This window comes from Gottfriedia acidiceleris (assembly GCF_004138285.1).
GTDB lineage: Bacteria > Bacillota > Bacilli > Bacillales > Bacillaceae_G > Gottfriedia > Gottfriedia acidiceleris_A.
Window position 1 is genome coordinate 1 of the sequence record NZ_SCFN01000027.1, and the last position, 56,257, is coordinate 56,257.

Genomic DNA, 56,257 nt, shown 5'->3' on the forward strand with positions numbered 1-56,257 from the left:
ATTTCGTTTGGATTTAACCTAGGATAAACGGGTACTGCGCCAATTTTCATAAACTTAGTCCTTGGATCACCAGTAACAGGCTGCACTAACAATCCACTATAACTTATCCCAAGTGCCAATCCATTTGGTTTTTTTCCATGATTTACAGTGACTTCTTTTATGGTTATCTGTCTAAGACCTTTGTTAAAAATTTGAAAAACGACTTCCTTTTTTCCTTCTACCTTTGTGTTAGTAGAAATCCCATCAATTTGAATTGGGTTACTGTATTGAACAAATGTATAGAAAACAACACCCGCAAGTAATAGGATAGAAGAAAATACAATTATTATGATTGTTTTTTTTTTCAACCTCTCACTCCCATTTTACCTAGCTTATATAGCAATATACTCTTTGTAAATTCTTCTATATTCTTATGCAACTAAACTGCCAGTTAGTGCAACAAAAAAAGACCACCGAATGATATTATCCCCTTATAGTAGACACACAAAAAAGCCCATCCGATAATAAGGATAGGTAGTCTACTATTGGGGGATATTATCGAAGCAGTCTATCGTTGTACAACTAATGTATGCGTTATTTTCAATAACAATTCCTCAATAGATACTTAAGTTGCTACTTGCTGGAAACGAAAATTTCGTGGAAAAGACGCTTATTCTATTTTGTTTAATATTGGTCTTTGATTAGTCAAATTCATTTGAAAGTACTCCTGTTGGAGAATGCCGTAGATTCCGCAATCCTTGTATTGATTATTTTTTCGAACCATATGTCTAATAATGCCTTCTCGTTTCATCCCTACTTTTAACATAATTTTACCCGATGCAGGGTTATCAATTCCATGTGTTGCCGATATCTTATGAATATTCATAAAGCGGAATGCAAATTCAACAACTGCCTGTAATGCTTCTGTTCCATAGCCCTGATTCCACCAATTAAAACCTATGTCGTATCCAACCTCACAATTTTCGGTATCTTCATTGATATTATAAAGGTCAATCGTTCCGATTAATTCCCCACTTTCCTTTAGGACAATTCCCCAATAACAAAACTTATCGCTTTCATATTGTTTAGTAATTTCAGTCAGTCGATTGATTGTTTCGGAAATCGTTTTATGTGGTCCTTTAATTAAATTATCCATTACGCGATGGTCTGAGAATATGAAGTCAAACATTCTATTTGCATCATTCATTTCCATTTTTCTTAAAATAAGTCTTTTTGTTTCAATCATTGGTGCCACTTTATAATTAATCATACAATCATCTTCACCTTTGCAATTTATTTCTTAAAGAATTCTGTATACTATAAAAAATCATTTCTTCTACCGAAGATATATCCCACATTTGGACTCCTCCTAATTGGAAAACAATTCATTATTAAAATAATTTTCCACAAAGTCGATTTCACGTTTAAGTCTTTTGTCGCTAATACAGATACATTGAATTCGAGTCCGCTTTCTAGAAAGGCAATGAGCAAATAGATATCTTTTCGGAGAGTGACCTTTTTAATAAAAAAAGTACCTAATTCACAAAGTGATTGATCAACGATTTTTGTCGCACACACTACATCATCTGCTGTCGATATCATTAAATCAATATCAGAATACTCAACTTTATATCCAATTACACCAGATCCTATTTGGACGATTCCCTCAATCAAATCTGATCCCTTTAACTTTTTGACGATATTGTTAAAATACCATTCTCTTTCCTCTTGACTATACATATTCGCAACTCTTACAAGTTCACACTTTATATTAACTAACCTAATAATTTTATATTATATGTTTCATATGAAAAATCCTTTTTTGTTCAACTAAAATACCAAATAGTAAATAATGAGCCTGATCAGCTCTCAGATATTTGGCAACTAACTCATGCGTTAGTTCCTCAAGATCACGAGTCGCTATTTTTTTAAAAATCACACATTTTTAACTTTGAAGTGTATTTCAAATGATAATTATATTAAATTTTAGTGGAAGTTAGTACAAAAAAAATGGACCAATTGAACTCATTAAAACAAGTTCAGAAATTGTCAATTTAGAAATAGAGTTTCTTCCAGCTACTCTTAATAAAAGCGTTCCCATGATAACAATTAGCACTGCTTTCCAAACAAAATCAATTTGCATATAATCATCCTTTTTAACTTAATTTTCCAAAGTATCTTTTAAATACAAAAAAGCAGTGCAAATCCATATGTGAATTACACTACTTTTTATTGAACTCTTTATTCGGAAAAGAATGTATTTTGTTGTTCAATTTTTTCAAATTACTTCTGAAGAAAATGTCTTGAAACTCATTAGGTCTAAAAGGGATAATTGGAGAAAGAAAAGGAACACCAACAGAGTCTAATTGAGAAAAATATATAATTATTGCTGTAGTTAAAATCATCATACCTTGAAATCCAGTAAAATATCCAACTGTAATATATAAAATCCTTAATGTAAATATCGCACTAGTTTGTCCTCTTATAGCTACAGGGTAACCAAGTAAAACACTTAGGCTAGTTATAACTAAACTTGCTGGATGTAAAAAATCGGCTGAAATAGAAGCATCACCGATGGAAATAGTTGCAATCAAAGTAAGAAGTAAAATCATATTTTTAGGAGCTCTAGCTACCAAATCTACTAATATTTTTAGCAAAATTAATAAAATTAAAACTTCTGCGTGCGTAGGTAAAAGATCATCTTTGAAAACTTCTTCCTGAATTTTTTTACTAAAACTATTACTATAAAATTTATCCAATGTTACATATATTCCTGGAAGAAATATAGCAATAAAAAAACCAGCAAATCTAATTAATCGATTGATTCCCTTTCCATATTTAGAATGGAAATCATCTGCTGATTGGAAAAAATCAACAAAAAGAGCAGGAGCAATTATAGCATGTGGATTTCCATCAACAAACACAATAACTTTTCCTTCTAATATCGCTGACGAAGCGGTGTCAATCCTCTCAGTTGTCATTATAAGGTCTACAAATGTACGTTTTCCTTCGATTGCTTCTTCTACAATTCTAGACTCTAATATATAGTTTGTAGTTAATTTTGATATCCGTTCTTTTACTTTTTTTAAAACATTTTTATCAACTAAACCATTTAAATAAACGATAGAAACGTCTGTTTTAGAGATTGAGCCATATGAATTGGTTTCAATTGCTAGTTCTGGGGTTTTTAAAATACTTCTAATGATATTTAAATTCGAATTTATTTTTTCAGTGAAACCAATTACTGGACCTTTCATTGAACGTTCACCAAAAACTTCTTGAATACCACGTTCTTTCCAATCCTGTGTAGCCACTAATATTCCCGATACTTTTCCTTTAAATGAAATGAATGTGTATCCGTTAGTTATAGCATTTTCAATTTCTTTGTAAGTGCTAACTGTCTTGCAATTCAGTGCAGGTATTATAGATGGAATTTGTTCCTTCATGTTAGTATTTTTATAACTATTCGGTAAATTTTGTTGAAGCGGTTCAATGATGTATTTTTGAATGTCATCTGTCTTTACAACTGTATTTAAATAATAGATTGTTACACTATCATCTACTAATTGTCTTTTTTGAAAGTCACTTGCAAGTTTGAATTTTCGTTCGAGTTGTTTAGAGAAATCAGCCTCTATTGATGACGAGTACATTCTACCACCTACGACTAAGAATACTTTTATTAATTAGTATTATCTATCGAAAATCATTTATTCAAAAATCCTTTAAGTATTGAATTAGTTCATTTAGAAGTCCTTGTTATTATTGAATTGATATGAACGAAACTGTCAACTCACCATAACCAAATGGTTTTAATTTTATGTTTTTGTCTGTTTTTAAGAAAACTTATTCTAGACTACCAACCTAGTTTTTATTTTTACTAAGTCTGTGAATTATCATTCTTTTAAGTCAGAATAGAAGCTTTTATTTTCAAATCTAAAGAATAACTACCTTAAAATTCCAAGCATATGTATCTCCTATTGTAATAAAAATGGACTACCTAAGTAGTCCGTAGCTGTTCAACAAACGCATGCGTTAATTGAACAACTGCCACAAAAAAATGCACGATTTTATTCAGTGTTTTGATTATCTTTTTCATATATCTCATAGAATTCAACAAAAATCTGAAAACTAGTAATGTAACCTGCCATCATACTTTGATATTCCCTGTTAATTTTCATTTTTGAATCTGTCTTATGTTTCTTTATGTCTTCAATCCATTTTTCGAATACGTCACAATTACCAATAATGATGCTTCGATTTTCTTTTTCTTGTGGTGAAATGGTTCCTAAATTTATTTGACGCAATTTTTTTCTCGCCACTTGCACTTTATTTAACATACCACCAAGATCTTCGTATTTCATACGTACCTTATTCTCACTGAGTAACCATGTTTGTTCATACATATTAAGAATCGATTGTGTTTGTTTATCTATTTCATAGTTCTTTTTGAAATCATCTATCCCCTTTTCATAGTCTTTCACAGCAACGTTATACGGATCATACGTTACCGATTTATTTACACTGAAAAATGAATAGGGAAAAAACCATGTCACAATGCCTAGAAATAACATCACGATTCCGACTACGACCAGAATAATAATCTTTGTACTTTTTTTCATACTTCTCTCCTCGTATTTCATTTTTACAGATTTTTGAAGAAGAAAAATAACTTATTATTTATACTCATTAATAAGGCATCAATACCTTCATCGTAATTCAACTAATAAAAAATGGACTACCGAAGCAGTCCATAGTTGTTGAACTAACGCTAGCGTGAGTTCAACTACTTCAATCATCCTTCTTAATTTTGGGGTTTCACATTAAATTCAGCAACTTCAGTATAAACTCTGTTGTTACCCTCACTCCATTTTAACGTAAACGATAAATGACTATTTTTTTGGAGTAAATGCTTTCTTCATAATCGTAACTTCCAAATGTTTCTAGAGGTGTTTGAGGACTCACGTTCTCATATTCTAGTTTTGTTTTATCGTAATTCGATACAGTTAAGTGAAGTACATTTTTTTCTCCCAAATACGTAATCGACGTATCATAAACCCATTTTTTATGATTTAGTCTTGGAGTTACTTTAATATCCCAATTCTTAATCATTTTCGTTTGTTTAACACCTAATGTTTTCGATTGATCCGTTTCGTTGCTGGTATTCATTAATGTACATGCAGACATAAAAAGAAAGAATGTTAGATTCAATGTTAAAAAGTATCGTTTTTTCATAAACACTCCTATGCTGTTATTACTCTCTATATTCAGAAGATTTATTAACACTTTTCCTTTTCTTAATGAACTAAACTGCAATAGTGAAATAGGTGCTGATCGCTCAGCTTCTTAGTTTAAGCTATTAATATTAAATATAGATCTACTTTGTTAATTCATTAATTGCTCTTGAAGTAAATTTGTTGTTTTTGAACCAAGTTTGTAAACGTTACCCTTGTACGAATAGATACTTTGGTTGTAATTTACTTGAAACTCCTCTTTCTTACCATCATCATTAATAAATGTAAGTGTTAAATCAGGTGTTTCGATTTGTTCGTTTTGGGATTTATTTGTTTCAAACCCTTTTTTAACAGACTTGATTAATTTACTATCGTTATCTATCGAATAAATAATAGTATTAAAGGATGTAACGCCTACAATTGCGACTGTTTGACAAATTTTACTCTCAGTTTTTGTTTTCGTTGAACAACTAAATAAAAAAAGTGTGCAAGCCAAAACCATTAATATTTTTTTTGCTGTGCCTCCTTAAGTTTAAATACCTTTTAAGTAAATAGTTCTAATAGTCACCATTTTTTTAAAAATCATTAAACGAAACTTTAATAATATTAGTGTAATATTTTTAAAATTTTACGTAAATTGGGGGAAATTATAAAATGAATAGTATATTTTCGACGTAAAATTATATAATATTACTCAATAAAAAATGCCGAGACATTGAAATAAAGTAATATTTACTCATAACATAAATAAAAATAAACATTTCAAGTGAAAATTAACTTCTTTAACTTGGGGGAAAACGGAAATCCTCTTGAATTCTGTATTATTTAACAAAGTCTTTAAAATTTAAAAAAGAACTTCATTTTTGAAGTTCTTTTTTTGTTTCTTATAGAACTAACGCACTGCGTTAAATTAGTAATCAATATTAGAAACGAATTAGACCTGCTTTATTATCATATAAATTAGCAAGAGGCTTTATCAATAAAGTAAATCACCTTCTCAATTTAAAATTAAATTAAGTTGAAGATTTTTGATCAATTTTGGGGCAGTTACCATTTTCCAAATTCTATATCCAATAAACAACTTTTTTAGTTTCAAAAATGTAAAATAGGTGGGGGTTTATGGAAAATAAAGGATTGAGTAATAAACCAAAGTACAAAGGAATAGGTGGTTGGTTAATTTTAATTATGATTGGTTTAATTATAAGATTCATTTATTCTACACTTTATACCCTTGTAATATTAACCTATACACTACCCAAATATTGGTCCTATTTAATTAAACCCGATTACACTTTATGGGCTACCGGATTTATTATTGCTTCTGTCGATAGTATCCTTCTGGTAATAGTACCTATAATTCTTCTCGTATTGATGTTTAAAAAAAGTCGATTGTTTCCGAAAGTTATGATTATCTGGTTAATTAGCGAAGCAGTTTTGGGACTTCTAATTACAGTTTTCGAGATAAGTATATATTCGAATATAACAGGTTATGATCTTTTTCGTTACAGTATTCCTATCATATCTGCAGTAATTTTGGTACCATATTTTCATGTATCAAAAAGAGTGAAAGCCACATTTTTGAATGTAAATACTGAAAATAAAGAAGGAACTACCACTGATACTACCTTACCCGACTAATTATTTAACCCTTGCATTATAGTGCAAGGGTTTTAATTCGATTGCAAAGATTCCACCTAATGTACCTTTCATATTTAATTTGTTGAGGAATTCATCATGTTCCACTAAAATTGCCTCAAAACAATCCGCCTCACTCTATTACACTAAACTGCCAGTTAGTTGCATAAGAAAATAAACAAATCTAAAAGATCACTTTTTAAATAATCATCTTTTATGACACGATTATTTTCTACTAGATTTAATTAAAATAATTACTGCATAATTCCAAATATAAATAGAGCCCTTAACAAACTTACTCTTCATTCAAATGATAGATTACCTGCACAACTCCAGAAGAAAACGTTCTAGTATTCATCATGATTAAATTCTTTCTCTCTTTTATGTCAACAAACAAAGGTTTTCCTTCTCCCAATATAACGGGATGAATTGATAATCTAAATTCATCTACTAGCCCTAAATTTATAAATGATGTAATAAGGCTTGATCCGCCATACAACCAAATGTCTTTACCTTGCTTTTCCTTCAATTTATTTACTTCTTCAATTATATTTTCATTTATAAATGTTGCTTTATTTTCATCTTTTGATTGATTTCTGGAAAACACATATTTTTCCTTGCTATGAACTAAATTCCACATTTCTTTATCAGATTCTGAGTCATCTATACTTGGAATATAATTTCCCCATAAATCATAGCTTTTTCGACCATATAAAATAGTATCTATTTGATTCAAGAAATTTGTGAATTCCATTTCAGGATCCATTATGCACCAATCAACTTCTCCGTTTTTTCCTTCTATAAAACCATCTAATGTAACCGCTAAATCTAAAATTATTTTTCTTTGTTTTATGCTATTTGACAAAACTGTTCCTCCTACTTTCGTTTAGACATTTTTTAATCTTATAACCCTCACTTATAATGAAATCGAATACTTGTTCTTATTTTGATTATAACAAGCAGGCTTAGAGCTATCAAATATCGATATTTTAGTTTAAAAGAACTAAAAACATCATGTTTTGCTATTTTAGAACGTGTATTCTAACTTTAATTGCACTTTGGATAATTTTATTTGCACTTGTCACAATTTTAATTGAAGTTTTGTTAGTTTTTAATTGTCCTTTTGCCAATTTTAATTGCAGTTTCTTTATTTTTATTTGCACTGCGAACTTTATTTGCAGCTTGGGCACTCTTACTTGCACTTTTACCAATTTTATTTGCAGTCACACATCTCCTATTTGCATTTCGAACTTTATTTGCATCGGGAGCTCTTATTTGCACTTTTACAAATTTTATTTATAATCACACACCGCTTATTTGCACCTCAAACTTTATTTGCACCCTAGGATCTCTCACTTCCATTTTTATCAATTCTATTTACAGTCTCAAATCTCTTATTCCCACATAACACAATCTTATATACCCCCCTGCCCATACAAAGCAAAAAAAACTCGCAAACAACTAAGTTTACGAGTTTCACATTTTACTTATTTAACAGTTTAACCTTCTCAACAAGAAAATTTAAGATAACATGTGCTGCGATTCTGCTTGTCATATCACGGAAATCGATTGTTGGGTCAAGCTCAACAATATCCATTCCACTTACTTTTGGATGAGATGCTAAATAACAGATGCCATCTAATAGAGTTTGACTGTCCATTCCTCCAGGACCAATTGCTGGGCAACCAGGAGCAAAGGCTTGGTCTAATACGTCCATATCTAGGCTAATGTAAATTGCATCTACTTTGTCTACTAAATGATTGATGCTCTCTTTAATAATTTTTGAGATTCCTAATTCGCGAACATCGCGCATTGAATAGATTGTTACTCCGTTATTTACACCGAATTCAGTGTATGGAGCACTATTTGAAAAATTTCGGATTCCAATTTGAACTAAATGTTCACCTTTTAGAATACCTTCATCAATCAAACTACGGAAAGGTGTACCGTTAGAACGTCCACCATCTTCAGTATTTCTTAAGTCATGATGAGCATCAAATTGGATAACTCCTACTGTTCCTCGTTCTTTTGCAAAAGCTGAAATGCATGGAAAACTAATGCCGTGATCCCCACCTAAAATGATTGGCATCGTTTCTTTATATTGACCTAGCAATTCAGAGATTGTAGATCTAATACGATTTCTAGACTCTTCAAAATCAGTCACATGCATCGTAATATCACCAAAATCAGTTACCTTGAAATCCTTTAAATCAATTTGGTCTTCAATATGATAAGTACTGTAGCTACTTAGCATTTTTCGAATTGAAGCAGGTGCGAAGCTTGCGCCTGAATGACTAATTGATGTTTTAGATAATGGTACACCGATAATTGAGAAATTTGATGCTTCAGTTCCATTCCATGCAGAGATGATTTCATTTGCTTTTGTGACTTTTGAATCAATGAAAATTGCATCTCCTGCTTTTTTAAGATGTGATAGCGACATCGTGTTCACCCCTACTTACTACTAATTTACCATTCTTAAATACTGATTCTACATGATTTACACCAAAATGGTAAGGTACATAAGTATAGTTTGGTACATTCCAAATAACAACATCTGCCTTACGACCAATTTTTAATTTACCAGCTTGGTCTCCACGATTAATTGCGTATGATGAGTTAATCGTAACGGCATTCCAAATTTCTTCAGGCGTCATTTTTAGTTTAAGCATTGCAATTGTCATGATTAATTGTAAATTTTCAGTTGGGCAGCTTCCTGGGTTAAAATCAGTTGCTAATGAAACTGCTACATTATTTTCAATCATTGCTCTTGCAGGCGCAAATTCAGGTTTATTCAAATAGAAAGTAGTTCCCGGTAAAATAACACCGATTGTATTGCTCTTACCAAGCATTTCTACACCTTTTTCAGATGCTCCACAAAGATGATCAGCGGAAATAGCGCCAATTTCAGCTGCCATTTCAGTGCCACCTAGAGGATCTATTTCATCGGCATGAATTTTAACTTTAAAGCCTTGTTCTTGTGCTTTTAATAAAAATTCTCTTGATTGCTCAACTGAAAATACACCTGTTTCAGCGAATACATCTACAAATTCAGCAAGTTCTTCCTCTTTAATAACATCTAATAAAGAAATCATTTTTTCTAAGAAAGCTTCTTCATTTCCTTTATACTCCTTTGGTACTGCATGCGCACCTAAGAAAGTTGAAACTAAATCAATATCATGCTCTGCTTGTAATTCCTTCGCAACTCGAAGTTGTTTTAATTCAGTTTCTTCATCAAGTCCATAACCACTTTTTGCTTCAACTGTTGTTACACCGAATGAAAGCATTCTGTTTAAGTGATGAATCGTTTTCTTTTTTAAATCGTCATGAGATGCTAATTTGGTTTGACCTACAGTAGAATGGATCCCGCCACCCATTTCTAATATTTCTAAATAAGAAGCACCTTGTAATTTCAAACTAACTTCATGCTCACGTGATCCTCCAAAGACCACGTGAGTATGAGGGTCAACTAATCCTGGAGTGACTAGTTTTCCCAGGCAATCAATTACTTCTTTTGCATCAATTTTCTGTTCGTTCATTTGTCCGATATAAATAATTTGCCCATCTTTCCATGCAATTTCTGCATTTTCTAGAACAGGAAGATTACTCATGTCTTTTCCATGAATTGGACCATCACCATGATCCATCGTTAATAATTGACCAATATTTGTTAATAGAATATCTGCTTTCAATTCTAACACCTACTTCATCATTGGGATGTTTACGCCTTTTGCTTTCGCAGTCTCAACAGCTAAATCATAACCTGCATCAACGTGACGAACTACACCCATTCCTGGATCTGAAGTTAATACTCTTTCAATACGTTTTGCAGCTGCATCTGTACCATCAGCAACGATTACCATACCAGCATGTAAAGAGTAACCCATACCTACTCCACCACCGTGGTGTACACTTACCCAACTTGCGCCATTTACACCATTAATAAGTGCATTTAGGATTGGCCAGTCAGCTACTGCATCACTACCATCTTTCATGCTTTCTGTTTCACGATTTGGAGATGCTACTGATCCACAATCTAAGTGGTCACGACCGATTACGATTGGAGCTTTTAATTCGCCATTTTTAACCATTTCGTTAATGATTTTACCGAATTTAGCACGCTCACCGTAGCCTAACCAACAAATACGTGATGGTAAACCTTGGAATGCAACCTTTTCACGAGCCATACGGATCCAGTTACATAAATGCTCGTTATCAGCAAATTCACGTAAAATGACTTCATCTGTTTTGTAAATATCTTCTGGATCACCAGAAAGTGCTACCCAACGGAAAGGACCTTTACCTTCACAGAATAATGGACGAATAAATGCAGGTACGAAACCAGGGAAATCAAATGCATTTTTAACGCCCTCATCCAATGCAACTTGACGAATGTTATTACCGTAATCAAATGCGATTGCACCACGTTGTTGCATCGCTAAAATTGCTTCAACATGCACTGCCATACTATGTTTTGCACGTTTAATTACTTCATCTGGATTTTCAATACGAAGTTTCTTTCCTTCTTCAATTGTCATGCCGATTGGTAAATAACCATTTAATGGATCATGTGCTGAAGTTTGGTCAGTAATTAAATCTGGTACAAAATTACGTTCAACTAATTGAGGTAAAATTTCAGCAGCATTACCTACTAAGCCGATTGCTAAAGCTCTTCCTTCATTTTTAGCTTCAGTTGCAAGTTGTAATGCTTCCTCTAAATCGTGAGTTAATACGTCACAATATCTAGTGTCAATACGACGTTGAATTCTAGTTTCATCTACATCAATACCGATTACAACTCCACCATTCATTGTTACAGCTAGAGGTTGAGCTCCACCCATACCACCAAGACCTGCAGTAATTGTAATTGTACCTTTTAAGCTTCCACCGAAATGTTGTTTAGCAGCTTCACCAAATGTTTCATAAGTACCTTGTAAAATCCCTTGAGTACCGATGTAAATCCAGCTACCAGCAGTCATTTGGCCGTACATCATTAAGCCTTTTTCATCTAATTCACGAAAGTGTTCCCAAGTTGCCCATTTTGGAACTAAGTTTGAGTTTGCTAATAAAACTCGTGGTGCATCTTCGTGAGATTTAAAAACTGCAACAGGTTTACCTGATTGAACTAATAATGTTTCATCGCTCTCTAATTTCTTTAATGATTCAATGATTGCATCAAAGCTTTCCCAGTTTCTTGCAGCTTTACCGATTCCACCATATACAACTAAATCTTCTGGTCTTTCTGCTACTTCTTCATCTAAGTTGTTTAATAACATACGAAGTGCTGCTTCTTGAATCCAACCTTTAGTGTTTAATTCAGTACCTCTTGGCGCTTTTAAAGATCCTTTTGTGATTTCCATTTTAATTCCACCTCTTCTTATATTTGTGTTTGTTTTGTATAGTTTTTTGCTAAGAAATTTTCTTTTAAATAAGTTGTTAATTTTTCAATGTCTTTTGAGAATACGCGATCTCTAGTAATTGATGGAACAGTTTTACGAGCATCTTCCATAAACTTTCTAGTTGTTTCAGACATTTTTTCAATTCCTTTATATTCAACACCTTGCATTGCACAAATACATTCGATTGCTAAAACTCTTCTAGCGTTTTGTAGAATTTGGTATGCATGACGTGCGCCGATTGTCCCCATGCTTACATGGTCTTCTTGGTTTGCTGAAGAAGGAATTGAGTCAACACTTGCTGGATGTGCTAATGTTTTATTTTCAGAAACTAATGCAGCTGCCACGTATTGCATAATCATTGCACCAGATTGTAATCCTGGTTCTGGACTTAAAAATGGTGGTAAATCATTTAATTGTGGGTTTACTAAACGTTCAATACGTCTTTCTGAAATATTCGCTAACTCAGCAACACCTAATTTAAAGAAGTCCATTGCAAATGCGATTGGTTGACCATGGAAATTCCCACCAGAGAATACATCATCTCCGAATATTAATGGATTATCAGTAGCTGCATTCATTTCAATTTCTAATTTCTCTTTTGCATAGTTTAGAACTTGCCAGCTTGCTCCATGAACTTGAGGGATACATCTTAATGTATAAGCGTCTTGAACTCGGATTTCGCCTTGTCTAGTTGTTAATTGGCTTGTTGCTAAAATATTGCGGTAACGTTCTGCTACTTCAATTTGTTCTTTATATCCACGAGCAATATGGATTCTTTCATCAAAAACATCTGTGATACCATTTAATGCTTCAAATGTAATAGAAGAAATTAATTCACTTTGATAAGCTAACTCTTCACCTTCAAGGTAAGTAAGAATGCCCATTGCTGTCATTGCTTGAGTACCATTAATTAAAGCTAAACCTTCTTTAGCTTCAAGAGTAATTGGTAAAATTCCTTCTTTTGCTAAAGCTTCTGCTGTTTCCATACGTTTTCCTTTATAGAAAACTTCACCTTCACCAAGTAAAACTAGAGCTAAGTGAGATAAAGGAGCTAAGTCTCCGCTTGCACCTAATGATCCTTGAGATGGGATAACTGGGTGAATTTGAGCATTAATTAATGAAAGTAATTTTTCAACTACTACTAAACGCACACCAGAGTGACCTTTTAACATTGTATTTGCACGAAGTACTAGCATCGCTCTTGAAACTAATTCAGGGAACGGTTCACCAACACCACATGCATGTGAAGCTATTAAGTTATATTGAAGTGTTGAAACATTTTCTTTTTCAATTAATACATCACTAAATTTTCCGAAACCTGTTGTGATACCATAAACGACTTTGCCATTATTTACGATTTCTTCAACCTTTTCTCTACATGCTTTTACCGCAACTAAGCTATCTTCACTCGCTTTTACATACGCCATTTCGAATAAAATACTTTTCATTTGTTCCATTGTTAAGCTATTACCAGTTAAAGTTACCATTAAAAAACACCTCCGAATTTTGTCAAAAAAACACAGAAAGAGGCTATGAGACGTAAATATAAACTTACGAATCATAGCCCCCTATCATCTAATAAACTATGGGCGATTATATGTGATTAATGCCAAGTCCTGCTGATTCATGCTCCGATCCTTTAATAGGAGCACCAATCGTTCCGTATAGTGCAACTGCTATCCAGTCACCCTCGTTCACGTTTTTATAAGGCTTTCCTCTAACAACAGCAAATCTAAGTCCTACTGTTCTAAGAACATCACCTAATTGAACATGACCTCTTGTTACTCCTTGAATTGCTTCAAGTGTTGCATGATATAATGAATGAACTTCTCTATATAGAGCTCCATTAATTACACCATTTTGTTTGGCAGCGGTTTCAATCGCAGCAACGACCTTTTGGGCATCCATTGTACCGACCTTACCTACACACCATACAACGTTTTCATTTTTCATTAATTCTTCTTCATGATTAGTCAAAGCAAGCATCATAGCTGTTCGACCAATTCGTTGATTTTGCTCTGCCATTTCGCTAATACCTCTTACTTACATTCTCTAATAAACTAGTATCTAATTACATTATAAGCCAACAATTAGTAAACTTCAATATTTTCAGATTATTATTTTTAAAAAATATTTTTTTATTAAAACTTGTTGAAATCTTCAAAATATTTACCGATAAATTATTTTTTAAGAAAACTTGTCCTTTTGTCATCTATTAATAACAGAAATAGGGATAATACGCCGATTGTTTAAGATTTTTTTCTTAACACTAGCTGCCAAGTAACACCAAAACAATCAGTAACCCAGGTAACCTTACTAAAATCATTCATTTCTACTGGCCCCATAAGTACTTTCCCATCACCTTTTAAGCCGTCAAAAATTAAATCAAACTCCGCATTGTCATTGCATTCTAAATAAAAGGAAACTGCCCAACTAAATTCTGGACTAGATTCTTTTTCCATATCCAAAACCATAAAAGTCTGTCCTAAAATTTCAATGATACCATTTAGTATTTTTCCTTCTACTCCACGGTCATCTTTCGTAAACCTTCGAAGAGAAACGAGCTTTGAATTCGGAAAAGTACGAACATAATAATTCATAGCTTCCTCCGCATTACCGCTAAACGTAAGAAATGGAGTAATCCTTTGACCTGATACAACTGGTATTACTTGTTCTTGAGTCATCTCCTGAAATCCTCCAATCAATTTATAATTACCTCGTTTTAGAACTAAAAAACAAACCAGCTCGAAATCATCTATTTCCGCTGGAGATTTAGCCTTTAAAAAATGTAAATAATAAATAGATTGTACCATATTTTTACAGATCAAAAAAACTTCGCATTTAATTGAAATAAATGCGAAGTTAATTAAGGAAAAGCATACTATTAATGATGTATAAGTCTTCCTATTGGATCCCTGTCCCAAAATCTTTTCTTATGAAAGGTTTGTTAATATCCACAGTATTTCCTTATCTTAACAATTTTCTTCTTTTGTTTATTTTTTATTATATAATTGTATTAAAAATTGATAAAAGGAGGTTTATATGAAAAAAATTTTCGGAAGATTCTTTAAAAAGAAATTAAAAAAGGATAATGCATTCTACAACAATCTTTATGATCAGTTTAATACAAACGACTTAATGGTAAATTCAAACTTCGCTAATTTATCGTTAGTTTCTAGACTAGAAAACGCATGGAACATGGAATTCCTTACTATTGTTAAAGAAAAAATTATGAAAAAAGAAGATTGGAGCAATGCAAAGTATACCTTTATTGAGAAAGAATTAAAACGCTTTTTCTTAATGGCAGCAATCTTTGAAAACGTTCCAATGTATAATCAAGAGGTTGATAAAATCTGGCACGAAATGATTTTATTTACGAAAAGTTATCAAAACTTCTGCAAGTCTTTTTGTGGTGAAATGATACACCATGAACCAAATGTTCACAAAGATGATGTAACTAATACCGATGAAACCGATGCAAGAGCAGTTTACAATTTATTATATAATACTCTGTTTGAAACGACATCTGTAAATACCTATATTTTAGGTAATCTAGTTGTTAATTATAAAAACACTAAGGTTCTAGACTATTTATCGAGTAACACAAATCAAACATTAAGTTTCGTATCTCATATTAACTCACAAACTAAAAATAAGTTTTTAAATGAGTTTGCTGGAATTCAAAAAATTTTAGTTAATAAAGAAAATGAAGAAGCAAGAACTAAGGTACTTAGAAAAACAGCAGAAATAACTAAGCACCCATCACAAAAATCTTACCCAAATTCAGCTAAACGTTCATCTTCTAGCAAAAAATCAGATGATGGGCATATTAACTCAGCATTTTTTAACTGCAAATTCTATGTTTGCATTAAATGAAAGTTCCAATGATTGTTCAAGCAAGAGTGATAGTCATCATCATAACTCGCACTCTTCATGCTCTAGTTCATCACATTCTTCATGTTCTAGTAGTTCTCACTCTTCGTGTTCTAGTTCGAGTTGCTCAAGTTCAGGTTGTTCAAGTTGATCTATTAATACTATCGTCTAAGTATAATTACATTAACTCAACCTTAAGGTTGGTTTAATATCCAAATGAGATTCTACTCATTTATTTTTAGTAATCTTTTTCCGCTCCTATATAGGATCAATTCAACTATTTCTCTTTTCCCCAAAAGGTAAAATAATATAACTAATTGTTAGTACTAAAATAATAATTGCTAACCAAAAATTATGGGCCGATTCCCCATTATTTACAATAATAAAGCGAATTGTAGCTGTAATCCCGATATATAGAAGATAGCGTATAGGAAAATGATAATTTTCTTTGAAATATTGAACAATAATTGATATAAATCCAAAATATAAGAAAAATATTAAAACTTTGCCAAAAATCTGATGAACATTTTTATTTCCCAATAAAATGTCGTTAAAAATATAATAAAGTTCTCTAAAAAGGAAATACGCAAGAATCAGGCTCAGTAGAAATAAAGATATATTTAACAAAGTTTGATAAAGCTTGATCAACAATTTTCGATTTTTAAACAAACTCATTCCAATCATTTGTCTCCCCCAGTTTTTTGTCCCTCATAAAAATTTTTTTTTTGATTTTTTTTTAATAAATGAAAAACAGTCGCTTCTTCTATATAATATTTCGATCGAATACAAAAACAGAAATGCCTATATTCTCTTCAACTTTCATATCTGAAAATAGATGGACTAATTTTGCGCCAACAAGTTCTTCTAAACCTTCTGGTGGGTTATTTAAGTACAATTCTTGAATCATTTTTGTTCGTGCAGTATGAACCATTTCTGCCCCGTTCATTGTTCCGGAAATAAATTTTTCAGTTGGAGTTAAATTACCATATAAAGTTGAAACGGCCATGTTTTCAACGAACACTGTATGAATTCGCTCTGGACCCTTTCCAAACAAATCTTTCCGAAGTTTTCTCATCATATCATTAAATTCATGTATTTTTTTTGACATTACTTTTTCGCCTCAATTTCAATTTTTAAATGTTATAACTTATCTTTGCACAGTATTCTTTAACCTATTTACTCAGACCCAAGAATATTGTATTAGTTTGTATCACATTTCTCACAAATTCATTTTACTTCCCACCTTTTTGAAAAAAAAAAAATTCCACCAGGAAGACAAATTAGCCGATTCAGAGGCTTTATGTCTTCTTGGTGGAATAGTTAATTAGCAAAAAATTTACTAAAATACCAATCCAATTTAAGTTAAATGAATTTAATAGATCCATAACAAATACATTATCATGTTTCCATATCATCCGGATTTATTATATCTCTATCTGTTTAAATAAACAATCATAATGTTAATTTTATACATTTCTAAATATTGATGATTTTCCTGAGATCTTACAACGCTAACCACAATTCCATTGCCGATTCTAAATCTTTACTTAATTCAATTTTCCTACAATATAGATCATGAAGCTTATTATAATCTTCCTCACTATTCATCACTAGATCAATCTCATTTATTTCTTTTTCAAGTCGTTCAATTTTCGCTAGAAATTCAGCTTTAATTATTTCTTGGTTATTATCATCCTTATTTTTAACTTTTTTTCGAATTTCTTTTTTTTCAACCGGTTCCTTCGTTTCTTTTAAACTAATTTTTTCTTTTATACTTTTATAATCATCATAATTGCCAAGATAGCTTTTTAATTCATAATCCTCAATAGCTATCACTCGTTGACTCAATTTATTAATAAAATATCTGTCATGTGAAATAAAGAAAATTGTGCCTTTAAATTCATCAAGTGCTTCTTCAAGTGTTTCGATTGAATCAATATCAAGATGATTTGTAGGTTCATCAAGTATTAACAAATTGATATCTTTGAATAATAACATTCCTAATTTCAGCCTAATTCTCTCTCCACCTGACAAGAATTTAACTTTTTTAAAAACACTTTCTTTATAAAACATAAATTTTGATAGATATTCCCTTGCTTTCCCTTCTGGTATTGAGATATTCTCTCTAAAACATTCAAGTACTGTCATTTCTTCGTTATTAAAACTTATTTTCTGAGGTAAATATGCGGTCAGTACATTTGCACCTGGTTGTACCACACCATTATCTGATTTTTCTTCCCCTAAAAGCATCTTTAAGAAAGTAGTTTTTCCACTTCCATTAGGACCGACAAGCCCAACTCTTTCCCCATAATTAATCAATAAATTCGTATCTTTGAATAGTACTTTTTCTTCATAAGATTTCGAAAGCCCAATTGCTTTAATTGTTTCATTTCCCGATCGTTTGGATCCCTTTAAATCTAATTTTATATTTTCTTTTTCAAAAACTGGTTTTTCAATTCTATTCAGTTTATCAAGTTTTTTCTGTATACTTGCAGCTCTTTTAAAAAATTTGTTATTATCAGCACGCATCGCCCAGTCTCTTAAATTGGTTACTGTATTTTCCATCGCTTTTATCTTTTTTTGTTGTTCTTTAAAATGCTCAAATTGGAGATGTAAGTTTTTTTCTTTTTGCTCAACAAAAGATGAATAGTTGCCCTTATACGTAATTGATTCCATTTCTTCCACTTCCACAATTTTTGTTACGACATTATCTAAAAAATATCGATCATGGGAAACAATCAATACAATTCCATTATAATTTTTTAGAAAATCTTCTAACCATTCTACTGAGTCCATATCTAAATGATTTGTAGGTTCATCAAGCAATAATATATCGGGACTATTGATTAAAAGTTTACCAAGTAATACAGTCGTTTTTTCACCACCACTTAATAGATCAAAATCTCTGTTTAAAAAACTTTCTTCAAATTTAAGTCCAGTACATACCTTTCCTAACTTTTCTTCCCGTTCATAGCCTCCATTTACTTCAAATAATTGAACTAAATCACTATACCTTTTCATTGCTCTTTCTAGGGCATTATTTTCTAAAACTTTCATTTGATCTTCTAACTCACGCATTTGATTTTCTAAGTTAGTAACTTCATCAAAAGCCATATTTAAAACATCAATTACTCTTAAGCCTTTAGGATAAACTGGCGTTTGTTCCAAATATGCAGTAGATAGTCCTTTTGGAATGAAATTAATTAAACCTTCATCATAACCATAACTAGAAGTTTGAGGATATCCAGGATAATAATGCATCGGCACAATTCCAGCTATTATCTTAAGAATGGTACTTTTACCACTCCCATTGATTCCAATAATACCGATTTTATCACCCTCATAAGCTTCAAATGTTATATTTTTAAGCACTAAAGTTGCATCCATATATTTTTTAAGACCATTTATTTTTAATTCGAACATAAAATTTCCTTCTTTCATCCATAAATTTCGTTATGCATTATATGGACAAGGTAAAGAAGTGAACTTTGATATGATTTAATTATTTAATTACGACTCATTTATTTTTAAGTTTGTTAAGATTTACAAAAACCAAATAAAAAAGACTATAAGAAGAAAGAATCTTCTCACAGTCTAATAAACTTGGTGATTTATCATTTATCAAGAGCTATATAATCATACAATTCTTATATAAGCCCCATCAACTAAAACATAAATCTGATGGAATACTACAAAAGTGATCTAGTATTCAATAAATAATTATCTCGTTATCAGTAAAGTAAGTTACCTTCTAATTTGCCTTAATTCCATAAGAGCATAACAAATAAGCCTATATATTAGGCAATTTTCAACTCATTAGGAAAACTTATTAATTTAAATTAAATTAATATCAGCAATTAGTTGGCATCATAAACTTACTTTCCTCCTTCGAAATTTTCTATATTATCCCATTTTTCCGTTTTTTTGTAAATGGCTTCATTAAATTTATCAATCTTTTTACTAATTAATTCAAAAAACTCATTTAATCTTGCCATGTATTATACTTTTATTTCCAATCCATAGTTTATACATTTAATAACTGACATAATTAAACATTGCCTGCACTGAAGCAGTTATTTTTATTTGTCCCTCTTGAATTGGTGTTGTTGGACCGCTGAATGCAGCTGCAGTCATTGTTAATGAGGACATCGGACGTACAATTTGAATACCTTCTTCAGCCAACCAGATAGGTATGTTATTAATGGATAACCCTAGGGATTTCGCGATGTTTTCTGCATTCGTTTTTGCATTTAAAGTAGCCTTTTGTAGTGCTTCCCCGTAATACGGATCGGGATTTGATACTTCAAATGTAAGATTCCGTACTTCATTTGCTCCATTTTCAACTGCAACGTCAATCACTTTCCCAACATTTGCAAGATCCTTCACAATTACTTTATAAATATGACTCACCCGATATCCCTTAAAAATTTGATGTGAATCTTGGTAATCAACAATTCGATCGATTGTATATGAATTCGTTTCAATTTCGTCTTGTTTAATTCCGATCCCTTTTAATGCTTCTATAATTTTATTCGAAATAATTGCATTCTCTGTCTGAGCCGTTTGTACTTTCATATCTTCTACTACAGATCCTAATAGTACAAACGACTGGTCGGGCTTCACAAATACTTCTCCTTTTCCTGTTGCTTTAATCGTATAATTACTATTCATATTGCGAGATTGAAAAGCACTTTGATATTGAGGGGTTGAATAATCATATCGCATACCTGTTAAGTTATAATTATTTAATGGATAAATCTTCCTCACATCCTTTTAAGATGAAAAATATTGTATTTGTGCCCATTTATTGTATGTATTGAGAGCTTTTTCTGTGATTAATTTGCTTAAAACGATTGTTGTTAGGAGTAAATGAATAATTAAAAAGCTTGTAAACTTCGGGAAATTCCCAATATCTACAAGCTTTTGCAATTTATATTTACTCATTTATATACGGATTGCCAATGATGTTTTCTTTCATCGTTTATTTTGATTCTTCTTCATCCAAGATATCATCATAGTCTTTTTGTTTCCCAATTTCTATTGGTACTTCATATTCTGGTACACTGCCATTGTAATATGTAGAATAGTTTTCCATTTTAATTCCCCTTTTTCAAATAATAGATTGGAAGTTAGACAAATACTATTTAAAAATTAACTTATGTAAATTCATCCACACTTTAATTAAACAAGGGAATTCATAAAATTACTATTGGGGTTTTTTTACTAATTTCCTATTAAAAAGGATGCTGTAATTACCAATTTTTGGTTAGCACCTGTTAAAACACCTTAGAAATCAAGAAAATAATATTAGTTGTATTGGGGGAATTCTGAAAAAAACAATAAAAAAACGTTATTAAAATGATAAACTATAGCCTACATTTTATAAAATAAGTCAAAATTTAAACGCACGGAGTGTTCAGTTTAACTTTTATTAATAGAAATTTTCTTTTTCAAATAAAAAAGAATGGATTTCTCCATCCCTTTTTAAGTTTATTAAAAACTAAACATCGGTTTATAATCACCTTTATACGGTTGATGCTCAACAAATACAGTTATATCCTTACCATCTTTGTCTTTACCTGTTCTTTTATAAGTAAATTTATTATTATTAAGCTCAGTCAATTCAAGAACGGCACCATACTTATTTGTTCCGATTGAAACATGTGCTCTAATTTTATTTTCATGGGCAATATCGAAATATCCATAGTCACCACGGCTTTTACCTGTTTCAAGATTGAAAAACTCATATTTATTAGTGTATCCATCAAATTTTGCAAGACTAATAAAATTCGTATTATATTTCGTTACGTCATTCCCTTGTTCATCCAGTACTTTTGTACCATTCCAAAGTGTTCTACCTAAAATTTTATCTCCATCAACTTTTTTTACAATCTCGCCTGTTTTAGAATCTAATTTTTTATCAGGATCTGTAAAAGAGAGCTCTTTTTCTTTATATGGGACATGTTCAACGTACACTTCTACGTCATTACCGTTTGCATCTTTTCCCATTCTTTTATAAGTAAATACGTTTTTATTTAGTTTTGTCATATCAACTACAGCTTGGTAATTCATTGATTCAGAAATTAAAATTCGTTTTTTACCATCATTTGTAATAAAAAATGTTCCTTTATCACCACGACTTTGACCTGTCTTTGCATCAAAAAATTCGTATCTTCCTGATTTTGCATCATATTTAGCAAGACCAATAAAATTTGCGTTCTCTTTTGTTAAGTCATGATGATTTTTATCATACACTCTTGTACCTTGCCAGTTTGTACTACTTAAAATTTTAGCCATTTCCTGCCCTTTTGTTAATTTGTTCTTTACTTTTTTAGGAGCCTTGTAAACTCTTTCTTGCTTTTGTTTACTATGCTCTTCTTGTGCATTAGCAGCTGTATTGCAACCTGTTACTACTAATGTTAATCCGAGTAATATAGATGAAATTGTTTTTGTTTTATTATTCATTTTAATTGTCCTCTCAAAATTTCATTGTTTTGTATTTTATATAATCTCCAATTATTCAAAAACTTGTCATTTAAAATCATTCGTTATTTTGCTCCTGCTTTTAGCAAAATTTCTTCGATTTCTTTAAAACCTCTTTCACGTGCATGCTGTATAGGCGTAACATTTTCTTGATCTGGTAAATTAACATCTGCTCCATTATCAATAAGCAATTGTACTGTTTGCTGTTGTTTTTCATTTCCATCGTTCAAAATAATTGCTTCTAAGAGGGCCGTCCATCCGAGATTATTGACATGATTAACATCAATTTCAGTATGATTAAGAAGCTCTTTTACGACATCCACATATCCATGTTCTGAAGCGGGAATTAATGCTGTTCCACCATACCGGTTCGTAATTGATGGATCAGCACCTGCTTTAATAGTAAGTTTTAGAATATCTATAAAGCCTTCTGCACCAGCATATAAATATAGGGATTGTTTTTCATATGATCTCGAATATTGACATCTGCGCCAGCTTCTATCAGTACTTTTGCAGTTTTGAAATCGTTATGATAAGTTGCAATCATTGTGGCAGTTTGTCCATTAGAATTCTGTGCATTTATATTCGCACCATTCTCAATCAACTTCTTTACGATATCAGTTTCTCCACGTTTTGCTGCTTGAAATAACTGTTCGTTCACTTTTTCTTCCCCCTTAGCAAATGAGGCACATCCATTTAGCAAAAGTATGCAGCTGGTTATTACTGCAAGTAACTTCCACACAAAGTACAACGTCCTCCTATTCCATAACAATTCAACATGAAAATATCGTCTTATTCCTGGGAAATTTTCCTCCAATCTTTTTCAATAGTTAGACCTTTGTTCGTCTGAAATCTATGTTATTCCTTAAATGAAAACTCCATCTAAACAAATTATTAAAAATGGATAAAATTTTTAATAATTTTTCTTTATAGATAAGCTCTGAATTAAAAAAACTGTCTAATTAGACAGTTTAGGGGACTCAAGTGCAACTATAGCTTTTGTTTGTTTTATTAACCATTTTAACTACTTAAGTATTTTTAAATTGTTTCTGCCGACCTTGCAAATGAAATTGAAATTAACTTTTACGTCTATCAAAAATAAATTCCACTACTCCCCTAGAAGAAACAATCTATGTGTCTTTTATTTTTTTATGTAAGCCCATTTGTAAGAATTTTTCACTCCATAAGGGTGATTGTATACATTTTTCACATAGGATTTTTCCAAATATGCCACCCCATTCTGATACATAGGTGAAATAGCTGCATCCTTTCCAAGTAATTGCTCTTCAGCCTCAGCTAAAGCATTCCATCGAGATTTAGGATCTTGGAGTAGTGTCGTTTTTGCTTTTGTGATTAATTCATCATACTTCGGATTTGAGTACGCTATGTTATTGTTTGTCACCCATTTATCCAAGAAAGTCATCGGATCCGGATAATCCGGTCCCCATCCAGCCAAAGAGATATCGTACTGGAGATTATCTTCTAGGGCAAATTTAGGCTGTGCAGGTTGGACCTTGATGTTCACTGTTAAACCAGGTAGATTTTTTTCAAGTTCAAACTTCAAATATTGGGAAATTTTCTTATTACTATCGTCTTCTGCGATCAGAAGCTCTAAAACAATACTTTGTTTTCTAAGCTCCCGCTTAGCCTTTTCCCAATATTCCTTTGCCTTCGCAATATTCGTTTTATTGAAGTCTCCTGTAGTATCGTCGAAATCTTCCCCATCCGGACCATATGCCAAATTCTTGGCGACAAAGTAATAAGCAGGCGTTGACCCGTTATTTAAGATTACGTCTGTAATCTCTTTTTTGTTGTAGCCCATATCTATTGCTTTACGCACATTCACATTTTTTAAAATAGGATTTTGGTTATTTAACTTTAAATAAATAAGCCTTCCTTCTTGTGCTGTTTTAAATTCTTTATCGTTTTTATACTTATCCACAAATTCGGCTGTTAGACTTACCCGGTCAATTGCTCCTGTCTGATATAAATTGACAGCTGTAGAATTATCCTTCGCAATATTAAAGTTGATTTCATCCAGCTTTACTGTTTTTTTATCCCAATAGTCTCGGTTTTTCTCAAGCTTAAAGCTTTGTTCGTGTTTCCATTCACTCATTTTGAATGGGCCGTCATAAACAACTGAGTTCGCTTCCATTCCGTAATTCTTGCCCTGTTCCTCTACAACCTTTTCATTCAACGGCATGAACGGGGCAAGTGCGGTCAAACTTAAGAAATATGGAACTGGATTATCGAGTTGTACTTCTAACGTATGATCATCGATAGCCTTTACTCCCAATTGTTCTACAGGAAGTTGGTTTTCATTTATCTTCTTTGCGTTTTTGACATCATACATGATGTAGGCATATTCTGAAGCTGTGGTTGGATCTAATGTGCGTTTCCAGCCATATTCAAAATCATGCGCTGTCACCGGATCACCGTTAGACCATTTTGCATCACGTAGTTCAAATATGTATGTTTTCCTATCTTTACTCACTGAATAGGATTTCGCAATTCCTGGTACTGGCTGACTGTCTTTTCCTTGTCGGTAAAGCCCCTCCATAACATTGTTTAGTACACTGAGAGTTGTAGAGTCTTCCACAAGTGAGGAATCCATTGATGAAAGCTCAGATGTTTCAACTAACCGTAGCACTTGTTTTGCATTTGCCTTACCTACGCCCCCAACTGTTGTTGCCTCTTCTTTTTGGTTTGCACATCCAGGAAGTGCAATTCCCAAGATCAACAGTAAAGCTGTTAATCGTTTGGTTTGTTGATTCAAATAAAATCTACCTCCTTACTAGCAAATAATATTTTCCCTTAAGTAATTATAATATTCTGTATATTTAACACATTACCTTTTTTATATTCGATTTATCGAACAATAAATGAATATATTGACTTTCTCAAGTATTTGCAGCTTAAAAGGTCGTTATTATCCCTTTATGTCTAACTCAAAAGATTACATGCTGCATGCAAGAACATGTTCAGGCCAATAACAAGAGAATCTTCATCGATTGTAAACCTTGGATGATGATGTGGATACGTACTTTCGCTTTTCTCTGATCCTGAACCAATTTTAAAAAAGCATCCGTCCGCTTTTTGTAAAAAAGCAGAAAAGTCTTCCCCACCCATAGATGGTTTGATATACGCAACAGATTCATTGCCATATACCTCAATAGCTGTTTGTTCCAGCACTTTTGTGACAGCATCATGATTGATAACTGGTCTGTAACCATATCTGTAATGACAGGAATAACTTGCTCCATGAGCCTCGCAAATCCCTTTTACAATTTGTTCAATTCGCAACTCCGCATCGTATCGCAATTTTTCGTCAAAACAACGAACGGTACCGACAATTTCAGCAGTATCGGGAATGATATTATCAGCCGTTCCAGCGTGAAATTGGGTAACAGAAAGGACCCTTTGCGCAAATGCATCGGTTTTCCGTGAAACAATATGCTGCAAATTCGTTATAATTTGTGCTCCGATTGCGATGCTGTCCACAGTATCTTCGGGATGCGCGGCATGTCCGCCTTTGCCGCGGATTGTGATATGGAACGTATCAGGGGCAGCCATCATCGGCCCGTAAACAATACCAATTTTGCCGACTTCCAAACCGGACATGAGATGCAAACCGATTATGTAATCAACCCCTTCCATTACGCCTGCATGCACCATTTCCTCCCCTCCACCAGGATATTGTTCCTCGGCATGCTGGAACAGGAAACGGATTTCTCCACTTATTTCATTTTTATGTTTTGCCAAAATTTCAGCCGCTCCCAGTAAAATGGCGGTGTGCCCGTCATGACCACAGGCATGCATAACGCCTGGAACTGTTGAGGCAAACTCAAAGTTGTTTTCTTCAACAATTGGCAGGGCATCCATATCGGCTCGAATTGCTAGCGTTTTGCCAGGCTTACCACCAACTAGTCTTGCCATCACGCTATATGCGGTCGGACGTGAGAGCTCTAGATTTCCGAAAGATCGCAATGTATCATATACAAATTGAGAGGTTTTTTTCTCATTAAAAGAAAGCTCTGGATATTTGTGAAGGTGTCTTCTCCAATTTACTAACTTTTCTTTTGAAATCTCTGCTTTAAATTCTACATTTTCTAAGGATTTCACTTAAACATCTCCTTCCCATTTTCAACTGTTAAATTCTCTATCATACAGATAATCCCCTTCTAATGTAAAAAATACATTGAAAAAAAAGCCTTAGATAAGGAAATTGCTATTTGATATAGAATATATATAAGATGTCACACAAATAGGAGGGAAAATATGCGAAAACCGAATGCATTGAAAATAGGGGATACTGTAATGATTATTGCACCTTCAAGTCCACCAAATATTGAAAATGTGATGAAAATGAAGCTTACAATAGAACAAGCTGGCCTGAATGTCCTGATCGGCAAAGGCGTAACAGAAAAGCGGGGCTATCTTGCAGGAAGCGATGAAAACAGAGTGTCGGACTTACATAAAGCCTTCTATGACCCTGAAGTAAAGGCTGTATTGTGCGCAACCGGAGGATATGGAAGCGGAAGATTGCTGCAAGACATTGACTTTGAGCACATCAAAAACAATCCGAAAATCTTTTGGGGATACAGTGACATCACAGCTTTGCATATTGCTTTGCAACAAAAAGCAAACTTGGTGACGTTTCATGGACCTATGATGCAAGAGTGTGGGGCAGATGACGTACTAACAGAGACGATTGGTTCTTTCAAGCAATTATTAGAGCCGCTCAGTTTAATCTTTTCTGCTTCTGAAACAAATACATACCCTACATTTTCACATTCTGTAACTGCCCCAATAACCGGTGGCAATCTAACAGTTATTACAAGCACGTTCGGTACACCTTATGAGATAGATACAAAAGGTAAAATTTTATTTATTGAAGACATTCAAGAAGAACCCTATCGTATTGATCGAATGATCAATCAATTGCGTTTGGCAAGGAAGTTTGAGGATTGTAAAGGGATCATCTTTGGAGATTTTAAAGATTGCGGGCCACAAAAACGTAAATCTTCCCTTACAATAGCAGAAATTGTGTATGATCATATTGTCCCGCTGGAATTGCCGATTTTAAGCGGATTTCCTATTGGTCACTGTTCTCCAAATTACGGAGTCCCTTTTGGAGTCCCTGTTACAATGAATGGAGTAGACCAAACGATATCGTTTGAACCTGGAATACACATATAGTGATAGTGGCGATTTAAGTAACCACAATAATTCGATTGATAGTCAATTGTCCTGTAATTTAGTTCCATATGAAAATCAACAATCAACCTTTACAGGGCTTTAGATAAAAAACCGCCAACAAGTGACGGTTTTTAAATGTTGTTATACATTAAATCGATATCCCGCTCCCCAAACTGTTTCCAAGAACTTAGGGTTTGTAGGGTCTCTTTCTATCTTTTCACGTAATCTACTAACATGGACAGTTACAGTTGAAACGTCTGCAGCTGATTCGAGGCCCCAAACCTTTTCATAGAGCTGTTCTTTACTTAATACTTGGTTCGGGTTCATTACAAAAAACACCATCAAATCAAATTCTTTTGTCGTAAATGGTACTTCTACTTCGTTAACAAAAACTTTACGAGCAGAACGATCGATTGAAATACCATGTACGAAAATTGTTTTTGAAACGGTATTATTCCCTGCAAGCCTTTCATATCGCGATAAATGTGCCTTTACTCTTGCAACTAGTTCACTTGGGCTAAATGGCTTTGTAATATAATCGTCCGCACCTAAACCGAGGCCTCTAATTTTATCAATATCTTCTTTTTTAGCAGATACAAATAAAATAGGAATGTTTTTTACAGCACGTAGTTCTTTACAAATTTCAAAACCATTTTTGCCTGGCAACATGATATCCAAAATGATTAAATCATAATTTCCATTTAGTGCATGTTGAAGGCCTTCATCGCCATTATGTTGAATATCTACACGAAAATCATTTATTTCTAAATAATCTCTTTGTAATTCTGCAATGCTTATATCATCTTCAATGAGTAATATTTCTTTCAATTTCTCTCACCTTTCTTTAAGGAAAAGAATATACTTGTCCCCTTACCAATCTCGCTAGTTGCCCAGATTTTCCCTTCGTGCTCTTCAACAATTTGTTTTGCGATTGCTAGTCCTAAACCACTACCGCCAGTTTGTGAATTTCTTGATTGTTCTGCACGGTAAAAACGTTCAAAAATAAATGGTAACGCAGCAGGATCAATACCTTGTCCATTATCTGTTACTTCTACAATTACTTCATTTAATTGTTCATTTAATGAAAATGAAATTTTCTTTTCTTTTTTGTCCATATATTTCACACAATTGCTTACTAAGTTTGACAACACTCTTTTTAATTTCTCTCGATCCGCTGTTACATCGATTGATTCATTTAATAGACTAAATTCTATCTTGATGCCTTGCTGTAGTAAATCCAAATAAATTTCTTCTATATAGCTACCAATATATTTATTCAACTCGAAAGTTTCAAAATGAAATGGTTCTTTTTTTAAATCCAGTTTAGAGAATAAGAACAATTCATCGATTAATGAATCCATGTCCTTTGCTTTAGAGTAAACTGTTGATAAATATTTTTCCATTTTCTCTGGAGTATTTGCTACACCATCTTTTATCCCTTCCACATATCCAATTATTGAAGTAATCGGTGTTTTCAAATCATGTGAAATATTGGACAATAGCTCTTTACGATTTTCCTCATATTGAATCTGGAGATTGATCGATTCTTTTAATTTTATTCTCATTTCCTCAAACGCTTTATTTAATACACCAATTTCATCATTTGAATTCGTATCAATTTCAAAATTTAAATCCCCAACTTTAATTTTTTCAGCACCATTTTTAAGTTTTGAGATAGGCTTAATAATACTTCTTGAAACTAAGTAATTTAACATTCCAATTATCATGATAAATAAAAAAAGCAGTAATCCTAGTAAAATTGGAAAAAGATTACGAATAACCTCGGTATATGAGCTTGCCTTCTTTAAGACAAAAATACTCCCTTGGCTTTGATCTGGAAAATAAAAATCAAATTTCACATACGTAAAAAACAAATCATTAATTTTAATCGTATCACGAGTATTAATATTCGTTGCCTCAAACCCAGGAAGTGCATGTTCCAACACTTTTTTGTCTAACGACGGGGAAGCGTACTCGATATGTGTTCCCTTTCGAACTACAATTCCGATATTCTTATGCTCAATACTTTTTAGTTCCTTCTTATTAAGTAACTGCTTAGGATTATTTTTAGCAAGTAACTTCAGATCGAGAAACACACTTTCTTCTACTGTTGTCAAAGGCTTTTGTACATAGGTTTTTTTGTAAAGATGTTCAACTGACTTTACATCTCCAGTTATTGCAAAAATTATTAAAAAACCTGCTGCCAATAATAATGTGATTGAGAAAAGAATCACCCCAATATAAGACAACAGAAACCTCATTTTAATTGACATTTCTTTCACTCGCTCGGTAATAAAATTTTATTTAGATTATCTTTATTCTTAGCATTCTAGCTACTGTCGTAAACTACACCCTCTATAAATAAAGGATTATTTTGAATTGAAATTAAGTGAACTATATCATATAAATCTTAAAAAAGTGTAAAATTTTTGTGAAATAAGTCTAAACAAAACTTTTAAGTATTTTTTCGTAAATAAGTTAAAAGTCATCAAATTATTAAGTTTGCTTGTATGTAATAATAGATTGAAAGGAGGTCGAATATGAAAAATTATGTAGAAGAACTTCCCAATGGAATATTAAGGAGTGTTGAAGAACTTAAATTACTCTATCCAGATCGAAAAATTACAACTAATGCGGTTTATGAGTGGATGCAATTTACAAATCAAAAAAAGGTATTTGGAAAATCCTTCGTGAAAATTTCAATATGAATGATCATGGGAAATATAGTTATTTTATTTAGTGACTTTAGCTTGTACTCATTATTATGAGCACATTTTTTTATTTTAGCTACTTATGTATTCTTTATTAGTTGGGGATTTTTATCTTCTGCTTTTTTACTTACTCATGAACCCTTTATGAGTAACCTATTTTCATCGTTTTGCTATTTTACTTACTCATAATCACCTTATGAGTAAGTATTTTTCTTATTTTTGCAAAAAAAGACCACCAGCTTTAGACAATAGCCCAAATTTGCAAAAAAAAAAAAAGACCATTCAAATGATTGGTCTCCAAAATTATCTAAGATTTCTTTTTAAAATTTTCCCAGTACCATTTTTAGGCAGTTCTTTTACAAAATAAATTTCCTTAGGAACTTTATAATAAACAAGTGCTTTTTTACAAAAATCAATGATCTCACTTTCTGAAAGTGAATTATTTGAAACGACTAAATAAGCACACACACTTTCACCTATTAATTGATTAGGTTTCCCGACTACCGCTGCTTCAATAATATTAGGATGTTGATAAAGGCGCTCTTCTATTTCTCTAGGGTAAACATTATATCCGTTCGTTATAATAACATCTTTTTTTCGATCTAATAAAAATAAATATCCATCTTCATCTTTTTTACCGAGATCACCCGTTTTAAACCAACCGTTAGAAAATGCTTTTTCAGTTTCTTCTATATTATTTAAATAACCACGCATCACATTCGGGCCAATCGCAACAACTTCTCCTACTTGCCCAGTTGGAACTTCATCGCCATCTTCATTTACTATTCTTGTCTCAACACTAGGTAGATCAAGACCAACTGATCCTGGTTTGCAAATACCACGATATGGATTGAAAGTAAGAACTGGAGCTGTTTCAGATAGTCCGTAGCCTTCTACAATTAAAACATTGTATTTTTCTTGAATTGACTGTAATAATTCGATTGGTATTGATGCACCGCCAGAAATACATGCTCTCAAACTTCTAAAATCATTTGCTGTCGCACTTTTTAATTGATATAAATAATTATAAATCGTCGGTACTGCTGCAATTAAAGTAGCTTTTTGTTTCTTTATTACCTCAACTAATTCAGCTGGATTAAATTTAGGAATGATGATCGTTGATGCTCCATTTAACAAAATCATATTTACACATAATGTTAAGCAAAATGAATGAAACATTGGAAGGACAGCGATCATTTGATCATTCTCACTTAATTCGATTAACTTGGAAAAATCATTTGCATTTTCAATTAAATTGAAATGAGACAACATGGCACCTTTAGGGTTTCCGGTTGTTCCTGATGTATATAGAATAACAGCCGTATCATCTTGTAGGGTTTCAATTTCTTCTAATTGATTTTTTATTTTCACTGTCGGTTGTATTTCATTTATTAAAATAATATTTAATAAAGTAGGACACTGATTTTTAACACTTTTAAGTTTTTTTTCCTGTTCACTAGTTGAAATTACAAGTTTAGTGGAAGAGTCTTTTAAAATATAGCTAAGTTCACTTTCTGTAAAAGCTGGATTTAATGGAATGACGATCGCACCGAGTCTTAATATTGCTAAATAGGTTTGTACAAACTCAGGAGAATTTCCTAATAAAATCGCTATTTTATCTCCCTTTTCAATCTTATTTTCAACTAATATTTGTGCTATGTTTTCAGACGATAAAATGAGTTCTTCATAATTCATTTTGTTTCCATCGTAACTAAAAGCTATGTTTTTACCTTTATTATCTGCTACTTCTTTAATCATCCCATATATATTCATTATTTTATCAATCCTTAGTTAATTTCATTGTTAGTATTTCATATAATAAAATATTCTAGAAAAATGCAAAAGTTAGAAAGATAACTTTCTAACATTGATTTTCATTTATTTCGTTATCATTCTATTAAATTTTTTGTAAAAGGACAGACTTTAGTCCCTATTTCTTTATTATTCTGTCAAACAAATAATCTTTAATGATATAATTTTTATACACATAATCATATCATAATTAGCGAGAAGGTGAAATGAATGGCACAACCAATGATCAATAATAAAACGAAAAAATCATTAACAAGAATTGGTGTTGTAATCGCACTAATAGGTACTAAATTAAAGCTACTTTTACCGCTATTAAAAGCTGCAAAATTTTTATCTTTTTTAACCATGATATTGTCTTTATTTGTATACGGATTTACATTTGGATGGTATTTTGCTTTCGCACTTGTTTACTTATTAATTTGTCATGAGGGTGGGCATTTAATTGCTGCGAAACAAAAGGGTCTACCAACTTCACCAGCATTTTTTATTCCTTTTGTCGGGGCAGTTATTTCACTTAAAGAAACGCCAAAAGATGCTGTAACTGAATCTTATGTAGCATTTGGTGGTCCGTTTTTTGGCTTAATTTCAGTTCTACCAGCAATTCCTCTCTATCATTACACACATAATGAATTTTTCGGATTAGTAATTGCTTTTGGCTGTATACTTAATTTGTTTAATTTAATTCCTATTTCTCCTCTAGATGGAGGGAGAATTTTAAGTGTATTACCTCCAATTTTTTGGTTTATCGGTATTATGATGATGCTAGTGTATTTATTTTATCAACCTAGTTTTATCGCATTTTATATTATTATTTTAGGTATTACTACATTCATTAAACGAATTCGAGAAGCTTACCAATTAAAGGTAATAAAAGAAAAAATAAAACTATACGAACATACTATTAAACAATTTCAATTTGGGATTTTTAATGTCTATTCTGATCGTACGATTGTAAAACGTTTCTTTTTTCCATTTTTTGAGGATAATAAGAAATTAGAATTAGAAATTCATAAGGAACGTCTTGAAATAAACTATCTAATTCGTTCTGTTCGAGCACGTTTCCATGAACCAGACTTAGACTGGAGAACTTATGTTGATGAAAAGATTCAAGAAATTAAACATAAAAGGATTGCACCTTTACTGAAACAACAAGAAACGTTAGAATCTTACTATGTTTCTAGTAATCGTAAAAAATGGCAAATTTTTATTGCCTATATCATTTTAGCGAGTAGTTTAGCTTTACTTGGATTTTGGAGTTATGGTTTAATTGAACATGTTTTAGGAAGATAAGAGAAAAAGAACCTATTTTGAAAATTATTATTCAAGATAGGTTCTTTTATTTTAATTATAAATGCTCTCTTGTATTTAGGGACTGTTTTCTATTTCCTACGGTGGTTTTGAAGAATAGTGCAGAGCTAAGGAAACCAAACATAATATGCCGTTGTTAGAGCAAAATGGAATTTTAGTTCAATAAGGAAGAGGAATTTTGTGGAAAAAAATGGAATATCTTAAAGGTAGAACCAAACAAAGCTTTTTATTATACATACATTTATGTGTAAATTTGAGTTATTAAAAATGGCAGGAGGTAAATGACATTGTTTGGATTTATAATTTTGGGATTTGTTATTCTTATGATTGCATTTGGTTTTTTTATGGAAAAGAAGTTTGGAACTGGCACTCCAAATAAAAGCGATAATCAAACATTAAATGAAGAAATTGGGAGAAGCACAACAAATCCTAATAATTCGAATAATATTAATGGACCAAATTAAAAAGTTCTTCGCTAATAAGGAGGATTTATGTTAAGGAGCAAACTAATTTCTAATTTGGTAAATAAAATCTTGTGTTTAAAAATAGATCATCCAATCCGAGTGGGAGTTAGTGGAATCACGGCATCTGGTAAGACAACAATTGCTAATGAACTAGCTGAGGAACTTAAACGCAGGAAAAAGAACGTGATTAGAACAAGTATAGATCATTTTCATAACCCGAGAGAGATCCGTTACAAACGTGGGAAGGAATCAGCTTTAGGTTATTATGAGGCTGCCCATGATTACGAGGCTTTTAAGCAAAAACTTTTAATTCCTTTAGGACCAAATGGCAATTTGCATTATCAAACAACTTCCTTCGACTTTCATAAGGATGAGTATGTTAATTCAGATTTAAAAGTTGCAACCAAAGATATGATTTTTATTATAGATGGAACATTTTTATTTAAGAGGGATTTATGTAACCTGTACGATTTTAAAATATTCGTAGATACCGAATTTGATATTGCAAGAAAAAGAGGAGCAATCCGTGAAGAACGAGCATTCGGAAGCTTTGAAAAAGCTGAAGAAATGTTTATTAAAAGGTATCATGCAGCTTCGAAACTCTATTTGGAGCAACACTCACCTCAACTTACTGCCGATGTAGTCATTAAAAATAATGATTTAAATAATCCGAGTTTTGTATTTAAAAAATAAATTTTAATAGCGTTAACTAATAAGAGCAACTTCCTAAACATTACTCATAAAAAAAATGAGGCACTCCTCTGAATCATAAAATTTACTAAAGACTATCTAAACAGATAGCCTTTCATGCTGTTGAAAAAAGAAATTGTCAATTTGGATTAACTTTGATAAGTAAGTTGTGTGAAATTGATTTCCACTACAGGGAGCTCGCTTTCCATGGGGCGAGACCTGAGCCTCCTCGGCGCCGCCTGCGGGGTCTTTAGCCTTCCCGCTTCTCCCATAGGAGTCGAGCACCCTTTCGTTCCAATCAAGTTCTTTATAAAAAAAGAATAATCTTAAAAACAATAGAATAGTCAATTGAACGAATGAATTACCCTTTATTATTCAAATTGTAACTTATGATGACGACTTACACATCTTTAGAAATATTGATCGTCAAAAAAGAAGATATTTAATTTCTGCAAGTTAGTTAAAACATGTATCTACCAAAATCACTTGTTTATAATAAGATGACAGATAAAACAATAATAAATAGACTATTTTTTCAAAGAAATTTATTTAATGTTTGTATTTCTCAATATTGACTACAATATATTTCAACACTCTGAAAACCATCTAAACATAGATGGTTTTTTCATTAATCAACATTGTGAATTAATTTTCTATGTAAATCTTTAAAAATATTTATAGCCTGAAAAAAGGATTCATTATAAGTTCCTTCATCTTCTAAACTCCAACATGTTGATAACACAGCATGTGAATAACCCCACAGTAGTACCCTTTCTTTATTTAGATTCAATTCTTTTACTAGTAAATCAATTCGATTTTCTAGAGTTGTAGAAATATCTTTCCCCTCTAAGTTGTTCAAAAGAAACTGGATGATGTCATATTCTCTTTCGCCTATTAATCCTTTTGGATCAATAACTTTCCATGAGTTTTCTCCTGCATTTAATATATTATAATGATGTAAGTCCCCGTGAAGTAAGTATTTTGTAGATTGTGTACGATTCATTTCCTTAAAAATATCAAACGCATCTAATAGCATTTCTTTTGATATAGGGCCTAAGCCATTAGGAAATTTTTCAACGATTCGACTTAAGCTTTTTTCTCTACTTAATATAGAAGGTATTTTAGTGGCTTTAGGTGTAGCTTTCCATAAATTTTTCATCACTTTGACGGCTATGTACATTGCCTCTTCTTCATTTTCAATCGTAGCAAGAGTTTCGCCAGGCAATAGTTGTTCTAAAATTAGGATTCCTTCATTAAGATCTGAATCAATAACTTTAACGAATTCATTATCTTTAAACTCCTTTAAAGCTTCAATCTCACTATTAAATTCCTCATTTGGGACTGCTAGTTTAATAACTGCGTTTTTTTGACCATCAATTAAAATTGGCGCTACAAAATTATATGATAATTCAAATGGAGATAATATTTTCATATTCCATCGAAATTCACATCTATTACACAAGTCTTCAAAATTCTCGAGCCATATGTCCCCTTTTTCTTTATGGATAGCTTTAATCGTTTTTATAAACTGTTCTGGAAGGTTTATCAACTAATCACCCTTTTTCTAAAAAGAATAGTTTTTCATGATTGCTAAAAAAATGTAGAGTTGACCACTTTGGAAAAAGTAGAAAAGTTGAGTCCCACACTTTTTTAAAAAAATTACATGGAGAAACTCAACTACAGTTAAATGAAAGATGGAGTGAATAATCAAATTAGTTGTTCTTTTAATTTGTACTCTTCAATTAATCGATTATTTTGATAGTTACCTTTTGCATATTGAATAATTTGATCTTTAATATTTGGATATAAGATGATATTGTCTAATTCATTGATTGGTACCCACTCTACGCCAGTTTGATTTGGATCTGGATTTAGTGGCATCGTTGGAATTGAGTCTTCTTTAATATGGCATCGGAACATTAAACTTAATCCATGTATTCTATGACCAGTCAGATGAGGTGCATTTTCTGAAACAAATACTAGTTCCCCAACCTCAACTTCTACACCTGCTTCTTCAAATGCTTCTCTTTTTACAGCTTCAATAATTGTCTCACTAGGTTCGGTACCGCCAGCTGGTAAATTATAATGAATTCCGTCCTCATCTGTAAATTGAATTAATAAAACTGAATCATTTTCAACAATTAAAGCACATGCTCTTACACGAATATGATACATAGCCTAGCTCCTCCCCCAATAAAAGTGATTATTCCATTATCTAAAAAATTAATTCAACTTTCAATCTATTTTAACGAATCAAGTAGAAAGGCCTAAATAATAAAAAGGCATCATGGTATAGGTCCATGAATGCCTTCTAGTCAAAAAACACTGTACATTATTTTACTTGGCTATCTAAAAAATAAGAAGAAAGTACTTGTTTCATAATTTGGATTGCTTCATCTATTTCTTCGTATGATAAATTGATCGGCGGTAATAATCTTAATACATTAGCGCCTGCAGTACCAACGATTAAACCATTCTTTATAAATTGTTCTACTAGTTGATCTACAGATAGATTTAATTCGATACCAACCATTAATCCTTTACCGCGTATTTCTAATATTTGTGGAAACTCTTCTTTTATTTCGGCTAATTTATCAAATAAATACTGTCCTTTATCTTTCACACTATTTAAGAATGGCAAATCATTAATAATATTGATTGTTTCAAAAGCAGCCGCCATTGCTAAATAATTTCCGCCAAAGGTTGAACCATGCGCACCTATCGAGAATGTGTTAGCTAGATTGTTCTTACCGAGCATTGCCCCAACTGGAAAACCATTCCCTAAACCTTTTGCTAGTGTAATAATATCTGGGTTTAGTGGAGTTTGTTCATAGGCAAACATTGTTCCTGTTCTGCCCACTCCGGTTTGTATTTCATCAACAATGAGTAATAATTCATGTTTTTTACAAAGAGCTTGAACGCCTTCAAAAAAATCATTATTACCAACAATTACACCACCTTCACCTTGGATTACTTCCAAAATAATTGCTCCAGTATTTTCGTTAATTTCATTTTGTAAAGCATTTAAATCATTATATGGTACATATGTAAAGCCACTTAACATCTCGCCGTATCCTTCATGAATTTTAGACTGACCTGTAGCAGCCATTGATCCAAAAGTACGTCCATGAAAGCTTTGTTTAAAACTGATTATATGAGATTTACCTGAATGTTTTCTAGCTAATTTTATAGCTGCCTCATTCGCTTCTGTACCACTATTACAGAAAAATACTAATCCATCCTTAAAGCTTTTTACTAAAACTTTAGCTAGCTCTTCTTGTTTTTTAATTGTAAATAAATTTGATACGTGCCAAATCGATTCTACTTGTTCCTTTAGTGCATTTACAACTTTTGGATGACAATGACCTAAGTTACAAACAGCAATTCCACTTAAAAAATCTAGGTACTTGTTATTTTCGTCATCATATAAGTAAGTACCTTTTCCGTTTTGAAAATTAATTGTTTTTTTATTATAAGTTGGGAATAAATTACTCACTTAACACAACTCCTTTTGTAAATACTGTACCGTTAATCGTTCCATTTTCATTTAAAAAATTCTCACCTACAATAGCCACTGAATTAACTACATTTAATGCATTTAAAGCACTTGTAACTTTAGGAATCATTCCACCATAAATTGTTTTTTCATCGATTAATTTATCAACTTCACTAGGCGTAATCCTTTCAATCAATTTTTGTTCTAGATCTAAAACACCATTTGTATTTGTGATAAAGCAGAGTAATTCCGCATTCATTGCCTTGGCAATACTTTTTGCCGCTTCATCTGCATTAATATTATATTTTTGGCCAATTTTATCCACCCCGACAGGTGAAATTACTGGTACATAATCATTGTTAAGTAGTAAATCTAATAGATTTGTATTTACATCCTCAATTTCTCCAACCCAACCTAATTTTCCCTTATTAAAAAGTGAAGCTTCCAGTAATAGATTGTCACATCCTGATAGACCAATCGCTTTAATATTATATTGATTACAAATAATCGTTAAATCTTTATTGATTTTACCATTTAGTACATACTCTACAATTTCTAAAACTTCGGATGAAGTCTTACGAATGCCGTCTTCCATTTCTACTGGAATTGAAAACTTTAATAATAAGTTATTTATAAGTGGTCCCCCTCCATGAACAAGGATGACTTTTTTACCACTCATTTTTAATTGGTTTATATTTTCAAAGAATGTATTTGATAAGTTATGGATTAAACTACCACCAAGTTTAATGACTACTGTTTCCAATGTTTAATTCCCCCTTATGTGCGATAGCTTGCATTTATTTTCACATAATCATAAGTTAAATCGCAGCCCCATGCAGTACCAAGTGCATCACCTTCGTGTAAATGGACATCAATATAAATAATCTCATTTTTCAAAGCAATTTTAGCCTCTTCTTCGTTGAACTCAACAGGTTTACTACCAAATAATACTGTTACACCATTAATGGAAATATCGATTTGATTAAAATTCCCTTCAACCCCGCTATATCCAATGGCACCAATAATTCTTCCCCAGTTAGCGTCTTCACCATAAACAGCTGTTTTTACTAAATTAGATCCGACGATCGTTTTAGCAATTTGATTTGCATTTTTTTGACTTGAAGCTCCATTTACATTTACTTCAATTAACTTAGTTGCCCCTTCACCATCTCTAGCAATCTTTTTAGCCAAGTCTTCACAAACTAATTGAAATGCGGTTACAAAATTAGCCCAATCTGGATGACTTTCAGTTAATTCCTCATGTTCAACAGCTCCATTTGCCATAACTAAAACCATATCATTTGTTGAAGTATCTCCATCAACTGTAATTTGGTTAAATGTCTTATCCGTCACTTCTTTTAATAAAGTTTGTAACTGACCAGAACTAATCGTAGCGTCAGTTGTCACAAAACCAAGCATAGTTGCCATATTTGGATGAATCATTCCAGAACCTTTTGCAGACCCAGCAATCGTTACGATCTTTCCGTCAATCAATACTTCATAACAAGTAGTTTTTATAACAGTATCTGTCGTTAATATTGCGTGGCCAAAATCTTCTCCATCTTCCAACTTATTACCTAGAGTTAACTTGTCAATGCCGCTTTTTAATCGATCCATTTTTAAATATTCACCGATTACACCAGTCGATGCGATTGCGACTAAGTGTTCTGGTAAATTAAGATGCTCAGCACACCATGATCTCATTAAATAGGCATCATCCTCTCCTTTTTTACCTGTACATGCATTTGCACAACCACTATTTACTAAAACTGCTTGAAGCTTATTACTATATGAAATACTCTTTTTTGTAATCGCAATTGGTGCAGCTGGAAATAAATTTAATGTATAAACTGCCGCAACTGATGCTGGCTTCTCAGAATAAATTAATCCTAAATCTTTACGTTTATAACGTAATCCGGCATGAACTCCACTAGCATAAAAACCATTTGGTGATGTAATTGTTCCATTTATTTTTTTTATATTCTTTTCTTTTGTTATCAACTTTTATCTCTCCTTATGGAAATATTGGTGTAAATTGTAAACCTGTTTCATCTGGCAAACCTAACATTAAATTCATATTTTGAATTGCCTGACCTGCCGCCCCCTTAACAAGGTTATCAATGACAGAAACGATTGTGATTCGGTTTGTACGATCGTCGTAAGTAGCGTATAAATCACAAAAATTTGAACCATAAACATCTTTTGTACAAGGTACTCCGTCTCTTACTCTCACAAAATAGGAATCTTCATAACTTTGGTTATAGATTTCTTTTAATTCTTCGTTACTAATTTCACGTGTTGAAGTAACATAAATTGTTGACAAAATTCCTCTTGTCATTGGAATTAAATGTGGTGTAAAAGTTATAAAATCCTGTGTTGAATCAATTGATGCAATAAATTGTTCAATTTCAGGTATATGTTGATGTTCAGTAATTTTATAGGCTGTTAAATTTTCATTTCGATTCATAAATTGAGTCGTTTGATTAGCCGTTTTTCCAGCTCCAGAAATTCCAGATTTAGCATCTACTATAATCGAATTTTTCTCTACAATTCCTGCCTTTAATAATGGCGCGACTCCGAGTAGAGTTGCCGTTGGATAACATCCCGGATTAGCTATATTATTGGATTGTTTGATTGCTTCTCGATTTAGTTCAGATAGTCCGTATGTAAATTGAGTCGCTTTTGAAAAACAAGGATGTGTATGTTTATACCATTTTTGGTATGTTTCTTCTTTTTTTAATCGAAAATCTCCTGATAGATCAATCAATTTAGTTTTCGAAAAATCGATTTCTTCCATTAATTCACTGCTAACTCCATGTGGTGTAGCAAAAAACAAAATATCATTTTCGGAAACAGATTTATTTTTATTCCACTTTTTTATTGACCCACTAGTACTTGTAGCTAAATGTGGATAATACGTAGACAAATCTTCCGTATAATCTGATGTTGAATAAAAATTCATACCACTTATTTCCGGATGCATTGATAGTAATCTTACAAGTTCAAGACCACCATATCCGGTTACCCCCATAATACCGACTTTCATTTTAATATCCCCTTTTATAAAATTATATTCTTCATTATAATTATGAATAATTATAAAATCAATTGTATTTTTATAAATATTTGAAAATAAAAAAAGATTAACCAATTTTCTTGATTAATCTTACATTATTTTTTTATTGTATTTCTTTAAATAATAATAAAGTACAACTAGTTTTTACCCTATAAATAAAACTCAAATACTTTCGCTATTTTTTCTTTTATTCGTTCTTTAAAAGGTAAATTTTTAATATAAGTAGGCGTAATTTCAAATGCATGATTGAATACATCGGCTAATTTTGGATCTACCTGTTTGATAAATTGTTGATCATATATATAGCAATTCAATTCATCCGTTAAATGAAATGACCTGGAATCAAAATTTGTTGTGCCAATCATTAATACTTTATCATCAATTTTAATTACTTTACCGTGAAAAATACCTTTTTTAAACCCATAGACTTTTATATTATTTTTCCAAGCTTGCTTTATATATGGAAATGCTGCTTGTTGTACTAGAAGTGCATCTGACTTATGAGAATATAGTATTTTCACTTCAATTCCTCTATTTGCTGCATCTAATAATGTATCCCATATCACTTTATTATTCGGTATAAAATATGGAGAATAAATTGTTATAGAATGTTTTGCTTGTTTAAACAATTTACTATATTCTTGCTCAATCCCTATTTTAGTATAAGAAACAAATTGATGCTGGTTTTTTCCAATTTTTTTACTGATCTCCATCTGTGTAATTTTTTGGTCTGAATTTTTTCTCCAATCATGTACAAATTGTTTTTCTAAGCCTTCAACACCGCTACCTACTAATCTAAGCTGAACATCTTCCCAAGGTTTTAATCCTTTTTTTTCATCAATATACTTTTTACCTATATTAAACCCACCAATATAGCCAATTTCCCCATCAATAATCGTCATCCGACGATGATTTCTGTTATTTAACGATGCAAAAAAATAGGATAATTGCGGTTTATTAAAATATGTAAAATGAACTCCATGATCGATTAAAGATTTTCTTTCTTTCCGTTCTAATAAAATTCCACCAAGACGATCAACTGCATAATAAACTGGAATTCCTTCATCGCTCTTCTTTTTTAAGATATCTAAAAATTGATGTGAAACACGATCATTAGAAACTGAAAAAAAGTAGATATGCACTTCCTTTTTTGCATTCCTAATATCATTAAATAATTGGTTATTTAACTTCATTCCGTTCGTATAAATCGACAAATCACTATATCCCATTGGATAAGTTATTGGTTTTTCAGCAAAAATATTCTTTTTTTGAGCTTTCTCCATTTCAATCTCATTTAAAGCAAATAATATGACCAATAGTGAAAATAGGAGTACTAAAGTTTTAAATATGAATTTTAATATTTTTTTCATAGATTCCTCTTACATAGTTTGGCATAAGAGTATTTTTTGAATAAAATGACTTAAATATCCCTATTTATTTTAATTATGGAATTTTTTTCATTTAGGCACTGTTGAATTAAAAAGTTGATTTTTGGACTTAAAAAAGGCTGTCTAATTAGACAACCTTTAAGAACCCTTATTACTCAGAATTTTTATTTCAACCACCGAATACCATTTAAGTTTTTAACATTTTCATCAAAAAATCAGCAGAAGGTAAACCAAATTTATTATCAACTAGATCTTGAATGGTTAAACTATTTATCACGTTGAAATACCATATTAATATTTTTCGTGGATCTTCCTTTAAGAATTCACCACTTTCTTGTCCTTTTATAACTATTGGTATTAGTAAATCAATTAAATAATCAGGTGAATATTTTGATAATAATTCCGTCACTTTTTCTGGTACTTCTGTGCTTTTCCTCGCTTGTTGGATAATCATAAATGCATATTTATGATTTTCATCCAACATTTTTTCAGTTAATAATTTTAATAGTTGGTATGGAGTACCTTGAAAAAATTGCAGTGAACTTAGCTCACTTTGAGACTCAAGCATTAAACCTTCAATAATTTGAAAAAACAACTCTGCCTTTGATTTAAAATGGCGAAAAATTAAACCTTCACTAACATTTGCTTCAGTTGCAATTATACTTGTTTTCGTATTTTTATAACCATTCAATGCAAAAATTTTCAATGCAGATTGTTTAATAAGCACCTTTCTATCAGTTTGTTGATTATTATCATTTGGTAACAACTTACTCACTCCAATTTATACATACTTACTTATTTACTATTTACAGTTAATTGCTAATGGTCTTACTCTATTTATTAATTCTTGTAAAAACTGCTCAGGTCTAGCAAAGCAAGCTAAATGTCCTGCGTTATTTATATAAATAAACTCTTTTAAAGGTGCTTCGATTTCATGCAAAAAACGTTCTGCATTTTTGGTAGGCGTAATAATATCATTGTCTCCTTGAAAAATAAAGAAAGGAATTGAATATACCGTTGCCAACCGTCCATAATTAAAATTCATTAATTCGTTAAACAATTGATCACCCGAAAATTTCATCCCTCTAAAAATATCGAATAGATCGTTTAACTTATGCTGTGGTGATGAAAGCATTGCAGGCAAAATAAGGTCCATTACCATATTAGGTACATTTTTTATAGATTTTACTAATATCTGATTTCTTTTATCAAAATCTTTTTGTGTCCATTTTGTTTGATCTGGTCCAAAATCTTTAAATATCTTTAGTCCCCTCGTATTCCCTGCGTCAGACAAGGCATCAATCGCCAATTGGTATGCAATATTTTCATAATCAAAACAGTTTTGATCAGTACCTACATACGCATAAAAGAGATTTGGCCTTTCCTTTATCATTAATGTAGCTATAAGACTACCGACGGAACTTCCAACCAAAATAATTTTATCTTTCTCGAAATCATTACAAATTAGACTACTTAATTCAATTCCATCTTCTGCCAACTGGATTAATGTAATTTTACCACAACCTTCTTTCCCATTCTTTTTAAAAGTTTTTCCTGCACCTCGCTGATCCCATTGAACAATTGTAAAATGCTTTTCCCAAGAACTTATCAAAGAACTAAAAATAGTATAAGTTGAGGCAGGACCACCATGAATAAATAAAAGAACAGGGTTTCTTCTATCTTCTCCTCGGATTGTAATCCATTGATCAATCCCCCCAATATTTACATATTTTTCTTCATTTATCATATATTCAGTATTAATTTCTAATCTCTTTTTATTTTTCTTTTGATTAAGTTTACGAAAAATGATATCAAGTAAGATATTGCATTTTGTCATTTAGAGTTTTCCTTTCTAACATCAATTGTATTTTGAGTGAGTTACTCACTCAAAATATATTATGCATCTTGCTCTGTCAATTCTACTTAAGTGATATAAAAAAGTACTCATACTTTTTTTGAGCAAAATAACAAAAGTTGGATAAACAAACATTAAATGGACTAAGAAACCCTTGAAAAAACTAATCCTCTTTTTTCAAATCAAGAATACCTTATATTTCCAAATTTTTATTAGCTATTTTATATAAAAAATAACACAAAATAGACTGTATTCAATTATTAAACATCGGAGTTGACATTTAGCTGTGAAAAAAGTTTTTTTTTATTGTAATCCTGTCCGTTTCATTATTTTGCTTTGCAGAATTTACTTACGCTACGACTGACAAACCAGTTCTCTCTCCACCAATTAGCTTTCAAATAGAAATTCAGGATTGGGAAGCTGTTAACAAAATAATCCCAAAATACTCGTTGTTCACTGTAATCGATGTGGAAACTGGCAAGAGCTTTGATGTACAAAGAAGAGCTGGTAATAGGCATGCAGATGTTCAGCCTTTAACAAGAGAAGATACAAGGATAATGAAGGAAATATACGATGGGCAATGGAGTTGGCGAAGAAGGGCAGTATTAATTTTAGCTGATGACAACCTAATTCCTGCATCCATGCATGGAATGCCACATGGTGCAGGCTCCCTTCCAAACGGTTTCTGTGGTCACTTTTGCATTCATTTTATGGGAAGCACGACACATCGGACAGGAAAATCAGACTTGTCACATCATGTAATGATCCTTAAAGCTGCTGGAAGAATTGATGAATATATGAACAACCTACCACCTTCCCAACTTTTAAATGTATTTTTCGTTACTGTTAAAAACAAAGATAAGGGCTTGGTTAAAAAAATTGCCATAAGTAATCAAAAAAATATTAAAAAAGATCTTATGAAAATAAAAAAAATAGAAGCGATACAGTGGACTTTGTCCAAAACAAAGGAGTTAGAGCCATCCTCTTTAGAAACTGAAATCCCGGTTGAGGTTACTCTCTTTATAAAAGATATAGGTCGGATTAGAACCAATCTTTCTTTTACCTTGGTGAGAACGTCACCTATTTCTCCATGGAAAGTAAATATCGACCCTTTGCTTTCAAACATTAACTAGTTGTTTGATTACATTATTTCTTGCTTTTCATCTAACGACATTTCTAATTATCTGTCATTAACATTTAAAAGGGCTACCATAGTAGCCCTTCTATTCCAATCAACTCATTTCTTTGTATAAATCTTTCTATTTTTGGTGTAAATATAAACCTGATAAGTCAAAAAAAGAGAATGATTCAAAATCACCATTCTCTGTATATCTACTTATAGGTTTGTTTGTTCTGCATATTTTTTAAAATTGTCTAAAATTGCTTGCCATCCCTGTTGTTGAAACTCAACAGGATTAGTTGTTTCAGGATCGAAAGTTTCAATTACTTCCGTTTCGTTTTCTTTACCACTAAATGTGATATTAACCTTTCTTCCATCACCTAGAGTATATGCAATAACCTCATATTTTTTTACTTCATCATAAGTCCCACCAAAGTCGAAACCAAAACTGCCATCTCTTGCTTCCATTCTTGAACAGAATTCTCCACCAACACGTAAGTCATTTACTGCCATAGGTGTGTGCCAGTCTTCTGAAGGACTGTTCCATTTTTTAATATGTTCAGGTTCTGTCCAAAATTCCCATACTTTTTCAATTGATGCTTTAATAGTTGCTTTTACTGTTACTTTGTTAGATGTTTCCATTTCAATTCCGCCTCTCTTGATACCAATTTATTTTAAAATAATCAATATTTGTGGCTAACTATATTGTATACGATTTCAAAAAATCATTCTATCTATTCATTTTTTGTTATTAAATTATTGAATGCGTTAGTTACATAACTCATAATTTTCAATTATGTCCTCCAATAATTCGTAATTGTCGGGTTCTTTTTCATTTCTCAGTGCACTCTTTAGTATTGATAAAACCAACTTGTCTTGAATTTCTCCTAGTGCCGTATATGCTACATACCTTATATCAGACTCCTTTTCATTTATCAATAATGAAAGTGGTTTTATTAGTTGATTATCTGGAAACGATAATGCAATTTGAGCAGACCAATAGCGAACTCCTTTATGATCACTCTGTAATGATTTTAATAGATGAGGAACTACTTCTTCATTACTAAATTGTACAATTACATCTTCAATCAATTGATAAACCCCAAAACCACTACCATCCCCAAATACATTTAGAAAAAGTGGTATACATTCTAGAAATGGATTTTCGATAAAATACTTTCTTGTTTCATCAAGTTCTCTTAAAGTCTCTTCATCTAATTCCTCATCACTAGGTAGTGGTTGATGTTCTTTCAGGAAAGATAATGCCTGCTTAATGTCCATTTTTAATATCCTTTCAAATAGGATTTACTATATATTTCAAAGAATATTTTAACATTTCTTGTTCATCTAATCTGCCATATTGTTGAATAAAAAAATCGACTATACAGCCGATCATATTGTTCAACTAATGCATGCGTTAGTTGAATTACTCATATCTACTTCCTGCGTAAATTATTTTTGCAAATTCGCTCCATTTAGGTTCTTCCGATATTAAATCAGTATCAGGTGCCCATCTTTGCATAGCATCCAAAAATGAAACAATATTAGTACTTTCCCATTCCAGCTGGTTGTCTATATTATCTTGTTTCATAATCTCTAAAAATTTGATCAATTCTTTTTTAGACTTAACTTTTTTCTCTATATCATTAAACTTCAATTTTCTTTACCTCGCATCTTGGATAAATATATTAACTTCCTTATTCAACTAAAGCACTGCGTTAGCTAGATAAGGAATTATTAGTCTTATCAAAAATTAATTTGTAAACGAAGATATAAATTTAAAGAAAATTCGGTCTTTTTTCTTTACTTTGAGGTAGTTACAAAGCATCAAAATTTTTACTAATTGTAATAGAATGACTTAATTTCATTGTTAGTTTCTCAAAATCTTTTATTAATAAATTACTTATAAAAATATCAATTTCTTCCCCAGAATGTGTTGCTAAAATGAATTTATCACTAATTATAAAAGCTCTTTCTATATCTTCAACTTTTATTTCCTTTCTAGAACTAAATATACCTTGATGATGGATAGATAGTATATTATTCTCAAACCTCAAATAATCAATTGAATTAAGTTTAATAAAAAATAACGCTTTTGGAATAAACAACAAAATAAAGATTATGAACGGTATTAATGGTATTAATAATAAAAAATACGTATGAATGAATACATCCCAAAATGAATATACGAAAAATAGTATGAGTAAAAAAAATATAAAAATACTTAGTAAAATACTATATCCAAACATCTTCGCTTTGGGAAGTTCTTTGTATTTCAGTTTCAAAATTCTACCCTCTTTCTCAGATTTTAAATCCTTTATTAGTTGTATAATTCGCTAGATACATAACAAACTCCTTGTTCAACTAATCTGCCTTTTTGTTGAATAAAAAAATCGACTAAACAGCCAATCTTGTTGTTCAACTAATGCATGCCTTAGTTCAGCGTGAAATCAGTACATTTATTCTTAAACTAAAAGTTTTTAACTGATGAATCTTTCTATTTCGAATGATTATCAAAATTATTCGAACCATTCGAAATTAGTCACAAAAAATTCACAATCACATGTGATATATTTCACAAAATACACTCTTTTCGATATATAATCAATTTGTAATCGCTCACATATACACCAAGAAAAGAGTAAAAAAACAGCATTACTCATACTAGGAGGAATAATGATGCTTACTATTATTTTTACTGAAATCAAAAAAATGTGGTTTGACCTTTCATGTACATATGAAAGTTTTGAGGAGATTGATCGCCTTGAATCCAAGCACACTCGAGTGCGTTTTGATAAAGATATTTATGAAATCATCCGTGTCCAATAATATCGGATGAAAATTTATATTAGGAGAGTAACTATGAATGATTTAAAAATATAACTATTCGTTTAGAAAGAAATAATCAAGAGCATTATGAAAATTACAAATCTAATTATATATAAACTTCAAAAGTCTAGCCCAAACGGTTAGGCTTTTTTCTACTTGTTCAACTATCCTACCATTTTGTTGAATAAAAAAAATCGACTAAACAGCCGATCTTGTTCTTCAACTAAAGCATGCTTTAGTTATTTAAGTTGAATTTATTCTCCATCTAAACTCAATGGTTGGAATTCTTCCTAGGTGATTTAAAAATAATTTCAAATATAACAAAATAGAGTGCGGGATAAATAACTAATAACCATAAAATATATTTATGGGGTAGAGTATAAAAGATTAAACCACCTAATATTAGAAAAATCAAAGCTGAAAATAAAAATCTTACCACCCTTTTAGTGTTTAACTCCTTATCATTAAAGTAAATAAATAGACACACAAAAAAGATTGCCCTAATCAGACTGGTTAAACCTCTTATAGTTCGAGTTTCATCAAAATCAAATTATATATCACATATGCAATACATTGCAGACAGAACTATGATCCATCGAAGTAATATTTTCTTCATAAGTAATACTCCTTAAAATTTTCCATAATGCTACTAACAGTTACCATAATCTTTTATGAAAAACTTTACAAATCCAATTTTTTCTTATTTAACTAAACTGCAATTTAGTTCAATAAAAACGACCGCCGAAGCAGTCGATCGTTGTTCAGCTAACGCATGCGTTAGTTGTATAACATACAAAAATGTTGATGTAGTAAATGAGGTCATTTGCAGTACAAGAAGGATAGAAAAAGCAGATACCACTTCTGCATTTCTATCCTTCTTTTTCATCTGTAAAATAGCAGCCTTTTTAAAACCTTTTAATTTACACTATGTAGAAACTCTAAACTCCAACTTGAAGTTCCTCGTGAAATATTAATCCATGAATTAACTCCACAAGTAGTATATTTAGTAGCAACCACGCCATACCAAGTAGAAGGTACAGTATAACTCCAAGTGTTCCCTGTTGGATAATAATTTTTTATTTGAGTTGAAGTGCCACCAAAGGAAGATGGTCCTACTTGTCCGAATCTAACATGACGCCCTGATAGTACATAATTCCCAGAACCATCATAGCTCCAACCACCAGTTACACTTGTCATGTCATAATGTTTAACGTTACTACTATCATATTTATTTTCAAAATAAATTGTTGAATATGCTTTTACAGCTAAAGAAGAATCCCATTTGTAATCATAATCACTACTAGACGCTAAAGTGCCGATCTGATTTTCTGGTGTGTCTTGTCCTTGAACAACTGCAAACGTGGTAGTGGCAAAATACTTAGTAGTCGTTTCACCTTCTTTTTTAACTTCTAATAGTTGGGTAGTTTGATAATACTTCCTTGAAACATTAGCCTTACTTCCTGTTAAAACGAGGTCACTTTTTGCAACTAAATCTTCACTACTAACTTTTGGATCATTAACGCCATTTTTTGCTCTATCCCATAATTTATCAATATCTTTGATTTCACTTTTTTTATACAATAATTGTTCTTTTTCAACTTGTTTTTCTGTTTGAGCAAAAGAAGATGTGGAAAACCCTGTTAAAAGCAAGATGGTGATTAGCGATGAAATTGACAATTTTTTTAGTAACATTGAAAATCCTCCCCTTAGATATGTGTTTTACTAAATCCGCCTTAACTCCTTTCTGAAAATTGTGTAACATCAGAATTCTTTTCTATTATATTCTAAAAATGGAAATATTTGGGTGTGTAAAAAGACCTTATTTCTTTGTTCGAATAGACCTATTTTTGTAAATAATTGTATAAAAATGGTATTTTTGGAATATAAAATTTTTCTTGATATTTTGTTAATATAAGATATTTGTTTTGGGAAATCATATATATCTTATTAAACTAATGCATGCGTTAGTTTAAGTACAACTCTTCACATTCTTTCCAACAGTTGAACGCTCTTAGTAAAAAAATGGTGATATAAAACGTGGTTTTATGTTCTCATTACTTAATGGGTCATAGTTATAATCATCATAATCGGAAGTTTTTATAGGCTGTAGCCTCTTTCGAGAAAATGAGTATAAATAATCCCCTTAGCTTTAGCCAAGGGGGATTTATTTGTTTCTGTATGTAGGAATGAGTATTTTCAATACTGATACATCCTTTTTACATATTACACAGAATACTTCCCCTTTTTAAAAGACGGATAGATGTTAACGTTCATACTTTAAGTTTAAATCGATAATCGTACCCGGCTCAGTAGACGTTTCTAATACTTCATAATGCTAAGCTGAGTACTTGTCTTTGCTGTACTTTGGCTCCGGCTTCACCCACGGGGCTGCCAAAAGGGAAGCGATTATAAAGAGATCGGGGAACATTAACAATTTCAGAAATTTCTTTGGCTAACGTAAGTGCTACAGTTGGAATTCCATGAGATTCAATGGTTCGTGCGTCCAGACCGGCCGACTGCTGGCAAAGTGGTCAGGAAGGAACCAATATGACAGCATCCACTTTCTCTTTCTTTAACTTTTTTGCAACTTCAGGTGAAGTAACATTTTTTAAGGAATGGTGAAACAGGAATAAATCCCATAAAACTATAATGAGTTTCCGCTAATTCACCTATTTTTCCTTCTGACCGCAATTCTTATAATACATCCAAAGGGAATACAACATTAGGATCTTTCCGTGCATTGGATTGATCATAATGTTCATGAGCAAATGATACGTTGGATAAATCCGTATCAACTGGAATTTCCAAATAAGAAACATCACCAAGACCATAGTTGTCGTTAAACGGTGTCATTCCTTTTATATATACACCACCAGTTGTAATGAGAGCAATTTTGGCCTCTGTGGTTTTTTTCTTAAAGGGTGTGAAGGATGCTGCCTCGTTTCGTTCATAACGAAAAGATGGAACCCATCGCTCTTGCACAGCTTTTTCTACTTTTTCAATCAATTGATATCCCTCCTTTACATAACAACCTAACAATGTTAGTTCATCGGTACAAATAATGTGAAACAGAAAAGGAAGATTAACGAACGCTGATAGCGAATTAGCAAGACTTCGATCCTCTAACCAATGAACTTGATAAATAAAGTTCTAATTACGCGTTAGCCCACTTTTGCTGAATAACCATTTATCGGTTGGCCAGTAAAAAATATGAACATCATTTGTACTCCACATCATTCCTTTTTATTGATAACAAAATTGAATGATTATGATAACTATAATGTCATTTTTAAAAAAAATATATCGCCGTATAATTATCTTAACATTTTGAATAGTCTTAATTGTAACGTGGTTAATAAGGAATTAAATTTACTATCCAAGATGCAATTCATATTAGAGGGTGATATATAAGATGAAAAAAAGAAATTAGTTGTTTAAGTTGAGGACCGTAACCTGTATGGTTGCTTCAGCCCATGAAAGATGAAATTACATGAAGAAATCTAGTATTAGTAGATTGATATTAACAATCTGTATTTATATTAAATTCAGTGCCTATTATTTATCATCTGACCTTCAGCTAGAATTACATACTCCTGTTCAGAATCTCTAATCGGCCTAGGAGGTGTTTCTTGCAATATTATTAAACTCTTAATTCCCCTTTTTGATTTTCACATTGAACTTCTTGCATCAGGACCTATCTTATTCGTTCCATTTATTATTAGCTATTTTAGGAGGATGTTTGGTGAAAAAAATAAAATTGAAAACTTTAATCGCAACCTCACTGTCAACCGTCATGCTGGCTTCATCATTTTACAATGTTAAAGCTTTTGATAAAACAACGCTCGAAAAGACGCTCGAGACTTCTTCAATCGTTAACAACACAAATCTCGCTGATGAACATAAGATAACGCTTATTACAGGTGATGTCGTTACCATCAAAAAGATTGAAGGCGGTAAAAGCGTTATCAATGTTGAGCCTGCTGATCAAAACGGTGCAGGAGCGCAGATTCTAAATTTTGGCGAAGAGACGTATGTAATCCCGACTTCAGCCATGCCTTACTTAGCAGCTGATAAGTTAGACAAAGATTTATTTAATGTAACGGAACTGATTGAGAACGGCTATGATGATAAAAGTCTCTCTTACCTGCCGGTTATCGTTGAATATTCCGAATCCAAAGCCAGGGCAGTTCAAACAAGGAAAGCAGATCCAAAAGGTGCAAAAACGGTTCGTGTGCTAGAGAGTATTAACGGCGCAGCCCTTGCAGCTTCTAAAAAGGATGCGGATACATTCTGGGAAGATATCACTCCAGAAGATGCTGCAGAACAGAAAGCAACGCCAGAAACAGTTGCATTTGATCAAGGGTTTGAGAAGATCTGGCTGGACGGCCGGGTTAAAGCAGCATTAGATCAAAGTGTACCTCAGATTGGTGCACCAACCGCTTGGGAGTCAGGTTACACAGGTAAGGGCGTTAAGGTAGCTGTACTTGACACAGGAATTGACCCAAATCATCCAGATCTTGCGGATCAAATTGACGAGACAAAAAGTTTTGTACCGGGAGAAACGGCTGATGATGTTTATGGGCATGGTACACACGTTGCTTCAACGGTATTAGGAACAGGTGCTGCTTCTGAAGGCAAGAACAAAGGTGTTGCTCCTGAAGCACGTTTGCTTGTAGGTAAAGTGTTAAACAACGAAGGAAGCGGTCAAGAATCATGGATTATTGACGGTATGGAATGGGCTGCACACAACGCCAAGATTGTAAGCATGAGTTTGGGAGGCCGGTCAAGTGACGGAACAGACCCGATGGCTCAAGCCGTAAATAGACTAAGTGAAGAAACAGGTGCACTATTTGTTATTGCTGCCGGTAACGCAGGTTATGAAGGATCCGTCGGTTCACCAGGAACTGCTGATGCTGCTTTAACGATCGGTGCTGTGGATAAGACAGACCAGATTGCTTATTTCTCATCAAAAGGACCTCGTTATGGAGATATGGGCTTGAAACCTGATCTGTCTGCTCCGGGAGTTGATATCGTTGCTGCCCGTTCGAGCCTTTCATCAGGCAGTGGTTCTTATAGAAGCATGAGTGGTACATCCATGGCAACACCGCATGTGGCGGGTGCTGCTGCGATCCTTCTGCAGAAGAATCCTAATTGGAATGGAACTCAGCTAAAAGAAGCATTGATGAGTACATCCAAGAAATTAGATTACTCGCCTTATCATATTGGATCAGGTCGATTAGATGTACCAGCAGCGGTATTTAGTACAGTGAGAGCAACTGGTTCATTATCGTTTGGGTTCTTCAAATGGCCTCAAGATAATGCGCAGCCTGTACAAAAAACAGTCACTTACACAAACGACAGCGACTCTGCTGTAATCTTAGATCTACATGCTGATTTTAAGAATGGAAAAGGTAATGCTGCACCAAATGGTATGCTAACGGTTTCTGAGAGTCAAATTACCATTCCGGCTAACGGGACTAAAGACGTAACCGTTACATTGAACCCACACCTTGGAGACTTAGGCACTCGTTATGAAGGACATCTAACGGCAACAGATGAAAACGGCAAACAAGTGGCACATACATCAATGGGCATGGTGAAAGAAGAAGAAAGATATCCGCTAACATTTAAAGCTACGGACCGTAATGGGGATCCTGCTTTAACGTATGTCGCACTCTTTACCAAAAACTATTATCAGCCTTACTTTTTTGCTGTAAACGGATCAACTGAATTACGTTTACCCCCTGGCACGTATTCAGCTATGTCTATGATGAATGTAGATACTGAAACAGATCACCGTGGCATGGCATTGGTCGGTACACCTGAGATTAATTTAGACGGTCCTCAAACCGTGGAACTTGATGCTCGAAAAGCAGAAGAAATTTCAGTAGAGGTACCGAAGAAGACAGAACCAAGCTATCAGCGCATGGGATACTACCGTTCCCTTGATGGCACAGCATTGAATCATACTGTTTTAATGCCGGTGTGGATCGACAAAATGTATGCTGTCCCAATAAAGGAAGTTAAGACAGGAGACTTCGAATTTTTGACTCGCTGGCGTTTAACGAAACCAATGCTTGAGATTAACTTTAAAGGAAAAGTACTAGATGACATTCCGTTAGAGGGAAGCACACTGCTCGATGGAAAATATAACTTATCAACGGTTTATGCAGGAAATGGAACTCCAGCAGATTATGAGCGTCTAAAAGCAAAAGGCAAAGCGGTTATTGTAGATCGCAACAGTGAAGTTACGCCTTCAGAGCAGGCCGTTACTGCACATGCAGCAGGTGCAAAGCTGTTGATCATCGTAAATAATGAAGACAAGGAATTCAGTGCGTTTGTAGGAAATCCAAATTATACAGATATTCCTCTTGCCGTTGCTGGAATCAGTAAAGGCGAAGGCGATAAAGTCATTACAGCGGCACGTTCTGGTAACCTGAACCTGTTTGTTGAAGGTGAAGCAAATACGCCATATGTTTATGATTTGGTGGATGTCCACCAAGACCGTATTCCAGAAGATCTGAAGTATGCACCATCTAACGATGAACTCGTTAAGATTGATACACGCTACAAGTCAGACCGTGAAGCACCTGGAGAAGAGTTCCGTTATGATTTGCGTCCGTATGGAGGAGGTGTTGGGTTTTTACAAAAAGTACAGTTGCCCTCTGTTCGAACAGAGTGGGTTTCAGCAGTAAAAGATACTAGATGGTATCACATAGCAGCGGTATTAGACAGCTATTGGGAAGTACGTCAGCAAGTGGTTACGTATGAAAAAGGCGGAAAATTGGATGAAGAATTGTTCTCGCCGGTTGTCCGTCCACGGTTAGGTGAAGGCTATTGGACACCTTACCGGCTAGGGAACTATTTACACTTTAATATTCCTGCTTGGGCAGATTCAGGAAATGACTCAGGCGTCACCGGTTATGATGAATCCGTAAAAAATCAAACACTTAAATTATATCAGGGAGATACACTGATTAAAGAAGGAAAAGGACAAGCTATGTACTTAAATACTCCATTCCCTGAAGAAAAAACACAATATCGTTTAGTAAGTGATGCAAAGCGCGATCCGAATCGCTGGAAAACATCATTAAGTACGCATACGGAGTGGACGCTCTGGTCACAAAAAGAAGAGAATTTCTACACGAAGCTTCCGTTCTATTCACTGGATTATAAGGTTGAGACCGATATGAACGGTAACGCACTTGCAGCACCATCCACTGCACTCGAGCTATCTGTTGCAAAACTTGATGATAAGGAGGGCTTTGGTAAATTAGAGTATGGTAAATTAGAGGGAGCTACATTAGAAGTTTCCTTTAATGAAGGTGAGTCATGGGAGACTGTGCAACTTGAGCGTACAGCCGATAACAAGTGGGTAGCCAAGATCAACAATCCGAAGAATGCTGAATATGTATCATTACGAGCAGCTGCTTGGGATGATCTAGGCAACAAAATTACACAAGATGTGATTAAGGCCTATGGCTTAAAATAATTCAAATGTAAAAGTTAAAAGATAGCCTGCTGATTCTCTTGCGATTTTGCAGGCTATTTTTATTCTCTTTTATTGCTACGGATAAGTTCGAATCTCTATCAGTATCTCTACCCACTTATTCAATTCTCTATAGATTGGCTCAAAAGTGCAGGGCTCATTCACTTCTAATTGAACTAACCTGCCATTTAGCCACCCATGCAGCGCTCGCGCTGCACCA

General features: G+C 32.6%; 51 protein-coding genes and 1 pseudogene. 10 read left to right on the forward strand and 42 right to left on the reverse strand.

The features are described 5' to 3' along the window. From EP747_RS21945 to EP747_RS21975, 8 genes are all read right to left on the reverse strand, one after another. Positions 1–347: hypothetical protein (locus EP747_RS21945; RefSeq protein ID WP_165347212.1), on the reverse strand; the 347-nt coding region annotated here is incomplete at its 3' end. 302 nt (positions 348–649) lie between these two features. Continuing rightward, the gene (locus EP747_RS21950; protein WP_129692133.1) at positions 650–1,249 is read right to left on the reverse strand and encodes a GNAT family N-acetyltransferase; all 600 of its coding nucleotides are present in this window, start codon (positions 1,247–1,249) and stop codon (positions 650–652) included. Between the two features lie 47 nt (positions 1,250–1,296). Beyond that, the gene (locus tag EP747_RS21955; RefSeq protein ID WP_129692134.1) at positions 1,297–1,719 is read right to left on the reverse strand and encodes a hypothetical protein; all 423 of its coding nucleotides are present in this window, start codon (positions 1,717–1,719) and stop codon (positions 1,297–1,299) included. Between the two features lie 256 nt (positions 1,720–1,975). Further along, positions 1,976–2,122 carry a hypothetical protein gene (locus EP747_RS24415; RefSeq protein WP_165347213.1) on the reverse strand — a complete coding sequence of 49 codons (147 nt, stop codon included), beginning with the start codon at positions 2,120–2,122 and terminating at the stop codon, positions 1,976–1,978. A 79-nt stretch (positions 2,123–2,201) separates the two neighbouring features. After that, the gene (locus tag EP747_RS21960) at positions 2,202–3,629 is read right to left on the reverse strand and encodes a spore germination protein (protein ID WP_129692135.1); all 1,428 of its coding nucleotides are present in this window, start codon (positions 3,627–3,629) and stop codon (positions 2,202–2,204) included. Between the two features lie 417 nt (positions 3,630–4,046). Continuing rightward, on the reverse strand, positions 4,047–4,598 hold the full coding sequence (locus EP747_RS21965) for a hypothetical protein (RefSeq protein ID WP_129692136.1): 552 nt from the start codon (positions 4,596–4,598) through the stop codon (positions 4,047–4,049). A gap of 250 nt (positions 4,599–4,848) precedes the next feature. Next, a complete protein-coding gene (locus EP747_RS21970; protein ID WP_129692137.1) occupies positions 4,849–5,211 on the reverse strand; it encodes a hypothetical protein in 363 nt (120 codons plus the stop codon). Between the two features lie 150 nt (positions 5,212–5,361). Next, on the reverse strand, positions 5,362–5,712 hold the full coding sequence (locus EP747_RS21975) for a hypothetical protein (protein ID WP_129692138.1): 351 nt from the start codon (positions 5,710–5,712) through the stop codon (positions 5,362–5,364). Positions 5,713–6,329: 617 nt separating this feature from the next. Between EP747_RS21975 and EP747_RS21980 the strand changes: the two genes are divergently transcribed. After that, positions 6,330–6,848, forward strand: coding sequence for a DUF2569 family protein (locus EP747_RS21980; RefSeq protein WP_129692139.1), 519 nt, complete (start codon positions 6,330–6,332; stop codon positions 6,846–6,848). A gap of 292 nt (positions 6,849–7,140) precedes the next feature. Here EP747_RS21980 and EP747_RS21985 read toward each other — a convergent pair whose 3' ends face one another. The 8 genes from EP747_RS21985 to EP747_RS22015 all read right to left on the reverse strand — a co-directional run bounded on the left by EP747_RS21985 (position 7,141) and on the right by EP747_RS22015 (position 14,928). Beyond that, entirely contained in the window at positions 7,141–7,710 is a 570-nt protein-coding gene (locus EP747_RS21985) for a dihydrofolate reductase family protein (RefSeq protein WP_129692140.1), read from the reverse strand. A 239-nt stretch (positions 7,711–7,949) separates the two neighbouring features. Next, positions 7,950–8,072 carry a hypothetical protein gene (locus EP747_RS25150; RefSeq protein WP_268895682.1) on the reverse strand — a complete coding sequence of 41 codons (123 nt, stop codon included), beginning with the start codon at positions 8,070–8,072 and terminating at the stop codon, positions 7,950–7,952. Between the two features lie 256 nt (positions 8,073–8,328). Further along, positions 8,329–9,288 (reverse strand): formimidoylglutamase, encoded by a 960-nt coding sequence (hutG, locus tag EP747_RS21990; RefSeq protein WP_129692141.1) that lies wholly within the window; start codon positions 9,286–9,288, stop codon positions 8,329–8,331. Continuing rightward, positions 9,269–10,492 (reverse strand): imidazolonepropionase, encoded by a 1,224-nt coding sequence (hutI, locus tag EP747_RS21995; protein WP_213083856.1) that lies wholly within the window; start codon positions 10,490–10,492, stop codon positions 9,269–9,271. Before hutI ends, hutG begins: the two co-directional genes overlap by 20 nt. A 54-nt stretch (positions 10,493–10,546) precedes the next feature. Continuing rightward, positions 10,547–12,205 carry a urocanate hydratase gene (gene hutU, locus EP747_RS22000; RefSeq protein ID WP_129692143.1) on the reverse strand — a complete coding sequence of 553 codons (1,659 nt, stop codon included), beginning with the start codon at positions 12,203–12,205 and terminating at the stop codon, positions 10,547–10,549. A gap of 17 nt (positions 12,206–12,222) precedes the next feature. Beyond that, the gene (hutH, locus tag EP747_RS22005; protein ID WP_129692144.1) at positions 12,223–13,731 is read right to left on the reverse strand and encodes a histidine ammonia-lyase; all 1,509 of its coding nucleotides are present in this window, start codon (positions 13,729–13,731) and stop codon (positions 12,223–12,225) included. Between the two features lie 106 nt (positions 13,732–13,837). Beyond that, a complete protein-coding gene (gene hutP / locus EP747_RS22010) occupies positions 13,838–14,269 on the reverse strand; it encodes a hut operon transcriptional regulator HutP (RefSeq protein WP_129692145.1) in 432 nt (143 codons plus the stop codon). A 224-nt stretch (positions 14,270–14,493) separates the two neighbouring features. Then, complete coding sequence (locus tag EP747_RS22015; protein ID WP_129692146.1) at positions 14,494–14,928, reverse strand: VOC family protein; 435 nt, start codon at positions 14,926–14,928, stop codon at positions 14,494–14,496. Positions 14,929–15,286: 358 nt separating this feature from the next. On the opposite strand from EP747_RS22015, the gene EP747_RS22020 reads away from it, so the two are divergent. Then, on the forward strand, positions 15,287–16,120 hold the full coding sequence (locus tag EP747_RS22020; protein ID WP_129692147.1) for a hypothetical protein: 834 nt from the start codon (positions 15,287–15,289) through the stop codon (positions 16,118–16,120). A 270-nt stretch (positions 16,121–16,390) separates the two neighbouring features. Here the strand turns inward: EP747_RS22020 and EP747_RS22030 are convergent, their stop codons facing one another. From EP747_RS22030 to EP747_RS22065, 8 genes and pseudogenes are all read right to left on the reverse strand, one after another. Beyond that, positions 16,391–16,801, reverse strand: coding sequence for a phosphate-starvation-inducible protein PsiE (locus tag EP747_RS22030; protein ID WP_129692149.1), 411 nt, complete (start codon positions 16,799–16,801; stop codon positions 16,391–16,393). Positions 16,802–16,880: 79 nt separating this feature from the next. Further along, positions 16,881–17,225 carry a DUF2294 domain-containing protein gene (locus EP747_RS22035; protein WP_097977583.1) on the reverse strand — a complete coding sequence of 115 codons (345 nt, stop codon included), beginning with the start codon at positions 17,223–17,225 and terminating at the stop codon, positions 16,881–16,883. A gap of 395 nt (positions 17,226–17,620) precedes the next feature. After that, positions 17,621–19,540 (reverse strand): ribosomal protection-like ABC-F family protein, encoded by a 1,920-nt coding sequence (gene abc-f, locus EP747_RS22040; protein ID WP_129692150.1) that lies wholly within the window; start codon positions 19,538–19,540, stop codon positions 17,621–17,623. Between the two features lie 609 nt (positions 19,541–20,149). Beyond that, positions 20,150–20,884 (reverse strand): SIMPL domain-containing protein, encoded by a 735-nt coding sequence (locus EP747_RS22045; protein ID WP_129692151.1) that lies wholly within the window; start codon positions 20,882–20,884, stop codon positions 20,150–20,152. 726 nt (positions 20,885–21,610) lie between these two features. Continuing rightward, positions 21,611–22,582, reverse strand: coding sequence for a DUF4822 domain-containing protein (locus tag EP747_RS22050; protein WP_129692152.1), 972 nt, complete (start codon positions 22,580–22,582; stop codon positions 21,611–21,613). 83 nt (positions 22,583–22,665) lie between these two features. Then, positions 22,666–23,342 (reverse strand): annotated as a pseudogene (locus EP747_RS22055) (ankyrin repeat domain-containing protein). Between the two features lie 399 nt (positions 23,343–23,741). Beyond that, on the reverse strand, positions 23,742–25,376 hold the full coding sequence (locus tag EP747_RS22060) for a peptide ABC transporter substrate-binding protein (protein ID WP_129692153.1): 1,635 nt from the start codon (positions 25,374–25,376) through the stop codon (positions 23,742–23,744). A gap of 167 nt (positions 25,377–25,543) precedes the next feature. Next, a complete protein-coding gene (locus EP747_RS22065; RefSeq protein WP_129692154.1) occupies positions 25,544–26,722 on the reverse strand; it encodes an amidohydrolase in 1,179 nt (392 codons plus the stop codon). Positions 26,723–26,878: 156 nt separating this feature from the next. Between EP747_RS22065 and EP747_RS22070 the strand changes: the two genes are divergently transcribed. Further along, positions 26,879–27,799 carry a S66 peptidase family protein gene (locus tag EP747_RS22070; protein WP_129692155.1) on the forward strand — a complete coding sequence of 307 codons (921 nt, stop codon included), beginning with the start codon at positions 26,879–26,881 and terminating at the stop codon, positions 27,797–27,799. A gap of 141 nt (positions 27,800–27,940) precedes the next feature. On the opposite strand, the gene EP747_RS22075 is transcribed toward EP747_RS22070, so the two are convergent. Both EP747_RS22075 and EP747_RS22080 read right to left on the reverse strand, forming a co-directional pair. Further along, a complete protein-coding gene (locus tag EP747_RS22075) occupies positions 27,941–28,627 on the reverse strand; it encodes a response regulator transcription factor (protein ID WP_129692156.1) in 687 nt (228 codons plus the stop codon). Then, positions 28,624–30,072, reverse strand: a complete 1,449-nt coding sequence (locus EP747_RS22080; protein WP_129692157.1) for a sensor histidine kinase — start codon at positions 30,070–30,072, stop codon at positions 28,624–28,626. The genes EP747_RS22075 and EP747_RS22080 overlap by 4 nt, the downstream gene beginning before the upstream one ends. Before the next feature lie 267 nt (positions 30,073–30,339). On the opposite strand from EP747_RS22080, the gene EP747_RS24420 reads away from it, so the two are divergent. Next, entirely contained in the window at positions 30,340–30,507 is a 168-nt protein-coding gene (locus tag EP747_RS24420; protein WP_165347215.1) for a hypothetical protein, read from the forward strand. A 306-nt stretch (positions 30,508–30,813) separates the two neighbouring features. Here the strand turns inward: EP747_RS24420 and EP747_RS22085 are convergent, their stop codons facing one another. Beyond that, positions 30,814–32,283 carry a long-chain-fatty-acid--CoA ligase gene (locus EP747_RS22085; RefSeq protein ID WP_129692158.1) on the reverse strand — a complete coding sequence of 490 codons (1,470 nt, stop codon included), beginning with the start codon at positions 32,281–32,283 and terminating at the stop codon, positions 30,814–30,816. 249 nt (positions 32,284–32,532) lie between these two features. Between EP747_RS22085 and EP747_RS22090 the strand changes: the two genes are divergently transcribed. From EP747_RS22090 to EP747_RS22095, 3 genes are all read left to right on the forward strand, one after another. Then, positions 32,533–33,612 carry a site-2 protease family protein gene (locus tag EP747_RS22090; RefSeq protein ID WP_129692159.1) on the forward strand — a complete coding sequence of 360 codons (1,080 nt, stop codon included), beginning with the start codon at positions 32,533–32,535 and terminating at the stop codon, positions 33,610–33,612. 305 nt (positions 33,613–33,917) lie between these two features. Further along, complete coding sequence (locus tag EP747_RS24425) at positions 33,918–34,094, forward strand: hypothetical protein (protein WP_165347217.1); 177 nt, start codon at positions 33,918–33,920, stop codon at positions 34,092–34,094. A 27-nt stretch (positions 34,095–34,121) separates the two neighbouring features. Beyond that, entirely contained in the window at positions 34,122–34,787 is a 666-nt protein-coding gene (locus EP747_RS22095; RefSeq protein WP_129692160.1) for a hypothetical protein, read from the forward strand. A gap of 625 nt (positions 34,788–35,412) precedes the next feature. Here the strand turns inward: EP747_RS22095 and EP747_RS22100 are convergent. The 9 genes from EP747_RS22100 to EP747_RS22140 form a co-directional block, all read right to left on the reverse strand. Continuing rightward, positions 35,413–36,216 (reverse strand): aminoglycoside phosphotransferase family protein, encoded by an 804-nt coding sequence (locus EP747_RS22100; protein ID WP_165347218.1) that lies wholly within the window; start codon positions 36,214–36,216, stop codon positions 35,413–35,415. A 275-nt stretch (positions 36,217–36,491) separates the two neighbouring features. Beyond that, entirely contained in the window at positions 36,492–36,959 is a 468-nt protein-coding gene (locus EP747_RS22105) for an NUDIX domain-containing protein (RefSeq protein WP_129692162.1), read from the reverse strand. Between the two features lie 157 nt (positions 36,960–37,116). Continuing rightward, on the reverse strand, positions 37,117–38,280 hold the full coding sequence (locus EP747_RS22110; protein WP_129692163.1) for an acetylornithine transaminase: 1,164 nt from the start codon (positions 38,278–38,280) through the stop codon (positions 37,117–37,119). Continuing rightward, entirely contained in the window at positions 38,273–39,043 is a 771-nt protein-coding gene (argB, locus tag EP747_RS22115) for an acetylglutamate kinase (RefSeq protein ID WP_129692164.1), read from the reverse strand. Before argB ends, EP747_RS22110 begins: the two co-directional genes overlap by 8 nt. Positions 39,044–39,057: 14 nt before the next feature. Continuing rightward, positions 39,058–40,281 carry a bifunctional ornithine acetyltransferase/N-acetylglutamate synthase gene (gene argJ / locus EP747_RS22120; RefSeq protein WP_328590753.1) on the reverse strand — a complete coding sequence of 408 codons (1,224 nt, stop codon included), beginning with the start codon at positions 40,279–40,281 and terminating at the stop codon, positions 39,058–39,060. A 13-nt stretch (positions 40,282–40,294) separates the two neighbouring features. After that, complete coding sequence (argC, locus tag EP747_RS22125; RefSeq protein ID WP_129692165.1) at positions 40,295–41,326, reverse strand: N-acetyl-gamma-glutamyl-phosphate reductase; 1,032 nt, start codon at positions 41,324–41,326, stop codon at positions 40,295–40,297. 179 nt (positions 41,327–41,505) lie between these two features. Continuing rightward, positions 41,506–42,726 (reverse strand): phospholipase D-like domain-containing protein, encoded by a 1,221-nt coding sequence (locus EP747_RS22130; RefSeq protein ID WP_129692166.1) that lies wholly within the window; start codon positions 42,724–42,726, stop codon positions 41,506–41,508. Positions 42,727–42,931: 205 nt separating this feature from the next. Next, positions 42,932–43,510 carry a TetR/AcrR family transcriptional regulator gene (locus EP747_RS22135; RefSeq protein WP_235832971.1) on the reverse strand — a complete coding sequence of 193 codons (579 nt, stop codon included), beginning with the start codon at positions 43,508–43,510 and terminating at the stop codon, positions 42,932–42,934. 36 nt (positions 43,511–43,546) lie between these two features. After that, positions 43,547–44,581, reverse strand: a complete 1,035-nt coding sequence (locus EP747_RS22140) for an alpha/beta fold hydrolase (RefSeq protein WP_129692168.1) — start codon at positions 44,579–44,581, stop codon at positions 43,547–43,549. Positions 44,582–45,066: 485 nt separating this feature from the next. Here EP747_RS22140 and EP747_RS22145 point away from each other — a divergent pair, with 485 nt between their 5' ends. Beyond that, on the forward strand, positions 45,067–45,732 hold the full coding sequence (locus tag EP747_RS22145) for a hypothetical protein (RefSeq protein WP_129692169.1): 666 nt from the start codon (positions 45,067–45,069) through the stop codon (positions 45,730–45,732). 203 nt (positions 45,733–45,935) lie between these two features. On the opposite strand, the gene EP747_RS22150 is transcribed toward EP747_RS22145, so the two are convergent. From EP747_RS22150 to EP747_RS22165, 4 genes are all read right to left on the reverse strand, one after another. Then, complete coding sequence (locus tag EP747_RS22150; RefSeq protein ID WP_129692170.1) at positions 45,936–46,361, reverse strand: SRPBCC family protein; 426 nt, start codon at positions 46,359–46,361, stop codon at positions 45,936–45,938. A gap of 126 nt (positions 46,362–46,487) precedes the next feature. Next, positions 46,488–47,000 (reverse strand): HEAT repeat domain-containing protein, encoded by a 513-nt coding sequence (locus tag EP747_RS22155; RefSeq protein WP_129692171.1) that lies wholly within the window; start codon positions 46,998–47,000, stop codon positions 46,488–46,490. Positions 47,001–47,145: 145 nt separating this feature from the next. Continuing rightward, complete coding sequence (locus EP747_RS22160; RefSeq protein ID WP_129692172.1) at positions 47,146–47,376, reverse strand: DUF7660 family protein; 231 nt, start codon at positions 47,374–47,376, stop codon at positions 47,146–47,148. Positions 47,377–47,536: 160 nt separating this feature from the next. Beyond that, complete coding sequence (locus EP747_RS22165) at positions 47,537–48,004, reverse strand: hypothetical protein (RefSeq protein WP_129692173.1); 468 nt, start codon at positions 48,002–48,004, stop codon at positions 47,537–47,539. A gap of 394 nt (positions 48,005–48,398) precedes the next feature. Here EP747_RS22165 and EP747_RS24430 point away from each other — a divergent pair, with 394 nt between their 5' ends. Further along, positions 48,399–48,548 carry a hypothetical protein gene (locus EP747_RS24430; RefSeq protein ID WP_165347220.1) on the forward strand — a complete coding sequence of 50 codons (150 nt, stop codon included), beginning with the start codon at positions 48,399–48,401 and terminating at the stop codon, positions 48,546–48,548. 915 nt (positions 48,549–49,463) lie between these two features. Here the strand turns inward: EP747_RS24430 and EP747_RS22170 are convergent. Together EP747_RS22170 and EP747_RS22175 are read right to left on the reverse strand one after the other, a co-directional pair. Further along, the gene (locus EP747_RS22170; protein ID WP_129692174.1) at positions 49,464–50,240 is read right to left on the reverse strand and encodes a hypothetical protein; all 777 of its coding nucleotides are present in this window, start codon (positions 50,238–50,240) and stop codon (positions 49,464–49,466) included. A gap of 1,002 nt (positions 50,241–51,242) precedes the next feature. Next, positions 51,243–51,554: a glycine/sarcosine/betaine reductase selenoprotein B family protein gene (locus tag EP747_RS22175; RefSeq protein ID WP_165347221.1), complete on the reverse strand. Its 312-nt coding sequence runs from the start codon at positions 51,552–51,554 to the stop codon at positions 51,243–51,245. 736 nt (positions 51,555–52,290) lie between these two features. On the opposite strand from EP747_RS22175, the gene EP747_RS22180 reads away from it, so the two are divergent. Next, complete coding sequence (locus EP747_RS22180) at positions 52,291–56,040, forward strand: S8 family peptidase (RefSeq protein WP_328590754.1); 3,750 nt, start codon at positions 52,291–52,293, stop codon at positions 56,038–56,040. Positions 56,041–56,257 lie beyond the last annotated feature (217 nt).

What these genes read in the sequence shown, in the direction of transcription:
- EP747_RS21950 (WP_129692133.1), bottom strand. Translation starts at nt 1,249, where the DNA reads ATGATTAATTATAAAGTGGCACCAATGATTGAAACAAAAAGACTTATT.
- EP747_RS21955 (WP_129692134.1), bottom strand. Translation starts at nt 1,719, where the DNA reads ATGTATAGTCAAGAGGAAAGAGAATGGTATTTTAACAATATCGTCAAA.
- EP747_RS24415 (WP_165347213.1), bottom strand. Translation starts at nt 2,122, where the DNA reads ATGCAAATTGATTTTGTTTGGAAAGCAGTGCTAATTGTTATCATGGGA.
- EP747_RS21960 (WP_129692135.1), bottom strand. Translation starts at nt 3,629, where the DNA reads ATGTACTCGTCATCAATAGAGGCTGATTTCTCTAAACAACTCGAACGA.
- EP747_RS21965 (WP_129692136.1), bottom strand. Translation starts at nt 4,598, where the DNA reads ATGAAAAAAAGTACAAAGATTATTATTCTGGTCGTAGTCGGAATCGTG.
- EP747_RS21970 (WP_129692137.1), bottom strand. Translation starts at nt 5,211, where the DNA reads ATGAAAAAACGATACTTTTTAACATTGAATCTAACATTCTTTCTTTTT.
- EP747_RS21975 (WP_129692138.1), bottom strand. Translation starts at nt 5,712, where the DNA reads ATGGTTTTGGCTTGCACACTTTTTTTATTTAGTTGTTCAACGAAAACA.
- EP747_RS21980 (WP_129692139.1), top strand. Translation starts at nt 6,330, where the DNA reads ATGGAAAATAAAGGATTGAGTAATAAACCAAAGTACAAAGGAATAGGT.
- hutG (WP_129692141.1), bottom strand. Translation starts at nt 9,288, where the DNA reads ATGTCGCTATCACATCTTAAAAAAGCAGGAGATGCAATTTTCATTGAT.
- hutI (WP_213083856.1), bottom strand. Translation starts at nt 10,492, where the DNA reads ATGGATCATGGTGATGGTCCAATTCATGGAAAAGACATGAGTAATCTT.
- hutU (WP_129692143.1), bottom strand. Translation starts at nt 12,205, where the DNA reads ATGGAAATCACAAAAGGATCTTTAAAAGCGCCAAGAGGTACTGAATTA.
- hutH (WP_129692144.1), bottom strand. Translation starts at nt 13,731, where the DNA reads ATGGTAACTTTAACTGGTAATAGCTTAACAATGGAACAAATGAAAAGT.
- hutP (WP_129692145.1), bottom strand. Translation starts at nt 14,269, where the DNA reads ATGGCAGAGCAAAATCAACGAATTGGTCGAACAGCTATGATGCTTGCT.
- EP747_RS22015 (WP_129692146.1), bottom strand. Translation starts at nt 14,928, where the DNA reads ATGACTCAAGAACAAGTAATACCAGTTGTATCAGGTCAAAGGATTACT.
- EP747_RS22020 (WP_129692147.1), top strand. Translation starts at nt 15,287, where the DNA reads ATGAAAAAAATTTTCGGAAGATTCTTTAAAAAGAAATTAAAAAAGGAT.
- EP747_RS22030 (WP_129692149.1), bottom strand. Translation starts at nt 16,801, where the DNA reads ATGATTGGAATGAGTTTGTTTAAAAATCGAAAATTGTTGATCAAGCTT.
- EP747_RS22035 (WP_097977583.1), bottom strand. Translation starts at nt 17,225, where the DNA reads ATGTCAAAAAAAATACATGAATTTAATGATATGATGAGAAAACTTCGG.
- abc-f (WP_129692150.1), bottom strand. Translation starts at nt 19,540, where the DNA reads ATGTTCGAATTAAAAATAAATGGTCTTAAAAAATATATGGATGCAACT.
- EP747_RS22050 (WP_129692152.1), bottom strand. Translation starts at nt 22,582, where the DNA reads ATGAATAATAAAACAAAAACAATTTCATCTATATTACTCGGATTAACA.
- EP747_RS22070 (WP_129692155.1), top strand. Translation starts at nt 26,879, where the DNA reads ATGCGAAAACCGAATGCATTGAAAATAGGGGATACTGTAATGATTATT.
- EP747_RS22080 (WP_129692157.1), bottom strand. Translation starts at nt 30,072, where the DNA reads ATGTCAATTAAAATGAGGTTTCTGTTGTCTTATATTGGGGTGATTCTT.
- EP747_RS24420 (WP_165347215.1), top strand. Translation starts at nt 30,340, where the DNA reads ATGAAAAATTATGTAGAAGAACTTCCCAATGGAATATTAAGGAGTGTT.
- EP747_RS22085 (WP_129692158.1), bottom strand. Translation starts at nt 32,283, where the DNA reads ATGAATATATATGGGATGATTAAAGAAGTAGCAGATAATAAAGGTAAA.
- EP747_RS22090 (WP_129692159.1), top strand. Translation starts at nt 32,533, where the DNA reads ATGGCACAACCAATGATCAATAATAAAACGAAAAAATCATTAACAAGA.
- EP747_RS22095 (WP_129692160.1), top strand. Translation starts at nt 34,122, where the DNA reads ATGTTAAGGAGCAAACTAATTTCTAATTTGGTAAATAAAATCTTGTGT.
- EP747_RS22100 (WP_165347218.1), bottom strand. Translation starts at nt 36,216, where the DNA reads ATGAAAATATTATCTCCATTTGAATTATCATATAATTTTGTAGCGCCA.
- EP747_RS22105 (WP_129692162.1), bottom strand. Translation starts at nt 36,959, where the DNA reads ATGTATCATATTCGTGTAAGAGCATGTGCTTTAATTGTTGAAAATGAT.
- argC (WP_129692165.1), bottom strand. Translation starts at nt 41,326, where the DNA reads ATGAAAGTCGGTATTATGGGGGTAACCGGATATGGTGGTCTTGAACTT.
- EP747_RS22130 (WP_129692166.1), bottom strand. Translation starts at nt 42,726, where the DNA reads ATGAAAAAAATATTAAAATTCATATTTAAAACTTTAGTACTCCTATTT.
- EP747_RS22140 (WP_129692168.1), bottom strand. Translation starts at nt 44,581, where the DNA reads ATGACAAAATGCAATATCTTACTTGATATCATTTTTCGTAAACTTAAT.
- EP747_RS22150 (WP_129692170.1), bottom strand. Translation starts at nt 46,361, where the DNA reads ATGGAAACATCTAACAAAGTAACAGTAAAAGCAACTATTAAAGCATCA.
- EP747_RS22155 (WP_129692171.1), bottom strand. Translation starts at nt 47,000, where the DNA reads ATGGACATTAAGCAGGCATTATCTTTCCTGAAAGAACATCAACCACTA.
- EP747_RS24430 (WP_165347220.1), top strand. Translation starts at nt 48,399, where the DNA reads ATGCTTACTATTATTTTTACTGAAATCAAAAAAATGTGGTTTGACCTT.
- EP747_RS22170 (WP_129692174.1), bottom strand. Translation starts at nt 50,240, where the DNA reads ATGTTACTAAAAAAATTGTCAATTTCATCGCTAATCACCATCTTGCTT.